54 protein-coding genes and 1 other RNA gene (2 of these 55 only partly in view) are annotated in these 57,671 nt (G+C 50.9%); 51 read left to right on the forward strand and 4 right to left on the reverse strand.

Annotated features, from left to right (window positions below):
* The 16 genes from JSQ80_RS19290 to rnpB all read left to right on the forward strand — a co-directional run.
* Positions 1-768, forward strand: partial view of an HD family phosphohydrolase gene (locus tag JSQ80_RS19290; protein WP_206096364.1) — the 3' portion only. It extends 1,572 nt beyond the left edge of the window; the window shows 768 of its 2,340 coding nt (coding positions 1,573-2,340); its start codon lies off the left edge, out of view; the stop codon is at positions 766-768.
* Positions 769-795: 27 nt separating this feature from the next.
* A complete protein-coding gene (gene ybeY / locus JSQ80_RS19295) occupies positions 796-1,293 on the forward strand; it encodes an rRNA maturation RNase YbeY (protein ID WP_206096365.1) in 498 nt (165 codons plus the stop codon).
* Complete coding sequence (locus JSQ80_RS19300; RefSeq protein WP_087432588.1) at positions 1,293-1,655, forward strand: diacylglycerol kinase family protein; 363 nt, start codon at positions 1,293-1,295, stop codon at positions 1,653-1,655. Before ybeY ends, JSQ80_RS19300 begins: the two co-directional genes overlap by 1 nt.
* A gap of 20 nt (positions 1,656-1,675) precedes the next feature.
* Positions 1,676-2,110 carry a cytidine deaminase gene (gene cdd / locus JSQ80_RS19305; RefSeq protein WP_087432589.1) on the forward strand — a complete coding sequence of 145 codons (435 nt, stop codon included), beginning with the start codon at positions 1,676-1,678 and terminating at the stop codon, positions 2,108-2,110.
* Positions 2,111-2,215: 105 nt separating this feature from the next.
* A complete protein-coding gene (gene era, locus JSQ80_RS19310; RefSeq protein WP_087432590.1) occupies positions 2,216-3,130 on the forward strand; it encodes a GTPase Era in 915 nt (304 codons plus the stop codon).
* A 131-nt stretch (positions 3,131-3,261) separates the two neighbouring features.
* Positions 3,262-3,408, forward strand: a complete 147-nt coding sequence (locus tag JSQ80_RS19315) for a YqzL family protein (protein WP_087432591.1) — start codon at positions 3,262-3,264, stop codon at positions 3,406-3,408.
* Between the two features lie 235 nt (positions 3,409-3,643).
* Positions 3,644-4,408 carry a DNA repair protein RecO gene (gene recO, locus JSQ80_RS19320; protein WP_087432592.1) on the forward strand — a complete coding sequence of 255 codons (765 nt, stop codon included), beginning with the start codon at positions 3,644-3,646 and terminating at the stop codon, positions 4,406-4,408.
* A 433-nt stretch (positions 4,409-4,841) separates the two neighbouring features.
* On the forward strand, positions 4,842-5,729 hold the full coding sequence (glyQ, locus tag JSQ80_RS19325; RefSeq protein WP_087432593.1) for a glycine--tRNA ligase subunit alpha: 888 nt from the start codon (positions 4,842-4,844) through the stop codon (positions 5,727-5,729).
* Entirely contained in the window at positions 5,722-7,791 is a 2,070-nt protein-coding gene (glyS, locus tag JSQ80_RS19330; protein WP_206096366.1) for a glycine--tRNA ligase subunit beta, read from the forward strand. Before glyQ ends, glyS begins: the two co-directional genes overlap by 8 nt.
* Positions 7,792-8,048: 257 nt before the next feature.
* Positions 8,049-8,528: a YaiI/YqxD family protein gene (locus tag JSQ80_RS19335; RefSeq protein ID WP_206096367.1), complete on the forward strand. Its 480-nt coding sequence runs from the start codon at positions 8,049-8,051 to the stop codon at positions 8,526-8,528.
* A gap of 38 nt (positions 8,529-8,566) precedes the next feature.
* Positions 8,567-10,411, forward strand: a complete 1,845-nt coding sequence (gene dnaG / locus JSQ80_RS19340; protein ID WP_206096368.1) for a DNA primase — start codon at positions 8,567-8,569, stop codon at positions 10,409-10,411.
* Between the two features lie 35 nt (positions 10,412-10,446).
* Positions 10,447-11,577 (forward strand): RNA polymerase sigma factor RpoD, encoded by a 1,131-nt coding sequence (gene rpoD, locus JSQ80_RS19345; protein WP_087432597.1) that lies wholly within the window; start codon positions 10,447-10,449, stop codon positions 11,575-11,577.
* A gap of 126 nt (positions 11,578-11,703) precedes the next feature.
* A complete protein-coding gene (locus JSQ80_RS19350; protein WP_206096369.1) occupies positions 11,704-12,603 on the forward strand; it encodes a hypothetical protein in 900 nt (299 codons plus the stop codon).
* Complete coding sequence (locus tag JSQ80_RS19355) at positions 12,551-13,324, forward strand: tRNA (adenine(22)-N(1))-methyltransferase TrmK (RefSeq protein ID WP_206096370.1); 774 nt, start codon at positions 12,551-12,553, stop codon at positions 13,322-13,324. Before JSQ80_RS19350 ends, JSQ80_RS19355 begins: the two co-directional genes overlap by 53 nt.
* Positions 13,300-14,415: a Nif3-like dinuclear metal center hexameric protein gene (locus tag JSQ80_RS19360; RefSeq protein ID WP_206096371.1), complete on the forward strand. Its 1,116-nt coding sequence runs from the start codon at positions 13,300-13,302 to the stop codon at positions 14,413-14,415. The genes JSQ80_RS19355 and JSQ80_RS19360 overlap by 25 nt, the downstream gene beginning before the upstream one ends.
* 54 nt (positions 14,416-14,469) lie before the next feature.
* Positions 14,470-14,869: RNase P RNA component class A (gene rnpB / locus JSQ80_RS19365), an RNA gene on the forward strand.
* Between the two features lie 301 nt (positions 14,870-15,170).
* Here rnpB and JSQ80_RS19370 read toward each other — a convergent pair.
* Positions 15,171-17,084, reverse strand: a complete 1,914-nt coding sequence (locus JSQ80_RS19370; protein ID WP_206096372.1) for a S8 family peptidase — start codon at positions 17,082-17,084, stop codon at positions 15,171-15,173.
* A gap of 302 nt (positions 17,085-17,386) precedes the next feature.
* Here JSQ80_RS19370 and JSQ80_RS19375 point away from each other — a divergent pair, with 302 nt between their 5' ends.
* The 12 genes from JSQ80_RS19375 to JSQ80_RS19430 all read left to right on the forward strand — a co-directional run bounded on the left by JSQ80_RS19375 (position 17,387) and on the right by JSQ80_RS19430 (position 27,176).
* On the forward strand, positions 17,387-17,887 hold the full coding sequence (locus JSQ80_RS19375; protein WP_206096373.1) for a DUF3907 family protein: 501 nt from the start codon (positions 17,387-17,389) through the stop codon (positions 17,885-17,887).
* Positions 17,888-18,015: 128 nt separating this feature from the next.
* A complete protein-coding gene (locus JSQ80_RS19380) occupies positions 18,016-18,231 on the forward strand; it encodes a DUF1540 domain-containing protein (RefSeq protein WP_087432603.1) in 216 nt (71 codons plus the stop codon).
* 66 nt (positions 18,232-18,297) lie between these two features.
* Entirely contained in the window at positions 18,298-18,654 is a 357-nt protein-coding gene (locus JSQ80_RS19385; RefSeq protein WP_206096374.1) for a hypothetical protein, read from the forward strand.
* Positions 18,655-18,904: 250 nt separating this feature from the next.
* On the forward strand, positions 18,905-20,059 hold the full coding sequence (locus tag JSQ80_RS19390) for a cysteine desulfurase family protein (protein ID WP_418888905.1): 1,155 nt from the start codon (positions 18,905-18,907) through the stop codon (positions 20,057-20,059).
* Between the two features lie 43 nt (positions 20,060-20,102).
* Positions 20,103-21,404: a tRNA uracil 4-sulfurtransferase ThiI gene (thiI, locus tag JSQ80_RS19395; protein ID WP_206096376.1), complete on the forward strand. Its 1,302-nt coding sequence runs from the start codon at positions 20,103-20,105 to the stop codon at positions 21,402-21,404.
* Positions 21,405-21,462: 58 nt separating this feature from the next.
* Complete coding sequence (locus JSQ80_RS19400; RefSeq protein WP_206096377.1) at positions 21,463-22,131, forward strand: TerC family protein; 669 nt, start codon at positions 21,463-21,465, stop codon at positions 22,129-22,131.
* 202 nt (positions 22,132-22,333) lie between these two features.
* A complete protein-coding gene (locus tag JSQ80_RS19405; protein ID WP_087432608.1) occupies positions 22,334-22,822 on the forward strand; it encodes a glutamate synthase in 489 nt (162 codons plus the stop codon).
* 123 nt (positions 22,823-22,945) lie between these two features.
* A complete protein-coding gene (gene typA / locus JSQ80_RS19410; protein WP_087432609.1) occupies positions 22,946-24,787 on the forward strand; it encodes a translational GTPase TypA in 1,842 nt (613 codons plus the stop codon).
* A gap of 39 nt (positions 24,788-24,826) precedes the next feature.
* Positions 24,827-25,111, forward strand: a complete 285-nt coding sequence (locus tag JSQ80_RS19415; protein ID WP_087432610.1) for a YlaH-like family protein — start codon at positions 24,827-24,829, stop codon at positions 25,109-25,111.
* Positions 25,112-25,167: 56 nt separating this feature from the next.
* On the forward strand, positions 25,168-25,449 hold the full coding sequence (locus tag JSQ80_RS19420) for a hypothetical protein (protein ID WP_206096378.1): 282 nt from the start codon (positions 25,168-25,170) through the stop codon (positions 25,447-25,449).
* A gap of 12 nt (positions 25,450-25,461) precedes the next feature.
* Entirely contained in the window at positions 25,462-26,586 is a 1,125-nt protein-coding gene (locus tag JSQ80_RS19425; protein ID WP_087432612.1) for an LCP family protein, read from the forward strand.
* A gap of 137 nt (positions 26,587-26,723) precedes the next feature.
* Positions 26,724-27,176 carry a PNPOx family protein gene (locus JSQ80_RS19430; RefSeq protein WP_206096379.1) on the forward strand — a complete coding sequence of 151 codons (453 nt, stop codon included), beginning with the start codon at positions 26,724-26,726 and terminating at the stop codon, positions 27,174-27,176.
* 68 nt (positions 27,177-27,244) lie between these two features.
* Here the strand turns inward: JSQ80_RS19430 and JSQ80_RS19435 are convergent, their stop codons facing one another.
* Positions 27,245-27,778 carry a YhcN/YlaJ family sporulation lipoprotein gene (locus JSQ80_RS19435; protein ID WP_206096380.1) on the reverse strand — a complete coding sequence of 178 codons (534 nt, stop codon included), beginning with the start codon at positions 27,776-27,778 and terminating at the stop codon, positions 27,245-27,247.
* Between the two features lie 152 nt (positions 27,779-27,930).
* Between JSQ80_RS19435 and JSQ80_RS19440 the strand changes: the two genes are divergently transcribed.
* Positions 27,931-29,265 carry a PhoH family protein gene (locus JSQ80_RS19440; RefSeq protein WP_087433059.1) on the forward strand — a complete coding sequence of 445 codons (1,335 nt, stop codon included), beginning with the start codon at positions 27,931-27,933 and terminating at the stop codon, positions 29,263-29,265.
* 163 nt (positions 29,266-29,428) lie between these two features.
* Positions 29,429-30,826, forward strand: coding sequence for an extracellular solute-binding protein (locus JSQ80_RS19445; protein ID WP_206096381.1), 1,398 nt, complete (start codon positions 29,429-29,431; stop codon positions 30,824-30,826).
* Positions 30,827-30,879: 53 nt separating this feature from the next.
* Here JSQ80_RS19445 and JSQ80_RS19450 read toward each other — a convergent pair whose 3' ends face one another.
* Positions 30,880-31,992 (reverse strand): hypothetical protein, encoded by a 1,113-nt coding sequence (locus JSQ80_RS19450; protein WP_206096382.1) that lies wholly within the window; start codon positions 31,990-31,992, stop codon positions 30,880-30,882.
* Between the two features lie 276 nt (positions 31,993-32,268).
* On the opposite strand from JSQ80_RS19450, the gene JSQ80_RS19455 reads away from it, so the two are divergent.
* Positions 32,269-33,249 (forward strand): SAM-dependent methyltransferase, encoded by a 981-nt coding sequence (locus JSQ80_RS19455; RefSeq protein WP_240463726.1) that lies wholly within the window; start codon positions 32,269-32,271, stop codon positions 33,247-33,249.
* Between the two features lie 129 nt (positions 33,250-33,378).
* On the opposite strand, the gene JSQ80_RS19460 is transcribed toward JSQ80_RS19455, so the two are convergent.
* On the reverse strand, positions 33,379-33,615 hold the full coding sequence (locus JSQ80_RS19460) for a DUF2626 domain-containing protein (protein ID WP_019420658.1): 237 nt from the start codon (positions 33,613-33,615) through the stop codon (positions 33,379-33,381).
* Between the two features lie 346 nt (positions 33,616-33,961).
* Here JSQ80_RS19460 and JSQ80_RS19465 point away from each other — a divergent pair, with 346 nt between their 5' ends.
* The 20 genes from JSQ80_RS19465 to ftsA form a co-directional block, all read left to right on the forward strand.
* Complete coding sequence (locus JSQ80_RS19465) at positions 33,962-34,606, forward strand: RsfA family transcriptional regulator (protein WP_206096384.1); 645 nt, start codon at positions 33,962-33,964, stop codon at positions 34,604-34,606.
* A 135-nt stretch (positions 34,607-34,741) separates the two neighbouring features.
* A complete protein-coding gene (locus JSQ80_RS19470) occupies positions 34,742-35,740 on the forward strand; it encodes a ketopantoate reductase family protein (protein ID WP_206096385.1) in 999 nt (332 codons plus the stop codon).
* Positions 35,741-35,830: 90 nt separating this feature from the next.
* Entirely contained in the window at positions 35,831-36,217 is a 387-nt protein-coding gene (locus tag JSQ80_RS19475; protein WP_087432620.1) for a DUF3397 domain-containing protein, read from the forward strand.
* A 104-nt stretch (positions 36,218-36,321) separates the two neighbouring features.
* The gene (gene bshC, locus JSQ80_RS19480; RefSeq protein WP_206096386.1) at positions 36,322-37,944 is read left to right on the forward strand and encodes a bacillithiol biosynthesis cysteine-adding enzyme BshC; all 1,623 of its coding nucleotides are present in this window, start codon (positions 36,322-36,324) and stop codon (positions 37,942-37,944) included.
* Positions 37,945-38,004: 60 nt separating this feature from the next.
* On the forward strand, positions 38,005-39,276 hold the full coding sequence (locus JSQ80_RS19485; RefSeq protein WP_206096387.1) for an adenosylhomocysteinase: 1,272 nt from the start codon (positions 38,005-38,007) through the stop codon (positions 39,274-39,276).
* 403 nt (positions 39,277-39,679) lie between these two features.
* Positions 39,680-40,111, forward strand: coding sequence for a division/cell wall cluster transcriptional repressor MraZ (mraZ, locus tag JSQ80_RS19490; protein ID WP_087432623.1), 432 nt, complete (start codon positions 39,680-39,682; stop codon positions 40,109-40,111).
* Between the two features lie 70 nt (positions 40,112-40,181).
* The gene (rsmH, locus tag JSQ80_RS19495) at positions 40,182-41,135 is read left to right on the forward strand and encodes a 16S rRNA (cytosine(1402)-N(4))-methyltransferase RsmH (RefSeq protein WP_087432624.1); all 954 of its coding nucleotides are present in this window, start codon (positions 40,182-40,184) and stop codon (positions 41,133-41,135) included.
* Positions 41,136-41,150: 15 nt separating this feature from the next.
* Entirely contained in the window at positions 41,151-41,537 is a 387-nt protein-coding gene (ftsL, locus tag JSQ80_RS19500; protein WP_206096388.1) for a cell division protein FtsL, read from the forward strand.
* Between the two features lie 13 nt (positions 41,538-41,550).
* Positions 41,551-43,725, forward strand: a complete 2,175-nt coding sequence (locus JSQ80_RS19505) for a penicillin-binding transpeptidase domain-containing protein (protein ID WP_206096389.1) — start codon at positions 41,551-41,553, stop codon at positions 43,723-43,725.
* A gap of 69 nt (positions 43,726-43,794) precedes the next feature.
* Positions 43,795-45,723 carry a stage V sporulation protein D gene (locus tag JSQ80_RS19510; RefSeq protein ID WP_206096390.1) on the forward strand — a complete coding sequence of 643 codons (1,929 nt, stop codon included), beginning with the start codon at positions 43,795-43,797 and terminating at the stop codon, positions 45,721-45,723.
* A 2-nt stretch (positions 45,724-45,725) separates the two neighbouring features.
* Positions 45,726-47,222, forward strand: a complete 1,497-nt coding sequence (locus JSQ80_RS19515) for a UDP-N-acetylmuramoyl-L-alanyl-D-glutamate--2,6-diaminopimelate ligase (protein WP_206096391.1) — start codon at positions 45,726-45,728, stop codon at positions 47,220-47,222.
* Positions 47,219-48,619 (forward strand): UDP-N-acetylmuramoyl-tripeptide--D-alanyl-D-alanine ligase, encoded by a 1,401-nt coding sequence (locus tag JSQ80_RS19520; protein WP_206096392.1) that lies wholly within the window; start codon positions 47,219-47,221, stop codon positions 48,617-48,619. The genes JSQ80_RS19515 and JSQ80_RS19520 overlap by 4 nt, the downstream gene beginning before the upstream one ends.
* Before the next feature lie 27 nt (positions 48,620-48,646).
* Positions 48,647-49,609, forward strand: a complete 963-nt coding sequence (gene mraY / locus JSQ80_RS19525) for a phospho-N-acetylmuramoyl-pentapeptide-transferase (RefSeq protein ID WP_087432630.1) — start codon at positions 48,647-48,649, stop codon at positions 49,607-49,609.
* A gap of 3 nt (positions 49,610-49,612) precedes the next feature.
* On the forward strand, positions 49,613-51,034 hold the full coding sequence (murD, locus tag JSQ80_RS19530) for a UDP-N-acetylmuramoyl-L-alanine--D-glutamate ligase (RefSeq protein ID WP_206096393.1): 1,422 nt from the start codon (positions 49,613-49,615) through the stop codon (positions 51,032-51,034).
* A gap of 45 nt (positions 51,035-51,079) precedes the next feature.
* The gene (gene spoVE / locus JSQ80_RS19535) at positions 51,080-52,177 is read left to right on the forward strand and encodes a stage V sporulation protein E (protein ID WP_206096394.1); all 1,098 of its coding nucleotides are present in this window, start codon (positions 51,080-51,082) and stop codon (positions 52,175-52,177) included.
* Between the two features lie 5 nt (positions 52,178-52,182).
* Positions 52,183-53,289: an undecaprenyldiphospho-muramoylpentapeptide beta-N-acetylglucosaminyltransferase gene (murG, locus tag JSQ80_RS19540; protein WP_087432633.1), complete on the forward strand. Its 1,107-nt coding sequence runs from the start codon at positions 52,183-52,185 to the stop codon at positions 53,287-53,289.
* 216 nt (positions 53,290-53,505) lie between these two features.
* Positions 53,506-54,411 (forward strand): UDP-N-acetylmuramate dehydrogenase, encoded by a 906-nt coding sequence (gene murB / locus JSQ80_RS19545; RefSeq protein ID WP_418888906.1) that lies wholly within the window; start codon positions 53,506-53,508, stop codon positions 54,409-54,411.
* A 16-nt stretch (positions 54,412-54,427) separates the two neighbouring features.
* A complete protein-coding gene (gene murA / locus JSQ80_RS19550) occupies positions 54,428-55,711 on the forward strand; it encodes a UDP-N-acetylglucosamine 1-carboxyvinyltransferase (RefSeq protein ID WP_240463728.1) in 1,284 nt (427 codons plus the stop codon).
* Between the two features lie 188 nt (positions 55,712-55,899).
* Positions 55,900-56,784, forward strand: a complete 885-nt coding sequence (locus JSQ80_RS19555) for a cell division protein FtsQ/DivIB (RefSeq protein WP_240463729.1) — start codon at positions 55,900-55,902, stop codon at positions 56,782-56,784.
* A 266-nt stretch (positions 56,785-57,050) separates the two neighbouring features.
* Positions 57,051-57,671: the start of a cell division protein FtsA gene (ftsA, locus tag JSQ80_RS19560; protein WP_087432637.1), read on the forward strand. It continues 624 nt past the right edge of the window; the window shows 621 of its 1,245 coding nt (coding positions 1-621); the start codon lies at positions 57,051-57,053; its stop codon lies beyond the right edge, outside the window.

Below are 57,671 nucleotides of genomic sequence, written 5' to 3' on the forward strand. Positions count from 1 at the left end.
ACGCCGGGAACGTATCATCACAGCGTGATGGTCGGGAACTTGGCCGAGCAGGCGGCAGAAGCGATAGGAGCAAACGGCCTGCTCTGCCGCGTCGGTGCTTTCTATCATGACATCGGCAAGACGAAGCGGCCGAGCTATTTTATTGAAAATCAGACCAATATGGACAATCCGCATGACTTTATCGATCCGAAGCTGAGCACCTCCATAATCGTGGCGCATGCGCGAGACGGCGCGGAAATGTTGAAGGATTATAAGCTGCCGAAGCCGATCCGTGATATTGCCGAGCAGCATCACGGCACGACGTTCCTTAAATTCTTCTATTACAAAGCTTTGAAGCTTGCGGAAGAGCAAGGGATAGAGCCGGATTTCACGGAAGATGATTTCCGTTATCCGGGACCCAAGGCGCAATCCAAAGAAGCTGCGGTCGTCGGTATCGCCGACTGTGTGGAAGCGGCGGTGCGATCGCTTCGCCATCCGACGGTTGAACAGATTGAATCAATGATACAGAAGATTATTAAAGATCGGCTTGACGATAACCAATTCAATGAATGCGATTTGACGCTGCGCGAACTTGACATCGTCGGGCAGTCGCTTAAAGAAACGGTGATGGGAATCTTCCATTCGCGGATTGAATATCCGGATGATGCAAAGCTGAAGCAGAAGGAAGAGCAATCCGCGGAAGACAAAAAGCAGGTTGCGGAAGCGGGCTACAATGATAGCGGAGCGACTTCCTCCACAGCCGATTCCAAGTCAAAATCCGAGTCTTAATTGTTGTATAAGGAGCGACCCGAAGCCATGAGTATGAAGCTTGAATGGAATGATGATCAGGAAGTTTATCCGATAGCGACTTCGTTAATCGAGCTGCTTGAACGTATTTTGCAAGAAGCGGCTCAGATGGAGGACGTTACGGAAGGGGAAGTGGCATTGACATTTGTCGACGACCAACAAATTCACGAGTTGAATCGCGAATACCGCGGCATAGACCGTCCGACAGATGTTTTGTCCTTTGCGCTCCATGAATCGACGGATGAAGAACTGGACATTCTATACGAAGTGGAAGATGAAGGCGAACTGGAATCGATGAGTGATTTGCTTGGAGATATTATCATTTCCACGGAACGCGCGCGTGCGCAAGCTGACGATTACGGCCATTCGCTTGAGCGTGAGATCGGATTTCTGTTCGTGCACGGTTTTTTGCACCTGCTAGGCTACGATCATCAAGATGAAGCAAGCGAGCGCGTCATGATGGACAAGCAGGAAGCCGTATTGGCTCGAATCGGGCTGAGCCGCTGATGAAGCGCCCATGGAGCGATACGTTCCGGGTGGCGATTTCAGGCATACTTCATGCTTTCCGCACGGAGCGTAATATGCGTGTGCACGGTGCGGTGACGATACTCGTAATCGCCATGGGGATAGGATTCGGCATTTCGGTTTCCGATTGGCTGTGGATCGGGTTGGCCATTACGCTGGTTTTTACGGCCGAGTTGTTGAACACAGCCGTGGAAGCAGCTGTTGACTTAAGCATGCCAAGCAAGCATCCTATCGCCAAAATCGCGAAAGATACCGCCGCAGGAGCAGTGTTCGTAACGGCGGTTTTTGCCGTTATCGTCGGTGCGGTTATCTTTTTTTATCCTGTTGTCAATTTGTTCTGGTAGATACAGGAGGTTGTCAGTCGATGAATGGAGAACAATTGTTGCGCGAAGCGCAGCGGGCTCGTGAACGGGCGTATACGCCTTATTCCCACTTTAAAGTGGGTGCGGCATTGTTGGATGAGCATGATCGCATACATTATGGGTGCAACGTAGAAAATGCAGCTTACGGCCCGACGAACTGTGCGGAACGGACTGCTTTATTCCGTGCCATCGCAGATGGATGCGCTCCGCGCTCATTCAAGGCGATTGCTGTCATCGGAGATACGGAACAGCCAATTACCCCCTGCGGCGTGTGCAGGCAGGTGCTGATTGAGTTATGCGGGCCATCCATGCCCGTATATATGGGATCGATGAATGGTTCGTGGTCGGAGACAACAGTGGCAGCTTTGCTCCCGGGTGCCTTTGACGTAGGCAGCTTGGACAGTTCTCCGTCAAGAGCCGCGTATAAGAGCGAGTAAACAGCAAGCGGCGTCCATGGTCGTTCTCGATGAACTCGAAACGGCAGGACGCCGCTTATATATAGTTTGAGATTAAAAGGGAATTTGCTAGGAGGAGAAATAACGTTGACGTTTCATAACAAATCCAATGCTTTTCATTCAGGATTCGTGGCAATTGTAGGCCGGCCTAACGTGGGCAAGTCAACACTCATGAATCATGTCATCGGACAGAAAATTGCCATTATGTCCGATAAGCCGCAGACGACCCGCAATAAAATCCATGGCGTGTACACCAAAGAAAACACGCAGATCGTATTTCTGGATACGCCGGGAATTCATAAACGAAAATCGAAGCTCGGCGATTATATGAATCAAGTCGCCTTGAATACGTTGAACGAAGTAGAAGCCGTTCTATTCTTGGTCGATGTATCAACCGGGCTTGGCAGCGGTGATAAATATGTAATTGAGCAATTGAAAAAAGTAAAAACTCCTGTCATACTCGTGATGAACAAAATTGATCAGGTACACCCAGAGTCGCTTCCGCCGCTCATATTGGAGTATAATGAGCTGCATGAATTTGCAGAGATTGTGCCGATTTCCGCGTTGGCTGGCAATAACGTCAATCGGCTGCTTGATGTGCTGGAGCAATATATACCGGAGGGGCCCCAATATTATCCGGATGATCAGATTACGGACCATCCCGAGCAATTTGTGGTTGCAGAATTAATCCGGGAAAAGATTCTTCATTTGACAAGAGAAGAAATTCCGCATTCCATTGCGGTAACGATCGAAGATATGCGTGTGCAGGAGAACGGTGTCGTCTATATTTCCGCCGTCATCTTTGTGGAACGCGATTCCCAAAAAGGAATTGTAATCGGGAAGCAAGGAGCGCTGCTGAAAGAAATCGGGAAGCTGGCAAGAAAAGATATCGAAAATTTGCTCGGTTCAAAGACGTATATGGAACTATGGGTTAAGGTGAAAAAGGACTGGCGCAATCAAGATCGGATTTTGCGCGATCTCGGATTCCGCCATGATTCGTAAGGCTAATGGCAGGAATTGATTCGTGATTGGATACGTAAGTTCGCGCTCCAAATTTTGCAATGGATATTCCCTTGCCAACAGCACAACCTATTGATGACGCATAGTCATTTCCGACGAAAGGGGATTTACGGATGCGTGATTTTTCGTGGAACGTATTTGCCATGACAGGGGATGTTGATGCTTACTTACTTTATAAGCAAGCGGGGATGGTAACCGAAGTTGAGGAGACTGCGGCAGAAATAGGAACAGGAATGTCTGCAGAGCAATCGGCGGAATAATTATGATTATGCAAAAGTGAGAGTTCAAAAAGGCGGCTTTTCAGCACCGAGAAGATTGCGAGAGCTCGAAGAATAGGCGGAGTGTAGGCAAGACTACATGAACGCCTGAAATGTTTCCGCAGGAAACATACTTGAGAGTGAATGCAAGATTCAACGAGATAATCTGCGAAATCATCTTCGTGATCAAAAGAGGCCCTTTTTGAACAAACGCTAAAAGTCGCATGGGAGGCCGAGCGTGTTATATCGGGTCGAGGGGATAGTCATCCGCAGCATGGACTATGGGGAAGGAAATAAAATTATTACGCTGTGCACCAAATCTCATGGCAAAGCAGGCGTGCTCGTGCGCGGCGCGAAGAAGGTGCGCAGCCGGCATGCTGCGGCGACGCAATTGTTTACATTTGGGGAGTATGTCTTCTTTCGCGGGATGGGACATATCGGAACGCTTAACGCTTGTGAAATTATTGAAGGCCATCATACGCTGCGGGAGCGATTGCATCTCGCAGCGTATGCATCCTATGTAGCGGAGCTGGTAGATAAAGCGCTGCATGATGAGGAAGCCGGCGGTGTCATGTTCGATCAGCTTCTCGCCTATTTGCGCGCCTTGGACGAAGGTAAGGACGCGCAAGTGACGACACATTTGTTCGAAATGAAGTTGCTGCAGCGTACAGGAGTCGCTCCCGAACTGCATGCTTGCGTCGTGTGCGGACGGGAAGACGGGATCGCAGGGTTTGGCTGGAGGCTCGGCGGAGCCATCTGTCAACGCTGCAAGCCGAAAGAACATGCCAACTTTATTGCGAATCCCGGTATCCTTGCACTGCTGCAGCGTTTTGAACAGACCGACCTGCGCAGGCTCGGCAATGTAACATTGAAGCCGGACACCAAGCTGCAGCTGCGGGCATGCATGAGAGGGTATATGGATACTCATGTCGGCGTACGGTTGAAGTCACTGCAGTTTTTGGAACAGATGGAGAAGTACGACTTGGCTGATCTTGACGGGTAAGTTCCGTTATTGATATAATTGATGAAGTTAGCTTTATATGCTTGCGTTGAAGAAGAAAGTAATTCGCCATGGCTTCGAACTAAGCGATTCGGGGATAGTGCAAGCCCGAACGAGCGGACGAATGAAACGGCACTTTGGAGCAAGCTTGAATCGAGAAAGTGGATCGGATTAAGCTCGGCACATGAATATGGATATTGCTTGCAATGTTCCTGTTCGGCTGCAGACGATTTGATCAAGTAGGGTGGAACCGCGGGATACTTAACTCTCGTCCCTACGTCTGGTATCAGACGTAGGGACGAGAGTTTTTTTGCTTCTCCACCCTTTTGATCACGAAGCATCTCAAGATGTGAAGTTTTCTCGCGAAAACTTATGCTTCTCGGTGCTGAAAAGGGCTTTTTGAATACGAATTATGTGCAAGGGAGTGTATATGGCTATGAATTTTCAACAAATGATTTTAACTTTGCAAAATTTCTGGGCCGAACAGAATTGCATCATCGTCCAACCGTATGATGTCGAAAAAGGTGCGGGAACGATGAATCCAATGACGTTCTTGCGTTCAATCGGACCAGAGCCATGGAACGTGGCTTATGTGGAACCGTCCCGCCGTCCGGCTGACGGCCGTTATGGCGAGAACCCGAACCGGCTGTATCAGCATCACCAATTTCAAGTCATTTTGAAGCCTTCCCCGGATAATATTCAGGAATTGTATCTGGAAAGCTTAAAACGGCTTGGCATCGACCCATTACTGCATGATATCCGCTTCGTGGAAGATAACTGGGAAGCGCCTACGCTTGGCGCTTGGGGGCTCGGATGGGAAGTATGGTTGGATGGAATGGAAATTACGCAATTCACTTATTTCCAACAAGTCGGCGGCATTGATGCGAACCCCGTTGCAGTCGAAATTACGTACGGTCTGGAGCGGTTAGCTTCTTACATTCAAGACAAAGAGAATGTATTCGATTTGGAATGGGTGGACGGCGTAACTTATGGCGACGTGTTCCATCAACCTGAATATGAGCATTCGAAATATACGTTCGAGGTAAGCGATACGGCGATGCTGTTCAAGCTGTTCGATATGTACGAGCAGGAAGCGAATCGGGCCATGGAGCAGCACTTGGTGTTCCCGGCATATGATTATGTGCTGAAATGTTCCCATGCTTTCAACCTTCTTGATGCGCGCGGTGCCATAAGCGTCACCGAGCGCACCGGATATATTACGCGCGTGCGCAACCTGGCGCGTCAAGTGGCGGCTACGTATTTGGAAGAACGGGAGAAGCTCGGTTTCCCGCTCTTGAAGAAAGGAGAGGAACGTAATGCCTAAGCATTTGTTGTTGGAGCTTGGTCTGGAGGAAGTGCCTGCTCGCTTTATGCGCGGCGCCATGGGCCAGCTGAGAGAGCGCCTAGAGCGCTGGTTGACGGACTCCCGTATTGCATACGGTGAGGTTCAAGCGTTCGCTACGCCAAGACGGCTAGCCGTACTCGTTCATGATGTAGCGGATAAACAGACGGATATTCATGAAGAAGTGAAGGGGCCGGCGAAGAAGATCGCCCTCGATGAAAATGGCGCTTGGACGAAAGCCGCATTGGGATTTGCGCGCGGTCAAGGAGTGGAGCCAGAACAGTTCTTTTTCAAGGAATTGAACGGGGTTGAATATATTTACGCCAACAAGAGCAGTATCGGAACCGATACGGCCGCGGTTCTCGTGGAAGGGCTGACATCGATCATTCATTCGATGACCTTCCCGAAAAATATGCGTTGGGGCGCGAATGAAATGCGCTTCGTGCGTCCGATCCGTTGGATCGTTGCTCTGCACGGAACCGACATCATTCCGCTTGAAATCGAAGGCGTACAAGCGCAGAAGGTATCCCGTGGACATCGCTTCTTGGGCGGTGATGCCGTCATTGAAGAGCCGGCGCAATACGTGGAACGTCTGCGCGAGCAATTCGTTATCGTTGATGTTAGTGAACGCGAGACGGAGATTACGCGTCAAATCGAAGCGCTTGCCGCGGAGAAAAACTGGAATATCGCAGTCAAGGACGATCTGTTGGAAGAGGTTCTCTTCTTGGTGGAATATCCGACTGTTCTGTTCGGAGCGTTCGAACCGTCTTTCTTGAGCATTCCGCAGGATGTGCTTATTACGTCGATGCGTGAGCATCAACGTTACTTCCCGGTACTGAATGCAGAAGGACAATTGATGCCTTACTTCGTCACTGTGCGCAATGGCGACAGCAAAGGGCTCGATATGGTGGCGAAAGGGAATGAGAAGGTTTTGCGCGCCCGCTTGTCCGACGCGAAATTTTTCTATCAGGAAGATCAGAAGCTTAAAATTATCGATTGTGTGCAGAAGCTGGATTCCATCGTGTTTCACGAGGAGCTTGGCACGATCGGCGATAAAGTGCGCCGGATTCACGCTATCGCTGATGCGTTGGCACTGGCTGTGCAGTCCGATCGGCAAACCGCATTGTGGGTAAGCCGCGCCGCAGATATTTGCAAGTTCGATCTAGTGACCCAAATGGTGTATGAATTCCCTGAGCTTCAGGGCGTTATGGGAGAAGATTATGCTCGCAAAGCAGGTGAGCCGGATGAAGTGGCGCATGCGATTAACGAGCACTACAAGCCGCGCTTTGCAGGGGATCCGGCACCGGAATCGCTGGTCGGCTCCATTATAAGCATGGCTGATAAATTGGATACGCTCGTCGGCTGCTTCGGCATCGGCATTATTCCGACCGGTTCCCAAGATCCTTACGGACTTCGGCGCCAGGCGACAGGTATTGTGCAAATATTGCTGGAGCGCGAGCTTCCGCTTACGCTTCATACGATGTTCAACATTGCGCTCGACGTCTATGATCGAGTGCAGGTTCTAAAACGAGACTGTGAGGACATTCGCAAAGATCTGTATGACTTCTTCGGTTTGCGCGTGAAGAACGTGTTGTCGGAGTCCGTACGTTATGACGTAGTCGATGCGATTATGGCATCAGGTTACGATGACGTAAAATTGACCGTAGCCCGTGGAGAAGCTTTGATGCAGGCCGTAACGGACGAATCGTTCAAGCTGACCGTCGAATCGTTCAATCGGGTATGCAATTTGGCCTCGAAAGCAGCTTCAACCGTTGTTGACGAGTCGAAGTTCCAGCAGGAAGAGGAACGTATGCTCTATGTCCGCTGGACGGAGGTTCATCAAGCCTTTAATGATTACTATTCAGAGCCGGCAGATGCGTTAGCCGCGCTCGGACAATTAAAGGAAGCCATTCATTCGTTCTTCGATAACGTGATGGTTATGGCCGAAGATGACACGGTACGTGCGAACCGATTGGCGCTATTGAAGAATATTGCGGGTGACATTCATCGCTTTGCGGATTTCTCTAAATTGGTGTGGGCATAAGTTCGGAAATTCAAGCATAGTGCGGCGCTGACTATGGAATATGACGCAATTCCAGAGACGATGGAACATGAAGAAGACAACTCTCTTCGACATGTTCCTTCCTTTTTGACTATAAATCGACAAGAAACGATTGAATGTTTATGAAATCATGCGCTGGCTAGCAGGAATTTTAAATGTTGCAGCGTATATAATATAAACGGTGGAAATAATGAGCATGAATTAGCTTTCTGACGCTTTTACGAAAATGGTGAATTTCATTGACTTCTAAACTTCGAATTGTAGTTGACGCTGATGCTTGTCCCGTTAAAAACGAAATCATTGCCGTCGCTTTGGAGATGGGGGCCGGGGTCATGTTTGTCGCCTCATATGCGGCCTTCGCTCCGGACTGGCAGCTTGCGAATCATGATATTCATACCATATTTGTGGATCAGGCGTTTCAAGCGGCGGACATTTATATTGCCAACGCAGCGCGGTCAGGAGACGTAGTCGTAACGAATGACTACGGATTGGCCGCGCTCTGTTTGCCGAGAGGGGCATATGTTATTACGCCGCGCGGCGGGGAATTGACGAGCGACAACGTGGATGAGTATTTATCGAGACGCCACATCTCCAGCAAGTCGCGCCGTGCAGGGATTCGAACGAAGGGGCCTCGTGCCATGAGTGAAAGCGACCGAGAAAATTTCCAACATAAACTGACAAAACTTTTGCGGTATGAGCAGGAGAAACTGTCACCATAGCGAAGTAGTATACGTGTTTAGATGAAGGTGGTTGGACGATGAGCGGATACGGACTAATTCCTGATGAAGTAAGGGATGAAGTATTAAAGCGCAACGATATTGTGGATATCGTCGGCCAATATGTTCATTTATCGAAGCACGGTAAATATTTGAAAGGGCTGTGCCCGTTTCACTCGGAGAAGACTCCCTCGTTTACCGTTACTCCCGAGAAGCAAATCTTCCATTGTTACGGTTGCGGCAAGAGCGGGACGGTCATTCAATTCATGATGGGGATTGAAGGTTACTCCTATCCCGAAGCGATGAAGCATTTGGCGGAATTATCACATATTCCGATTACATGGGGTACAGGAACCGTAACTGAGCGCAATCCGCATAATGAAGCGAAGGACTCTCTTATAAAGGCGCATGAGTTGGCTGCCAAGCTGTATCATTATATATTAATGAACACTTCCCACGGTCAAGAGGCGCTTCTTTACCTGCGCGGTCGAGGCATTAATGACAAATTAATCGAACAGTTCCAAATCGGGTATGCGCCTCCGCAGTGGGATACACTCGTGCAGCTGTTGGAAAAAAGGGAATTCGATCTCTCCCTGATGGAGAAGGGCGGCTTGGTGTCCGCAAGACATAACGGCAGCGGGTATGTTGATCGTTTTCGCGATCGCATTATGTTCCCGATATGGGACCGCAATGGACATGCTGTTGCATTTGCGGGCCGGATAATGGGCGACGGACAGCCCAAATATTTGAACTCTCCGGAGACGATGCTGTTCAATAAATCGAAGCTGCTATACAATATGCATCAAGCGAGAACTCACATTAAGCGCACCGGACAAATCATTTTGTTCGAAGGGTATGCGGATGTAATTCAAGCTTGGGACGCAGAAGTATGCAACGGCATTGCAACGATGGGAACGGCGCTTACCGGAGACCAGGTCACATTGATGAAACGGATGGCCGACAACGTAACATTATGCTATGACGGCGATGATGCCGGTCAAGCCGCTGCCCTTAAGGCGATACCGCTGTTCGAAGAAGCCGGTATGCATGTGGCGGTGGCAATGCTGCCCGACCGGATGGACCCGGATGATTATTTGAAAACGCATGGAGCAGAACGGTTCAGGCATGCGATAATCGCCGCTGCTATCACGCCCACCAAATTCAAGCTTATATCTTTGCGTCGTAATCATATACTGCTAGAAGATGATGGAAAAAGGCGCTTCAAAGATGAAGCGATGGACGTCATCGCCAGGGTTGCTTCCCCTGTCGAACGGGAGATGCATCTGAAGGAGCTGGCGCTGCAGCTTGATTTGCCGGGAGAATCCGCGCTTGTTTCGTTAAAGCAAGAATGTGCTAACATTCGCCAGAAACTGCAAAAAAAGAACGGACACGGGGATAATCATGACAATTGGTGGAATAATGTTAGGAATGATAATCGAAGTATTGCCCCGCCTACGTTAAGACCTGCTTATGTATATGCAGAGCGCAGCTTGTTGGCGTTAATGTTTCAAGATGTAGAGGTCTCTAATTACGTGGAGCGGAATCTCGGCGAACAATTCAATGTAGATGATCATGCGGCACTTGCCGCTTATCTATATGCCTATTATGCGCAAGGCAAGGAACCCGATTTCAGTCGGTACTTGGCAACATTGCAAGATGATCGCTTGGAGAAGGCAGCCGCTTCCATATCGATGGCAGAGGTGTCCCTTCGTTACGATACAGAGCTGTTAGATGATTATATCGATCAAATTCTTAAAGTACCCAGACAGCGTGAAATCGAGCGTAAAAAAGAAGAGATGGTGCAGGCGGAACGTTCCGGCCAAGTCTTACGCGCGGCACAAATTGCACAAGAAATTATAGCCCTAGAGCAAGAACTGAAGCGTTAGCAGGAGGAGGATTCTAGGGAGGAGGGAGTCGGAAAATGGCGAATGATCAACATACTGGACTAGACACGGAAACAGCTTTGGAGCATGTGAAGGACCAGTTGATTGAACTCGGTAAAAAGCGTGGAACGCTTACCTACAAAGAGATTGCCGAGAAAATGTCGACGTTTGAGCAAGACCCGGAGCAGATGGATGAGTTCTATGAGCAGCTCTCTGATTTGGGGATTGAAGTGGTAAACGAAACGGATGACGGGATGGGCAATCGCGCGAGCGGGGAACGTGAACACGACGAACAAGATGATTTTCACTTTGATGATGACTTGTCTTTGCCCCCGGGCATCAAAATTAATGACCCTGTCCGGATGTACTTGAAAGAGATCGGCCGTGTTCCGCTCTTATCGGCAGAAGAAGAGATTGAACTTGCCAAGCGAATCGAGCAAGGGGACGAAGAAGCTAAAAAGCGTTTGACTGAAGCCAACTTGCGGCTCGTCGTCAGCATCGCGAAACGCTATGTCGGTCGCGGCATGCTGTTCTTGGATTTGATTCAAGAGGGCAATATGGGTCTTATTAAAGCGGTAGAGAAATTCGATCATAGCAAAGGCTACAAATTCAGCACGTATGCAACATGGTGGATTCGTCAAGCAATTACGCGGGCCATTGCAGATCAAGCGCGTACGATTCGAATTCCGGTGCACATGGTCGAAACGATCAACAAGTTGGTCCGTGTCTCCCGTCAATTGCTGCAAGAGCTGGGGCGTGAGCCGACACCAGAAGAGATTGCGGAAGAGATGGAGCTCAGCGTTGAGAAGGTGCGCGAAATAATGAAAATTGCACAAGAGCCGGTCTCCTTGGAAACACCGATTGGGGAAGAAGATGATTCGCACTTAGGGGATTTCATCGAGGATCAAGAGGCGCTGGCTCCGGCTGACGCAGCCGCTTACGAACTGTTGAAGGAACAGCTTGAGGACGTATTGGATACGTTGACGGAACGTGAGGAGAATGTGCTTCGTCTGCGCTTTGGTCTGGATGACGGCCGTACTCGCACCCTCGAAGAGGTTGGCAAAGTGTTCGGCGTCACGCGCGAGCGGATTCGTCAAATTGAAGCGAAGGCTCTTCGTAAGCTGCGCCACCCAAGCCGCAGCAAACGCTTAAAAGATTTCCTTGAATAAAACTTTCGACGGACCTTCTGACGCGCATGTGCGCGCTGAGGGTCTTTTGATTACCACTAAGGAATATATAAGCTCAGTTGATCTCAACAGCTGCAAATCCGAAAGTGACAGGGGGTGTGTAGCAGATTGGAGCCGCAACAACGTCAATGGATGAACCAAGAAATCGCCCGCTGGCGAAGCAACCGCTTGTTGCCGGAGGTGTATTGCGATTTTCTGGATAGGTTGTACGAGCTTCCGGAAACACCGCCTGATCCGGCTTCCACCACCACATCGCAGGCGTCATGGATGGAACGTATCGTATCGATGTCCGCCAAGTGGTGGTTGACTGTATTTTTCATTTCTGCCTTGATTTGTATTGTTGGATTTTATTTTACCTTTTTTGCTCCTTCAATGCAAATTAGCGTTGTACTAGGGATCGCGATTCTCTTTATTTTTATTGCTGTACGGATTAGAAAGCGGGGGCCGGCCCGGGCGAAAGGATATGCGGTTACCGGTTGTGCGGCAGCCACGGCAGGCGGGATGCTCATCCTTTATTTACAAGGATGGAACGAATGGTGGATCGTGTTTATCGGCTGTATGGCAGCGGGGCTTCTCTGGCTCTTCTCGGGCTGGCTTGTGAGGAGCGGCTGGATGCAGGGAGCGGGCTGGTTAGGGCTTGCGTTAACGTATGCTCAAATATTGCGAACCGCGATGACCGACGTCACGTTATTGGAAAGCCAGTGGTTGTGGTTGCCGGAGTGCGTGTTAATAATATGGTTGGCATGGGCGGTGCACCGGTTCTCGAAGCCCGTCGCGGCCGGCATGTTGTTGGGAGCCATTATTTTATGGTTTATGCCGGAGATGAGCTGGGCGGCCGGGCTCATCTCAAGACAGGTCATGCCTGATATTGAGCTGCTATGCGTTTTACTCGTTAAGCTTTTCATTTTTTTCTTTTTTGCTTATTACTTTAGAAAACAGTGGGTGAACTGGATACGTGAACATCAAACTGTCAAAAAGACTGCAATGGATCGCGGGGTGGGTGCCTGAGGGCAGCCGTCTGGCGGATATCGGTTCGGATCATGCGCTTCTGCCTGTTTATCTGGCCAAGGAAAAGCGTATTTCATTTGCAGTTGCAGGCGAAGTCAATCTAGGACCTTTTGAAGCGGCCCGCCGCCAGGTGAAGGGTGCCCGCATGGAGCAGATTGTAGAGGCGAGACATGGCGACGGCCTATCCGTAGTAAAGGAAGGCGAGGTCGATTGCGTTACGATTGCCGGCATGGGCGGCAGCTTAATTGTAAATATATTATCTGCTGATCCGAAGAAGCTGGAAGGGGTTGCCCGTCTTATCCTGCAGCCGAACGTTGGCGAAGACATCGTGCGCCGCTGGCTGCGAGAACAGGGATGGGCGTTAATGCAGGAACATATTCTCGAAGAAGACGGCAAAATATATGAGGTGCTTCTTGCGGAACGTCTGACAGACGCCCAATCACTGAAAGAGCATAATGAACGATTGTATGAGACTCGGCAATTGTCATGCGGCATTGCTTTGACCGAAGATTGGTTATTGCTGTTGGGACCTTTGCTCTCGCTCAATCCCTCTTCTGTATTCGTGCAGAAGTGGAAACATGAACTTGGAAAATGGGACCGCGTGCTGAGAACGATGGAACAGGCGGAGTCGGAAGAAGCCAAGGAACGCCGTACAGCATTTGCAAAGAAACAAGCGGAAATGGAGAGGATCGTAGCATGTTTGCAAACGCTCAAACGATAGTGCAGTGGATGGAACAGCTTGCGCCCAAATCAATGGCGGTAGAGAATGACCGCATTGGCTTGCAGCTCGGTTCGATTAGGAAGGAAGTAGGACACGTGCTTGTTGCGCTGGACGTGACGGATGAAGTCGTGGACGAGGCAATACGCTTGAATGCAGGGCTTATTATTGCGCATCATGCAATCATTTTCAGGCCGCTGGCCCATTTGCAAACAGATACTCCGGCGGGAAAGCTGTATGAAAAGCTGATTAAGCATGACATCGCCGTCTATATTTCTCATACGAATTATGATGTTGCGGAAGGCGGAATGAACGACCTCATGGCGACTCTGCTGCAGCTGACGGATGTCAAAGTGCTGGAAACGCTCCAGCATGAGCAGCTGCAGAAGCTGGTCGTTTTCGTCCCGGACACGCATGCAGAGCAGGTGCGCGCCGCCATTCTGGATGCAGGCGCGGGACATATCGGGGCTTACAGCCATTGCAGCTTCAATGTAAGCGGAGTAGGCACGTTTCAGCCGCAAGACGGTACGAACCCGTTTATCGGCCATGCAGGGAAGCTGGAAGAGGTTAAGGAAGCGCGCATCGAAACGATCGTGCCGAAATCGGTAAAAAGCCGCGTCCTCCAGGCTATGTTCAAATCGCATCCGTACGAAGAAGTGGCGTATGACTTGTATCCGGTGGCTCTGGAGGGAACAGCTTACGGGTTAGGGCGGGTTGGAAAGCTCGTGGAACCGATTGCGCTGCAAGAGTTGGCAGAGCGTGTAAAGTCAAAATTCGATGTGCCTCACGTCCGGGTAGTCGGAGACCTAGATCGGCCGATTCGCAAAGTAGCCGTGCTGGGCGGTTCTGGTTCCCGCTATGTCCGGCACGCGCTGTTCCATGGAGCTGACGTGCTCGTGACGGGGGACATCGATTATCATACTGCGCATGATGCGTTGGCTGCAGGTCTTTCCATCATCGACCCGGGTCATAATGCCGAGAAAATGATGAAAGCGGATGTGGCGGCCCGTCTGCAAGCGTTGGCGGACGAGCGAGGAACTCAGACTCGTTTCCATCCTTCTGCCGTCTGTACCGAACCGTTTCAATTTTTGTAAAACTTGCTGGTTGAGTTTCAGTCCCGAACCTAGTATACTTACGAATGTTGACGGAAAGTTTGACAGACAATCGCTGGTGGCGAAAGCCGCGAGAGGAAAGTCCGGGCTCCGTAGGGCAGGATGCTGGATAACGTCCAGTCAGCGCAAGCTGAAGGATAGTGCCACAGAAATGGACCGCCGATGGCCGCATATGCGGAACAGGCAAGGGTGGAACCGTGGTGTAAGAGACCACGAGGAACGCTGGTGACTTCGTTCCTGGTAAACCCCATCTGGAGCAAGACCTAATGGGACGCAAGCCCGTCAAGGGCAACCTCGGCCCGAGGAGCGTCTGGGTTGGTCGCTGGAGCTGTGCAGCAATGTACGGCCTAGATAGATGATTGTCGCTTATTAGTGGAAGGGTAGCTCCCGCGATACCACGATGAGTACAGAACCCGGCTTATGGCAAACTTTCCGACGCTATCACGAGATATGCGACAAGTTATCCTTGTGATTCCAAGCGGATATTAAGAACTTTAGAACCGCATAGAGATGAGCTATCCCTCAAGCAGACAGATACACTTGCGGGAGGCTCCTGATAACGAATAAATGGTGGAGCAGAGATTATTTCTGCTCCACCATTTTGCGTTCCGAGCCACAATATCAAAGCACTGCAAGGCGACTCCCTGAGAAATGTACAGCTGAATGTGCAGACTACACGGCTAACCCGGCAGTTTGGCTGTATTCAGTCTAGTGGAATGGGCACCTTTCAGCGCTTGCTATTTGAAGAACTGTTCAATGGCCAGCTTTAACTGCCGATTAATATTTTGCGGGAACAACGATAGCGATGTATTGCCTTGCTCGGCCATGCTTAACGCTCTTGCCACATCCACGAGACCGTATCCGAAATATTGATCCTTGCCCGGTGACCCGAGATCGACGACACTTTGGCGCATAATATCGTATACCTCGGTATTTTTCAGACCCGGGTTGACTGAGCGGATGAGTGCAGCAAGAGCCGATACGTGCGGACATGCCATAGATGTTCCCGATAGCGCCGCATATTGATTGCTCGGATAGGTGCTCGCAATCGATGCGCCTGGCGCGACTACATCGACATAGTTGCCGTAGTTAGAAAAAGAAGCCCGTTTCTGGTTCTCATCTGTAGCGGAGACGGCGAATACTTCCGGATAAGCGGCAGGATATCCCGGCCGCTGCGTGTTATCGTTGCCGGTTGCGGCAATGAGCACTACATCGCGATCATAGGCGTATTTCACCGCGTCATGCAAAAACGCCCCGTCTACATAGTTGCCGAGACTAAGATTGATGACCTTGGCCCCATTGTCAGTCGCCCAAATAATTCCTTCCGCAACGGAATATGACGTTCCTGAACCGTTGCTGTCGAGAGCTTTGACGGGCAGGAGCGGGTTATACCAGGTCATGCCTGCGACTCCTTCGCCATTGTTCACCGTCGCTCCGATGATGCCTGCAACGTGAGTGCCGTGGCCCACGTCGTCCTGAGGGGGAATATTCGGATCAAAGACGTTGTATCCCTCGAGGAGCTTGCCCTGTAAATCACGATGCTTTAAATCCACGCCCGTATCCACGATTGCGACAATGACATCCTTTTGCCCTTTCGTCATCGCCCAGCCGCGGTTCGTATGAATGTTTGGCAAGTTCCATTGATATGCTTTATAGAGCGCGTCATTCGGTTCTTCCACAGCCACGCCGATACCCTCGGTATCCGTGCTCAGCGGAAGCTGGCTTGTCGGCACGGAAGCTCCGGAAGACTTCTCGTTCGTCATATACAGAAAATGGGGCTCGATATAGACGGGATTGAACTGCGAGAAATATTGCTCCATCCGCTCGGCCGACATCCACTTTGAGCGAAATACGTAGGTGTAGCCAAGCTTGCGCGGATGCTCGCATCCGGTATCCTTTATCATTTGCTGTAATTGCTTCGTTTCCGGGTCTTTCCGGAAGCGAACGACAATTTCATTCTGATAATAGTGGCTCGTGCCTGCGTTGTCTTCTCCATCCTGAACCTTGACATCCCGCATGGAAGAGGAATCAACTGATTTGACCCGATATTTGGATTCCGCGGGGTAAGGAACGAGGCGCAAGTTTTTTTGTTGATGCTTTCGCACCGTCTGCACGACGTGCTGATTGATCAGGGCGATAATGCCATGATCGGAATGCGGAGATGGAATTCCCATCACGACATGGCTTTTGCCGTTAATCATCAGATCGGGCGATGTGTAGGATTGGCGTTTCATCACATTGGTCTTTGCAGACTGAATGTATTCTTTTATTCGTTTATTGGTTTGCCATGATTCATCTTTCGGCAGCTGTCCCTTTACCCATTCTGTCGATTTGCCCATATCTACCCATTTCATATATACAAAATGAGGATGTGATTGCACGAATTCATCAGCCATGGCATGCATCTGTTCAGGTGATTGCTGTTTCCACTCTGTTAGCGCAATTTCCAAGTCCCGTCTCGAGTCCATAGCGAACAATCGGCCTGTAAACAACATATCCTGTTGCAATATTTGATGTTTGGCGTTCTTTTCCTGCGACGCCGTCGCCATGCCGTTCGATTGAGAATTGCGATCTGATGACCATAACAGCGGCAGCGCGAGCACTGCGACACCTAATGCGAAAGCCCCTACAATATATCGACGTTGCATCATAATTCCTCCTGTAGCATGCCGTGTCCATTTCTGCTGCAATTTCATCTTTATCCGCAGAAACGGCGGGTACTATTGGCTATAGCTTGAGAAGGCGGCACCAAATTTATACCGTGCTGTTAAGCAGCCAAACATTGGTTGGAAAGGAGTACCCTTTCACCCGTTTTTATGGTAGGATGATGAAGATAAGCCAATCATTCCAGTCATATGAACCAATTTTACCCCATTTTGATCACGAGCATCCCAAGATGCCATTCGGCATCGAATCTTGTCTGACCTTTTTGAACAAATAAGGAGGAGCTCTCATGCCAGCATCCAATGTGAAGCAACTGTGTGAAGTTTCAAGAGACAGACTGAAATATGCAATTGAGAAGCTTGAATTATTTTTGAATGAGTATACGCTGCCGCAGCTAGTCCCGGAGTATGCAGACATTGAAGCGGTCAGCTTTTATAAAGGATTTTTAACGGATTTGCGTCATACGCTCGTTTTTTCCGAAGATTGCCACGAGCGTTTGGGCGTAGCATTGCGGAGGGCCAATTTCGACGAGAGGTTTGCCGAACGGGTTCTGTACGATGTGTATCATCAGTGTGTGAACGCTTTCTTCTATCCGAAGAATGAGTGTTACTCCGAAGACGGACGCTATGCTTACACCGGTCAGGATGCCATTCGTTTCCGCATGAAGCCGGCTCGGGCGGTTAGAGATGTCGTATTGGACATCACAATAGGATTCGAGGAACTGCGCGACGAATTGGCCTATTATGAAAGTGATTATTTGACGCAGCGCCGGATGCAGAACCAGAAATAGATCGCATGAAAATTATGCAGCAATACGAAGAAGCCCCATGTTTGCCATGGGGCTTCTATTGCGTTAGAAGTTGGCACTTGAATGCAGGATACCACTCGTCATCCCCGGACAAGATGTAAACGGAGGTGATGGCTGTGAGTGATAAACCTTTAGTTAAATGCAGTGTTTCCAATTGCAAGTTCTGGGGCGATTATCGTTGTCAGGCGGAAGAAATCATGATCGATATCGACAAGCACGCCACTTCGTCACACAATGAAGAGTTTGGGAATGAATTTGGCGCGGATCACAAGGATATCGCCGCCAAGTCGTCCGTGACATGTTGTCAGACATTTGTGCAGAAGTAAGACGTGTGCCGCTTAGCGGCAGCCAACAGCTCTGTTTGCACTGATATCAGCAGGGAGTGAGAGTCGATGGCAAGTCATAAGAAACGCCAGGCCCGCCGCTTAAAGCGCAAGCGTGAACGAAAGCCACAAAATGAGAATCGCGGCGTTGAATTTGCTGCTGAAGCAGGTATGCTGCCGCTGGCGAAAGCGCGAAGCGATTCAGTCGAGGGGACAAAAATCGATCAATTTTCCGCGGTAGGCGCATTTGCCGTTATTTTTTCAATCATTTCCCTTATCCTGTTTCCGGTACCAATGGGATTAAGCGGCGCAGGCTTAGGCGCCCTCGCTTATGTACAAGGCAGCCGCACATCGGGAATTTTTGCGATTGTTATTGGATTGTTTTCGGCAATGGTTCGACTCGTGCTTCTTTCTTTCTACGGATAATTTAGAAATGGCTTGACCTGGCAGGTGCTGGCGTCAGGCCTTTTTTTTGCCGGGTGAAGGCAAAGCGCGAACAGCATATCCCAGTCACCGCCATTCTGAAAAATGATGGTGATTTTTATATAAAACGTGTAAAATAAATGAATATGAATCAAGCATATGGGGATCAACAACGGGGGAGTGAGAAGTTGGAACTCCAACGCTGTATTGATCTTTTTTGTTGTGACAAGGAGGGATTCGCTTGAACTTACCAGTGTTGTACTGCGACCATAGCGCGTCGACGCCTCCTCATCCAGACGTCATTCGGACGATTGCCGAGGTGATGGAGCAGGTATATGCCAATCCGTCGTCGATTCATCAAGCCGGCGGTCAAGCGGAACAGCTCATCCGGCGAGCCAGAGAGGTTGTAGCGCGTGCTTTGAACGTTCATGCTGGAGAGGTTATTTTTACTTCTGGCGCGACAGAAAGCAATAACCTTGCCATATTGGGCAGTGCGCACGCTCATGCGGCAGATGGCAAGCCTAGACATATGATAGTGTCCGAAGTGGAGCATGCTTCGGTATATGAGTGTTACAAGCAGTTGGGACGGGAAGGAATGGAAGTTACGTATATCCCTGTCGATAAGAATGGATGCGTTCAACCGGAACAAATTGAAGCGGCAATACGTCCGCATACGATTATGGTGAGCGTAATGCATGTCAACAATGAAACGGGATCGTTGCAGCCGTTGGCGGAAATAGGCAGCTTATTGAACCGATATCCGAAAATCGCCTTCCATGTGGACGGAGTCCAAGGCCTTGGGAAAGTTCCAGTGGATATTAATCAGTGGGGGGTTGACTTGTACAGCTTGTCGGGACATAAAATTGGCGGACCTAAAGGAGCAGGCGTATTAATTAGACGCAGAGAAGTGCTGCTCAAGCCGCTCTTTTACGGCGGCAAGCAGGAGCACGAGCTCCGGCCGGGCACGGAAAATGTGCCGGGCATCGTCGGATTGGCCAAAGCGATTCGCTTGGCTGCGGAGGGCCAGCCGAGCAACTACGAGAAGCTTGTTTCATTGCGCGAGCAGGCTGTGACTCATCTGCGCTTGCTTGGACCGCTCGTGGTCAACAGCCCGGAGCTTCCGTTTGCCGCACCGCACATCATAAATATATCGTTCCCTGGCATGAAGTCCGAAGTGGTCGTGCATGCGCTCGAGGAACGGGGGATTATCGTATCGACGCAATCTGCATGCTCTTCTAAGCTGCACAAGCCGAGCCGCGTGCTCTTGGCTATGACGCACGACGCGGCCATAGCTTCAAGCGGGATAAGAATCAGTCTGGATGCAAGTTGCTCCGAGCAAGATATCGCCCGTTTGAATGCAGCCTTCACGGAAGTGACCGACCAATTGCGTCCGTTAATGAAGAAATAAATGAATGAAGAGATAGATCTGAGAGGCAGGTAAACAAGCTATTATGGATTACGATATGATTCTTCTTCGATACGGAGAAATTGCAATTAAAGGGAAGAACCGCAGCCGCTTTGAAAAAGCTGCCTACCACCACGTCAAAGCCGTGTTGGCTCCATTTCCGCGCACGAAGATCATTAAAGAGTACGGAAGACTGTATGTGGAACTGTACGGCGAACCGTTTCAAGAGGTCATTCAAGTGCTGAAGCACATTTTTGGCATCGTCTCGCTCAGTCCGGTCAAGCGGGCTCCTTCGGAGCTGGAGCCGATTATCGAAACGGCCAAGAAGCTGATGCAAGAAATGAACCCCGGACCGAACACTACGTTCAAGGTCAACGCCCGCCGGGCATGGAAGGCGTTTCCGCATGGTTCGCAGGAACTGCAGCATCTTGTCGGCGCGCCGGTGCTGCGAGAGTTCCCGCAGCTGAAAGTGGATGTGCGCCAGCCCGAGATTGAGCTCCGAGTGGAAGTGCGGGAAGAGGGGACATATTTATTCAGTGAAGTGATAAAGGCGGCAGGGGGCTTCCCCTTGGCGTCGAACGGCAAAGCGATGCTGCTTCTGTCCGGCGGCATAGACAGTCCGGTAGCCGGTTACCAAGCGCTGCGCAAAGGCTTGGAAGTGGAAGCCATTCATTTTCACAGCTACCCGTTCACAAGTGAACGTGCGAAGCAGAAGGTGCTTGACCTAGCGCAGGTGCTCGCCAATTATGCCGGACGCATTCGTGTTCATCTCGTTCCGTTCACGGATATTCAGACACGGCTGCACCAAGCCGGCCACGAGAATTTGCTCATTACGCTCATGCGCCGCGCGATGCTGCGCATCTCTACGCAGCTCGCAGAGGAGCGCAAAGCGATGGCGCTCGTCACGGGGGACAGCTTGGGGCAAGTGGCAAGCCAGACACTCGGCAGCATGAACGTAATCGGGCGGGCAAGCGATCTTCCTTTGCTGCGGCCGCTCGTGGCCATGGACAAGGATCAAATTATAAGATATGCTGAGCAAATCGGCACGTACGACTTGTCGATTTTGCCGTATGAGGATTGCTGCACGCTATTTGTTCCGAAATCGCCGGCCACGAACCCGAATCTCAAGGTTGTGGAACGGGTAGAACAGTCGATTCCTGAGCTCGAACAATTGATTGCAGCTGCGGTAGAGGGAACGGAAGCGATTGTTTTACGGGCTGGCGGACGTCCTGATGATGCCATCGTCATTAATGCTAATAAAGGAAAGACTGAATATAAGGAACAACAAGGAATAAACCATAACAACGACGTGCAGGAAATCGATTCCGTTCACGGCGATTGGTTCTAAAAAATGGTCTAGCCCGTCTTCCTCCGACATAGACCTTAAACAGGGGAGGGGACGGGCATTGGAATCATTGTGGCTGTTAGCAGAAATACTGGTCATTAATCTCGTGTTAAGCGGAGACAATGCCGTCGTTATTGCCATGTCGAGCCAACATTTGCCGGAAACGCAGCGGAAGCGGGCGGTATGGTGGGGTGTAGGCGGTGCCGTGCTGCTGCGCTGCCTCTTGACCGTGGTAGCCATGTGGCTGCTTCAAATCCCGCTGCTCAAGGCGGCGGGAGGGATTTTGCTCTTTGTCATCGCAGTTCAATTGCTGGCGGATCGGAGCCATGCCCCTTCACGCACCGGAGTATCCTATTCATTATGGAGCGCGGTTCAGACCATACTGATAGCAGACTTCGTGATGAGCTTGGATAATGTGCTGGCCATCGCTGCGATAGCCAAGGGGCAAATGTCCTATATTATTATTGGGATCGCGCTTAGCATCCCCATCATTGTGTGGGGCAGCACCATTATTAGCAAATGGCTGCAGCGCATGCCTGTATTAATTTTTGTTGGTTCTGGCATCCTTGGATTTACTGCGGGAGAAATGATTGCATCGGATGAAAGGTTGGCTCTATGGATGCCAAAACTGTGGATGGGCCTGCACCATGGGTTCCCGTGGGCAATGGTTGTGATCGTCATCATCATCGGCATGGTGATCCGGCATCAGGACCGTGTCCGGGCAGGATAAGCTGCCGGCGATTCATTGATCTTGCCCTTCCTGCCCAGCGTGGCAGGGAGTTTTTTTGCAGTTATGGAAGAAACGGTTTTTTTTCGGATGAGGTAGTATTTTTGCGAACTTTCATATACACTAGAAAAAGTAAAAAAGACGCGAATTGCGTCGTATTATGTCCAACCCACAATGAGCCTTTGGACACATGGGAGGTTGACATATGGATAAAAATCAACGAGTAATCGGCATCGTTATATTGGTTGCGGGTTTTATTATCTTGTTGGGAAAATGGGGAGCATTCTCCTTTATCGGCGGAACGTTGTGGCCTCTCCTTCTGTTTGTTATCGGAGTGGCTGTATATGGGTTAGTGCGGGTTCGTCTGGCTCCGCCAATTGCGCTTGTGCCTGCCGGCATGCTGACGGTGTATGGCCTGCTGTTCATGGCGAGCCATTGGATTCATTGGCGGCTGTTCGGTCTGTTATGGCCGCTGCTGCTGCTTGGCATTGCTCTGGGTTTGTACGGATACTATGTGTACGATCCGCATCGTCCGCGGGGAGCCTGGCTTGGGGCGCTTCTGTTCGGAGGAGTTGGCATAGCGATGCTTACCCTTATGTTAGTCTTTGCGGTTGGAACGTATATGATCGCTATCGCGCTCATTTGTGTTGGCGCAGGTTTGGTATTTGGCGGTGTACGCAGCCGCTTCAGGTAATACAGTTCAGTCAGTTCATTTGGCAACCGTCTACGGAGAAGAGACGCCGCCCTTCGGCGTCTTTATTCTTGGTCGTTTCTGAATGTAAATTTTATCCATAACTAGAAGGGAAAGATTTACTTTATGCAAGAAAGAAATCAAATTCGCAATATCGCTATTATCGCTCACGTCGACCATGGGAAGACGACTCTCGTCGACAAGCTGCTGCAGCAATCCGGAACATTCCGCGAGAATGAACACGTGCACGAACGGGCCATGGACTCCAATGATTTGGAGCGTGAGCGCGGAATTACGATCCTTGCGAAAAATACGGCGATTACGTACAAAGATTACTTGATTAACATTGTCGATACACCGGGACACGCCGATTTCGGCGGAGAAGTAGAACGCATCATGAAAATGGTCGACGGCGTGCTGCTTGTCGTAGACGCATTCGAAGGCTGTATGCCGCAAACGAAATTCGTGCTGCGCAAAGCGTTAGAGCATCAATTGACGCCGATCGTCGTCGTCAACAAAATCGATCGGCCAAATGCCCGGCCGACTGAAGTTATCGACGAAGTGCTCGAACTGTTCATTGAGCTGGACGCGAATGACGAGCAGCTTGATTTCCCTGTCGTATACGCATCCGCTCTGAACGGAACTTCGAGTCTCGATCCCGAGCAGCAGGATGAGAACATGCAGGCGTTGTATGAGACCATCGTATCCCATATTCCCGCACCTCAGGAAAATCCGGATGAACCGTTCCAATTTCTTGTTACGCTGCTCGATTATAATGAGTATATGGGACGTATCGCCATCGGCCGCATCAATCGCGGACGCGTGCGGCAAGGCCAATCGATTGCTGTAATTAACCGCGAGGGTCAAGTGAAGCAGGCCCGCATCGAGAAGCTGTTCGGCTTCCAAGGCTTGAAGCGCATCGAACGGGAAGAAGCCGGCGCCGGCGATATTGTGGCCATTGCCGGAATTAAAGACATCAACATCGGAGAAACGCTTGCAGATGCTTCGAAACCTGAAGCATTGCCTGTTCTCCATATCGATGAGCCTACGCTGCAAATGACGTTCCTGGTCAACAACAGCCCATTCGCCGGACGGGAAGGAAAATGGATCACTTCACGCAAGCTGCGCGAACGCCTCATGAAAGAGTTGGAAACCGACGTCAGCCTTAGGGTGGAAGATACGGACAGCCCGGATGCTTTCATCGTATCCGGCCGCGGGGAGCTGCATCTTGGCATTCTGATCGAGAATATGCGCCGTGAAGGTTATGAGCTTCAAGTGTCGAAGCCGGAAGTAATCATCAAAGTGATCGACGGGCAGAAGAAAGAGCCGATCGAGCGCTTGCTGATTGATATCCCTGAGGATTCCATGGGATCTGTTATGGAAAGCTTGGGAACTAGAAAAGCAGAAATGGTTAACATGATTAATCATGGCACTGGACAAATCCGTCTTGAGTTTTTGATTCCTGCTCGCGGCCTAATCGGCTACAGCACGAACTTCCTGACATTGACGCGCGGATACGGAATCATGAACCATGCGTTCGATCATTACGGTCCTTATGTCGGCGGTCAAGTCGGCGGACGCCATCAAGGTGTGCTTGTCTCGACAGAGACAGGCTCTACGACGCTCTACGGCATTCTGTCGGTAGAGGATCGCGGCATTCTGTTTGTAAATCCGGGAACGGAAGTATACGAAGGCATGATTGTCGGCGAACATAACCGCGATAATGATATTGTCGTTAACATCTGCAAAGAGAAGGCCCTGACGAACGTACGCTCTGCCACCAAAGAGGATACAGTGAAAATGAAGACGCCGCGCTTATTCTCGTTGGAGCATGCGCTGGAATATTTGAACGACGATGAATATTGTGAAATTACACCGTCTTCGGTTCGGCTGCGCAAGAAAATTTTGAACAAAGGTGAACGTGAACGAGCAGAAAAAATGCGCAAAACGTCTGAATCCCATGTATAATGGGATTTGGACAACTTTGGCAAAGGAGTGACCGTTCACATGCAACAATGGCTGGCATCTCATCCTTATGTTAGCTACTTGCTTATCTTTGTGTTTATTGTTTATATTTTCAACAAAGTGTTTCGAGTGCAAAAGCTGCCTATCCTTAAAGAAATAATCATTTATTTGTTTATGGCGCTGGGCGCTTTTGTACTGCTTATTTTTCAAATTGACAAGCTGCCCATTGTGCAGTGCCTCTTTGTGGCAGTTGCTTTGATGTTTATGGTGCGCATTCGTTATTTCGTCGAAGCGCGGCGCAAGAAGACGACTGATCAACAAAACTAGCCGCCCGCTGTTATCCGATTTTCCAGGACAGATAAGAGAAAGGGAGAACGGTTCAGATGATGAAGCTGCAAGTCGCCTTATTCAATTGGCTGCAAATCCACATTGTGTCTGAAGCGCGTCCGGAGGATCATGCCGCCAAGGAAACGCTTCATTTTTTTACGGATATATTGAGGGAGGATCACCACTTGTCTTCCTTCCAGGCCAGCCTGGAGGAAGAACGGGAACAATACGTCATTACGTATCAGTGTAACGGAGGGCTTTATACGCAAGAGGTCGACCGCGACGAAGCGGAACGTTTATGGAAAGATATCGAAAGCAATCCGAAATATAGTGGGTAAGTGAGGGAAGATATGAATTCATCGACACCATTGCCACCGAGACAGAAACCGCAGCGGCGTAAGGCATCGGACAAGAAGCGGGGGATACCGAAATGGTTGAAGGTGACGCTTATCTCTGTGCTGGTCGTATCTATCGGCATCCTTAGTTATGCGGGATATTTGCTGTTCTATGCCAATAGTAAGCTCGAGGACATATCGACGGTCAGCAAAGAGGGCGAGGGAAGCGGCACGGTGCAAGAAACATTGTCGCCGACGAAAGAGCCGTTCTCGTTCATCCTGCTCGGAATCGACTACCGGCCGGAGTTGCCGGGACGGCGTACCGATGTCGTCATGGTCGGCGCCATGCACCCCGAGACACAGGAAGCGGTTCTCGTGTCATTGCCGCGCGATACTTATTTCGAATTAACGGGGTATACTCCTGATAAGCTGAATCATTATTATCCTAAATTTTTCACGCTTAAAGAGCAGGGCAAGCTTGATAGCGCCTCTCCGGAGGATGAGATGAAAGCGATGCTCGGCCAGTACTTGGATATTAATATCGACTATGCGGCGGTCATTGACTTCAAAGGCTTTGTCGATGTGGTTGATGCAGTCGGCGGGGTTGATGTAAACGTAGATCAGAACATGTGCTACCGCGACCGGGCGGACGGAACGAATATTAACCTGAGCGCCGGCTTGCAAACTCTCGACGGGAAAAATACGCTGGACTTCGTCCGATATCGGAAATCCAATTGCCGTCCTATGACGAAGGGAACGACAGACGGGGATCGGAACGTGCGGCAGAACGCCGTTTTACAGGAGCTCGTTGGAAAAATGCAAACGTTGGGCGGAATCGCCAAAATTACGGATATCATTGACGCCATGGCTAACAATTTCAAGATTGATATGACGCCAAGTCAAATTCGCAACTCGCTGACGACATATATTGGCATTAATCGCAATGATATTCATTATATGCCGGTGGATGGGGACTGGAAGAGTCCGTACATTTACGTCAATCAAGAGCAGCTGGAGCAAGGCAAGCAAGCATTAAAGGATGTGCTCGCCGGGCGATCGTTGAAAGCGCCGCAGCCTGCCGATAGCGAGAGCGGCACGTCAGGAACCGACAGCGACAAGACAACAGCTCCTGCGGCATAAGGGCAACACCACAGTAACCGTTCAAAGGTAACTTGTTGAACTGCCTTCATTGGGCAAGTGGGTAAGTAGATGCAATATTTCCCTTATGTTATAATACAATAAATTGTAGCCGCGAACTTGTTTAGGAGGTCTGATTGATGTCCGAAAATAACGCTGCACTTCACGAGGATCTATTTGCTCAATTGCAACAAGAATCGTTCATTCTGCTTCATACGACCGATGCCGAATCAGGCGGACCGACGACGAGCGCCATACCATGGGTTCATGCCGTTCATGAGCGCAAGCTTCGCATTGCAATTGACATGCGCTCCCGGTTAGTGAACAACATGAAGCAGCATCGTTCGGTTGCCGTCACGATCTTCGGGGCCAACACGGTAACGGCCGTTTACGGCGAAGCTTCGGTTATTGCGGAACCGCTGCCGGATGTTCCTTTGAAGCTAGCTTGTTTTGACATTGAGATTACATCGGTCCGTGATGCCATGTTTTATGGCGCGCAGCTCAACGCGATTCCACAATATGAGAAGACGTATAATAAGCGTGCAGCGGATAAGCTGGACGGTCAAGTATTCGAAGCCATGCGAAAAGCCTAGTGTATATACTAGGCTTTTCGTGCGTTATTGGAGCTTGTCCATTTCATACTTGCAGATGCGGCTGCAAGCTACATCGATTTCTTCATTTTAGGATTATCTGTATGGGACGGTGGTTGGTTTTGCTTTACGGCATTTGGCATTTGAGGGACGATACGTCCGATAATGTCGGCCAATTCATTCGTGAAGCCGGAAATCGGACGCCCTTGCGCCGTATCGGCCGAAATTTCGCGCAATCGTTCATTAATGTCCATATCTGCCGTTACAATCGCATTCGCCCCGTATTTGTCTTTGCTTAATGCTTCTGCTACAGAATATTTGATTGTCCCGACTCGGGAACGTTCTGACTTCCCATCTACATCAATGCCTACGATAGCTGTATTACCGAATACAACACAATTCACTCCGCGCACGCCGGGAACGTTTAACGCCAAGGAGGATAAATGTTCTTTGACCGTTTCAGCATCCCGTATCGGTTGCTTGGCGTTATTCGCCGTATTCGACTTTGCGTTGTACGAGTTGCTTTGTGGTGAAGCTTGTTTTTGGGCGTTGCCGCATCCGGCAAGCAGGCCGATGATGAGCATGGCTACAAGCAAACTGCGCATATTTCATCGTTCCTTTCTTCAACGTTTGTAATTAAAAATTGCAGCATTGCTACTGTTATAGTGTGAACGGCGTCTGCATTTTTTATGTAACACAGCAAGAGGCCGCAAGCCGATACATGAAAATGATATTGTCCGTGCGAAAGGGAGATCGTATGAATAAAATCTTTGTATTGGATACGAATGTGTTGCTGCATGATCCGAATGCGTTGTTTGCCTTTGGAGATAATGAAGTGATTATTCCCGCCGTTGTGCTCGAGGAAATGGATTCTAAAAAGCGCAATGCCGATGAAATCGGCCGCAATGCCCGCACTGTATCCCGCCAGTTAGACAGACTGAGAGAGGAAGGCCACTTGCACAGCGGCGTGCCTCTTCATAACGGAGGCAGGCTTACTGTGGAGCTGAATCATCGCAGCTTCGTCAGGGTACAGGAAATGTTCGGAGAAATCACAAACGATAACCGCATATTGGCGGTCGCTCTCAATTATCATTTGGAACAGCAGGAAACGGATGCTCCCGCCGAAGTGATTCTGGTTAGCAAGGATGTTCTCGTGCGTATAAAAGCGGACGTGCTTGGGCTGCATACCGAGGATTATACGTCTGACCGCACCGTACAATCCAGTGATGATCTATATTGCGGAAGCGTCACCTTGTTCGTTCATCCCGGAGTGATAGATGAGTACTATTCGTACCGGTATTTGCAAGTGAAGAATCTTCAGCTCAAGTCGGCGCTGCACCCTCACCAATTCGTCATTCTAAAGGATAGCTTGGGCACGAGCAAATCAGCTTTGTTAAAAGTGAATGCCGATGCCAGCAGGCTCGAACCGCTGTTCCTGAGCAATGACCCGGTCTGGGGCATTGCCGCACGCAACGCCCAACAGCGCATGGCGTTGGAACTGCTGCTGAATGATGATATTCCGTTGGTGACGATGGCGGGGAAAGCGGGAACCGGCAAGACGTTATTAGCGCTTGCGGCAGGGCTGCTCAAGGTGGAGGATGATCGAAAATACAAAAAGCTGCTCATCGCTCGGCCGGTCGTTCCGATGGGGAAGGATATCGGCTATTTGCCGGGAGAGAAGGAAGAGAAGCTGCGGCCTTGGATGCAGCCAATTTATGATAATCTTGAATTTTTGTTCGACACGAAAAAAGCGGGGGATATCGAGAAAATATTGCTCGGCATGGGCAATATCCAAGTGGAGGCGCTGACTTATATTCGCGGTCGCTCCATTCCCGGTCAGTTCATCATTATCGACGAGGCGCAGAACTTATCCAGGCATGAAGTGAAGACGATCGTTTCCCGGGCCGGCGAAGGCAGCAAAATCGTGTTAATGGGCGACCCGGCACAGATTGACCATCCGTATTTAGACTCTACAAGCAATGGCCTGACCTATTTGGTGGAACGATTCAAGCCGGAGAGCATTAGCGGCCATATCACGTTGGAAAAAGGGGAGCGTTCCCGTCTGGCGCAGCTGGCAGCCGATCTGCTGTAAGGAGTATGGAAAACGATAAAATGGGCCTTTGGGATAGTGCCACAGGCTCTTTTTTCTTAAAAAGAATTGCTTCGCTTACGGGACAAGGGTCGGACTTGGGTGCTACAATAGGGATGATGATTTGGACGATTTGATCAACTTGATCCATGGGAAGGAGAGAGCGATGCCGAACCTGAAAAAGACGCTGGTAACCATACTGATGATCGTCATTTCGTTACTCTTACTGTCCCAGTTTAGCGGCAGCGTGCCATTGTTTACCGAATCAGAGCATTCACAGGCCGAGGTTGCGAAGCATCCTCCGCAGTCGAAAAAGAATGAAACAATGAAGCAATTGAAAGTCGCCGTTCACCTATCGCCGATGTCTTTCATTCAGCTGCGCAAACTAAATCAGTCGTTTATAGATGAAACGGGCATCTTCGTTGAGCTGGTGAACACAAATGATGAGCAAGCGGCAGAACAATGGCCGCGTGAACTGCAAATGCAAGAAAGCGCCGATATCATGCTGACGGATAGCAGCTCAGTCACACGGTACGCCAAGAAAGGATGGCTGCTCCCTATGGATTCGGCTTCCAATGGGAGTGAAGCATCTCCGGATTGGTTGAATGAGCGAATCAAGTGGAACGGATATACATGGGCAGTGCCTGCACAGCTGGAGCCGTATGTGCTGGTATGGAACAAAGACAAGCTCAAGCCCGGAACTTCACTTCCCTCGACATGGAAAGACTGGGAGCGGCTGTTTGCATCGAGAGAGAGCATCACTCCGCCATCGAATGGTCAGCAGGGTCCCGCCGCTTCACGCGGCGGAGAGTCCAAGGGAGGGGACCGGGCTGCATTGCCGCCGGTTGAGATTCCTCCCGCCGCCCAACTTCCGGCAACGTGGTTTGCTTGGCATGAGCAGGATGAATATGCGCTGCTATCCATGCTGTGGCGTTTGGGCCTTCTCGTGCCTGAGTCCAGCCCAGCATCGGCCCGGCAGAAAGACTGGGTCACCACGCGTACGGTAAACGGGGCGGGAGCTGCAGATATAACATGGAGCCAAACCGTGTCAGAGCTGGAACCGTACCGCAGCCACTTTAAAGCATGGAAGAAGTCAGCCAGCAGCGGCGAGACATGGGATTTGCTGAAATCGGGAGAAATAGGCTTTGCAGTCGTCCCGTATTCAGAAGCGGTGCTAGAAGTAAGCGATCCGCTCGCCATCGAGCCGCCGGGAGAAGTCAAGCTGCCTGCGGGGCTATGGGTGGCAAGCCGCTGTTATGTCATTGCTGCGCATTCGCCGAACGAAGCTGAAGCAAGGCGTTGGATTGACTACATGACGCGTGTAACCGTCCAGCATGATTGGTATGATACTTTATCCGTGCTTCCCGTTCATGAAGAAGCGTACATAGAGCCGTGGAAAGACATCCTTGAGTGGCTGCCGCAGCACTTCCTGCCCTATGATGCCAACGATAGCAATTTAATTAAGAAAGCAGAACCGTTGGAAACCTGGATGGCATCCGTTCGGAGATGGATGGACGGGGATATGACAATCGCCCAGTTGAATCAGGCGTGGCTACGGAAATAGAAAAGAAGAATCAGCAGACAGTAGATGAATGATCTGCTGATTCTTTGTGTGACCTACCAATTGACCGTCAATTGTACCGTAATTTGCTTATCGGAAATGGCGACGTCAGTCGCTTCTAAGAAAGAAACGAGCTTTTGCGGATAGAAGCCTAAATCAAATTCTTGTTCTAATTCTTGACGGGTTGTATCCGGGAGCTCCAGGCCGTTGAACAGCATGCGATCCACGTGAAACAAAATCCTGTTCTCGGGTTCTGCTTCCAATGTATAATGGCCTTCAATATGGACGCTTAAGCCGGAACGTTCTCCTTCGGCCGCGATAACGTCTTCTTTGAACCGGAAGAAGAATTGGTCGAACATCGGATCCTGCTCACGCAGAAATCGATTTAGCTCTTCCTCTTGTATCGTTATCGTATAGTTTTTGCCGTTCATGCTGACTCCGCCGTTTTTTTGCACGAAATCCGGGAGCTTCTGCATAGCACCGGCGAGTGCGCGGAAATAGTGCCTAACTTCGAAGAGCCCGACGTTCTGCCAATACGTCGTGAATTCTTGAATAAGACGGCTCATGGCTTGCGGGTCGCTGCTGTCGGCCAGATTCGTATCGAATGTCTCCTGAAGTGCCGTCAAGCGATCGCGCTGATCGACCAATCGCTTGCGCACTGCAATGAGTTCCTGTTCGGTTTGCGCCAAATTGCGCCGCAGCTGATTCAGTGTGGCCAATTGGCTGGAATATTGCTCCAATATTTCTTGGTCCGAATAAAAAAGCAGTTGAAAATAATCAAGTAGCAAGAATAAATCATCAAGCTCATCCGCAGACATGATAGCTTGCAGCATCATGTCGCGTTCGCCAATATAATAAGCGCGCAGAACGCGTCCCGCTTGCTCGCGTTTGTGCTCAAAAGCGGCCTCCTGCTTCAAAATTTCGGATTCTGTCTGCTTGCGGCTGGCGGCAGCTTCGGATTCTCGTTGCGAAATCCGGTTAATTTCTTTGTCAAGCTCTGTAATAGACAAGCTCTGTTGGAGCAGTTGCTTCTCCTCAGCGGTTGGCTGCTTGTTCCATGCCGCAGGCATTGTCTGTTCTGCGCGTGTCGCACCGGGGACCAAGGAGACGATAAATAGAATGATTAGCAGCGTAATGAATGCGCGGTGCACACGCTTAACTTGATGCATCAGGGTACCCCCTTTTAAACGGTTTGCACAACATTATCGTATGTTGGGATACGGTTGGACATGACCTGTTTGCACACTCTCGCAATAATCGTCATGCAAAGACTATGTATGACTGCCTCTAACTGAGCAGAAAGGAAGGACTGCATGTTTCATTATCAGCCTAACTCCGTTCTCATTCAATACTTAATTCATCAAATTAAACTTTCTTCCCGTCAAGCCATCCCTTTTTCCAGTTTTATGGAAATATGTTTATACCACTCAACGGAGGGCTATTATATGTCAGACCGCCCCAAGATTGGCCGGGACGGAGACTTCTACACAAGCTCGAATATCGGCACGATAATGGGTGACATGCTGGCCGTCTATATACAGCGGCGCGCCAAGGAACGAGGCTGGGACCCCCGCTCGATTACGATTGTAGAGTGGGGGGCGGGCACGGGGCGCCTCGCAGCGCAAATCCATCAACGGTTGCGGCTCGATCGGTTCGAAGGCTATCAGCACGCGATTATCGAAACGAGTCCGTATCATCAGCGGGTGTCAAGGCAGCTTTTGGAGAACGAGCATATCCCCGTATTATGGTGGAACGAGGAGACGTTCCGCCAGGAAGCGACGCGGCGGCGCATTTTCTTTATCGCGAATGAACTGCTTGACGCCTTTCCCGTAGAGCGTGTTCGTCACCGTAACGGACGATATGAACAGTGCTTCGTCACATGGGATGCAGGTAAAGAACAATTCATGCCACGGTGGCTCGCGGCGTCACCCGAGGTTATTGCCTGGATGGAACGCCATCATGTCGAATTGTCGGATAATCTGATTTTCGACGCGGGCATGGCCATGTCCAGTTGGTTAAGCACCGTGCTGCGTCAGGCGCAAGAGGCTGAGTTCGTGTTCATTGATTACGGTGACGGCACGAACGAATTAACGGCGGCCCACCGAATGGAAGGGACGCTGATGTGCTATCATCGCCACCAAGCGCACGATAATCCATGGATACATATCGGCGAGCAGGACATGACGTCGATGGTTGATTTTGATGTATGCCGACGGGTTGCCACACAAGCGAAAGCGTGGATTACAGGGTATTCAACCCAGAAAGCGTTCTTGTTGGAACAAGGGTTGTTGAATGAATTGCAGGATCATGGCAGCCTCGATCCGTTCAGCCCCGAATCTCGGCGCAATCGGGCGATACGGCAGCTGTTGTTAAGCGATCAGATGAGCGAACGGTTTCACGTTTTGCTTTTGTCCCGGGGCACCTGATGGCGATCACAATCATTTGTAAAATAGAGAACGGCCGAAACCCTCAGGGTTTCGGCCGTTGTTGTTCGTTATCGCTTCTGTAACGCTTTTGCGTCATTAGGTCAATTCGTCAGAACAGGGCAGGGATTCCTAGAATGGCTTGCCCATGATGAAGACGGTCCAGTACGAAAAACCGCTAAAGCATACAATCATGTACGCCCAGAACAGGAGTATGTATGTACGCTCTGACAATTTCAAATAACCTAACAGTACGAAGAAGGCGGTCTGCATGAAGAACAGCAATGCCATTTCAATCATATCTCCAGCAAACGCCATCAGACCGATGACTAATGTCCAGAAGCCGAGTACGCGATACATCCGTGCCACGATTCATCCCCCTCTCGTTACGATCGGTCCAACTTTTTCTAATGACATTATAGCCCTGATGGTACTTTGTGTAAACTGTTAAACGTGACGAATTGGAAAATCTTTTATGTCAGCGCCGTTGAAATGTGATATAACGCATGGACACCAGCACGTATGTTTCCTAGGAAAAATGGATATACATTTTAATATCCGATAGATTCTATGAACTCTACCATGGGCATAGAGATGGAATAAGCGGTTTTATTACCGTCAGTCCTTCTTCGTTCAACACTTTGTTATTGTTGGTCGAAAGGGGGGGGGCTGTATACAACGAATATGATGAGCGATGTCGTTAGGAGGTTATAGCATGACAGCAATTAGACAAGATGCATGGACAGCAGATGATGATTTAATTTTGGCGGAAGTTACATTACGGCATATCCGAGAGGGCAGCACGCAATTGGCCGCGTTCGAGGAGGTCGGAGAAAAGATTGGCCGCACGTCGGCAGCATGCGGATTCCGGTGGAACAGTTGCGTGCGTAAAAAATATGAAGCCGCGATTCAATTGGCGAAGGCGCAGCGGCAAAAACGAAACTTTTTGAAAAAGCAGCCTTTAGGTGCTCAGGTCGCATCTATCACGCTGAATGAAGGGGAAGAAGTCGCGCTAAAATCAGAGATGATTACAGAAGATTCCCTTTCTATGGATATGGTCATTCGTTATCTGCGTCAATGGCGAAATAACTATCAGGATATATCCCGCCATATGAAGCATATGGAGAAAGAATTGCAAGACAAAGAGGAACAGTGCAATCGGCTGCGGCAAGAGAACGAACAGTTGTCGCGGCAAGTGAATGCAGTGCAGACCGACTATCGTACTGTAAATGATGATTATAAAGCGCTTATACAAATTATGGACCGAGCCCGTCGATTGGCGATCTTGAGCGAGGAAGAAGAAGAAACGAAGACGCGTTTTCGCATGGATGCGAACGGGAACCTGGAGCGCATTGAATAAAGGATATGAAAACGGCAGCGGCAAGGAAAGCACCTGGCGAGAGAAGAATCTCTCACTTGGCGCTTTTTTTGTTTTTTTCGGATCTGTCTGTTATAACTAAGGAATTAGAGAAAAAAAGCACAAGGAGGGAAATGGATGCATATCGATATTATCGGCGCCGGGTCACTTGGGATGTTGTATGCGGCCCGTTTCCAGGCCGGGCGTTCCAAGCGGTCCATGGGTGATGAGCGCCTCGGCGGGGTTCGCCTATGGACCCGGACGGCAGAGCAGGCCCGGGTTATACAAGCTAATGGCATCAGGTATACCGATCATCAAGGACAAACCCTGCACGTTTCCGGAGTGGAGGCCTATCCGCTGGAAGAAGCGAGCTCTATTCTGCATGAAGCCGAAGAGAAGGTTCGTCTTATATGGCTGTTTGTAAAGCAAACGCATATTCAGCCGATGCTGCTCGACTCCTTGCGCAGGCTGCCGCGCGCGGCTGACGCGGCGCTCATTTGTTTTCAGAACGGTGTAGGTCACGTGGAGGCCTTGTCCGGCGCGTGGCCTGCCGAAGCGATGGGACTCGCTGTGACGACTGAGGCGGCTCGCAGGCAGTCGTGGTATGAAGTCGTTCATACGGGGATGGGCTCGACATGGATCGGTCCGGCCATGCCGTCAAACAATAAGAAACATCTTCCACTTGATTTTTTAAGTTTACCGACAAAGAACTTGCTAGAAAATGCAGGATTTCAGGCGTTTGTGTCGAACAACATCGAAGAAATGATCTATCAAAAGCTGCTTGTCAACGCAGTCGTTAATCCGTTGACCGCGCTGCTGCGAGTGAAAAATGGGCAACTGCTCGCAACAGGGGAGCGCATTTCTTTAATGAAGGATCTATTTCATGAGGTGGTTGCCGTCTATAGAGCGGCGCAGTTGAAAGTAGACGTGGAGGCGGATTGGGAGCGGGTCGTAACCATTTGCCGCAATACCGCCAACAATACTTCTTCCATGCTGCAGGATATACTAGAGGGCCGCCAGACGGAATGCGACGCCATCACGGGAGCGATTATCAAGCTCGGAGCAGCGCATCAAGTCGATACGCCCGCGCATGCAATGGTGTACCGTCTCATCCAGGCAATCGAGATTGACAGCTAAGGCACTTATTTAGAGGCGGTTCATAAAGTTCCCTTGGCGGCCTTTATTGTTCACGCACAATTACCCCGAAAGGAGTGAGCCTTGACGACAATGTTGAAGTTATTGTCAGATGGTTTTGTCCTGTTCTCGATTCTTCCCTTTTTTCCGTTTATTATAGCTTGGTTTATCGGTTCATTATGGATTAGCCCGAAGAAAAAGGCATTTATGCTGGCGATGGATGTTACGACCGCATTTCTCGTTGCTTCGGTTGGCGGACTCTATAATACCATTTTAAATTCGAAGTCCGGGTTCTACTGGATATTGTTTATCATATTAATTGCTGCAGGGCTCTTAGGGGGGCTGCAGCACCGCAAGACTGGACAAATCGATATACGCAGGCTTGCGCGCATGATTTGGAGAATTTCATTTTTCATTCTAAGTTTTTTATACATAGTATTACTCATTATTGGAATTATTGTATATTGGGCAAGCGTGTAGCACGGCATGATACATATATTGACGCCATTCGCTGCAAATCTGCTTTGACGGATGGAAGCCGCATTGTGTACAATCGAGACGATAGAGAGAGGGAGGCGGCTTACATGACATTGCCATTGCTGCATATTCCGGTTCAACAACCGTTGGCAGCTCATTATATCGAACATCGATCGTCCGTTATACAATCACTATATGAGTTTCATCCGGAAGATGTAGAGAAGCGGGCCGAGTGGCTGGACGGAGCGGACCATCTGAGAGCGGATCGCACCGAATTGGCAGAAGTGCTGCGCAAATATAATCGGCAGGTGAACAATCACCCGGCCGTACTGGACGCGATTGATCGATTGGTGCGGAGCGAGGCGCTTGTCGTCGTGGGAGGCCAGCAGGGGGGCTTGTTGACAGGGCCGCTGTTAGTTATATATAAAGCGGTATCCATCATTCGTATGGCGCAGGAAGCAGAAGCCAGACTAGGGCGTCCGGTCATTCCGGTCTTTTGGATTGCCGGAGAGGATCATGATTTTGATGAAGTCAATCATACTTATGTATTGAATCAGGAGCCGGCGGTGCAACGGGTCCGCATTGGGAAGCCACATGACTTGCGGGCCCCGGTCAGCCATGTGAAGCTTGAACCGTCTGCATGGGAGGCCGTGCTGGCGGAAGTGGAGGAGTTGATGCCATCGACTGAATTCAAGCCGGCGCTGATGGATCAGCTGCGGCAGATGGCAAAGTCTTCAACGCTCTCAGACGCCTTTGCCTCCATGATAGGGCGTCTGTTTGGCGAATACGGACTAGTGCTGATCGATTCAGCCGATCCGTCCATCCGGCAGTTGGAAGCTCCGATGTTCCAGGTTATCGTCGAGGAGAATGAACGTTTGGAGGAAGCTTATGCAAAGAGCGAGCACGACTTGAGTGCAATGGGCTATTCACCGCAAGCGGAGCGTTCCGATCATGGCGCAAACCTGTTCGTCATCCATGAAGGCGAGCGTCAACTGCTCCACAAAGAAAACAGCCGCTTTGTCGATCGGCACCGCACGCTCTCGTTGAGCAAAGCGGAGCTGTTGATTAAAGCCGAGACTAGCCCGGAGGAACTGAGCAACAACGTCTTGACACGTCCTTTGATGCAAGAATTTTTATTTCCGGTCTTGGCGACGGTGCTTGGCCCCGGGGAGATTGCTTATTGGGCGCAGACGAAGCAAGCCTTTCGGACGCTTGGCATGCGGATGCCGATTATATGGCCGAGAATGGGCTTCACGTGTATGGAAGGCACGCTCCAGAAGCTGCTTGTCAAATACGATTTGACGGTAGAGGATGTCATCCATCATTATGAAGAGAAGAAGGAATTATGGCTGAAGTCGCAGGATGAGCTTCATCTGGATGAACGCTTCGGCGAGCTGCGCCATGATGTGGATGCGCGTTATCGCGACATGCTGAATGTCCTGAACGATGCGTTGCCGGCCTTAGGGCGTCTCGGCGAGACGAATCATACCAAGGTGCTGGAACAGATTGATTTCCTCCATCACCGGGCCAAGGATGCTTTGCAGAAGCAGCATGAATCTGGATTGCGGCAATGGGAACGGCTGAAGGTGGCGTTTTACCCGAATAATAAACCGCAAGAAAGAGTCTTGAATATGATCATGTATGCCTGTCGTTACGGAGAAGGTTGGTTCAAGCCGGCAATGGATGCGCCGGTCGTATGGAAAGGCGAGCATCGCCTGATTACGCTTTAGATCACGTCAGCAAGGCCAGTAATGCCAACTAAATTATGATGTGGGAGGATGAACGTACCGATGAATAACGCAAATGCTGTAAACAACAGTGTTATCCGTGATATCGCTTTAGCTCCGGAAGGCCATTTGAAAATTGAGTGGGTACAGGCTCATATGCCCGTACTGAACCGCATTCGCGAACAATTTGAAGCCGAGCAGCCATTCAAAGGCTTGAAGGTTGCCATTTCCCTGCACTTGGAAGCCAAGACGGCTTATCTTGCCAAAGTGGTTCAAGCCGGGGGCGCACAGGTGACGATAACTGGCAGCAATCCGCTGTCAACGCAAGATGACGTATGTGCGGCGCTTGTGGAAGACGGAATTACGGTGTTTGCAAAGTATGATCCGGAACCGGAAGAGTATAAGCAATTGCTTATTCAGACGCTGGAGACGAAGCCGGATCTGATCATCGATGACGGCGGCGATTTGATTTCGATCCTCCACTCGGAACGGCCTGATCTGAGAGACCAGGTCCGCGGCGGTGCAGAGGAGACGACCACAGGCATTCTGCGTTTGAAAGCGATGGAGAAAGACGGCACGCTCCAATTCCCTATGGTTGCGGTAAACGATGCATTTTGCAAATATTTGTTCGATAACCGCTACGGAACCGGTCAATCCGTATGGGATGGCATTAACCGCACGACGAATTTGGTCGTTGCCGGAAAGACCGTCGTAGTAGTCGGATACGGCTGGTGCGGCAAAGGTGTTGCGATGCGGGCGAAGGGCCTTGGCGCGAACGTCATCGTAACGGAAATCGACGCGATTAAAGGTGTGGAAGCCTACATGGACGGCTTCACGGTGCTGCCGATGAGCGAAGCGGCCCGTATCGGGGATATCTTCGTCACCGTGACGGGGAATCGCGACGTCATCCGGGGCGATCATTACGATGTGATGAAGAATGGTGCGATTCTGTCCAATGCCGGCCACTTCGATATCGAGGTGAACAAGCCGGAATTGGAAGAACGTTCGCAAGGAGTGCGCACAGTTCGCAAAAACATCCAAGAATACAAGCTGAAAGACGGACGCAGCATTTACGTGCTCGCGGAAGGCCGCTTGGTCAATTTGGCAGCAGGCGACGGCCATCCGGCAGAGATTATGGATATGACATTTGCGCTGCAGGCGATGTCGTTGAAGTATGTGAACGAGCAATACGAGCGCATCGGCAAGGCGGTAGTCAATGTGCCTTATGAGCTGGATGAGCAGGTAGCTCGCTTTAAGCTGGAGTCGCTTGGAATTTCGATTGACACGCTCACTGCGGAGCAAGCTTCCTACCTCGACAGTTGGCAAGAACATTAGTCGGGCATACAGCAGGTCGTTCAATAATTCCTTTTTATGACGAAGCATCCTAAGAGGTTGAAAATATACGCGATAGAAGAATGCCGTCATCAGCCATGAAGCTGGTGACGGCTATTTTTTAGATATTCGCGTGCTTGCTGGAGCAAACCGTGCTTTTTTATTTCCTGTGCAACAAATGATTTCCAGCCCCCGTCAGCAGGTTTAGAGTATAATGCATCTAGAACATCTATACGATACACCCATACGAGCATCATCCCGCGGCAAAAGGAGATCCAAATAACCCATAATCAACTAATAGAAAAATCCTGCTCATTAGCAGGATTTTTTGTGTTTATGGCGAAGTACAAACGTTGTGGAGGAAAGTGGAGCCCAGTGGTGGATTTAGGGGGAGGAGTGGTGGCGGATGTTTATGGGCGAATATCAACATAACATCGATGACAAAGGCCGCATGATCATTCCTGCCAAACTGCGCGATTCCTTAGGCTCCAACTTTGTGTTGACACGAGGCTTGGATCAATGTTTATTTGTTTATCCCATGGATGAATGGGGCTTGCTTGAGCAGAAGCTGAAGGCATTGCCTCTGATGAAGGCCGATGCACGCGCCTTCACTCGCTTTTTCTTTTCGGGAGCAACCGAATGTGAATGGGACAAACAAGGCCGCATCAACATCCCCAACCATTTGCGCCAATATGCGCACCTTGATAAAGAATGCATGGTAATCGGCGTGCAGAACCGAGTGGAGATTTGGAGTAAAGACGCTTGGGAACAATATGTACAGCAGTCGGAATCTACGTTTAATGAAATTGCCGAAACGTTGGTGGACTTTAATTTTTAGACGTTCACCATCATGGTGGCGTCAATTATTGCAGCATAGATGGAAACCGATATACTAGGAGGAATTTACGTTGTTTCATCATATTACCGTGCTAAAAGAGGAGTCAGTCGAAGGTCTGCGTATTCGTCCTGACGGAATATATGTCGACTGTACTTTGGGTGGTGCGGGACATAGCGAACGAATCGCTTCCATGCTGTCTGAGTCAGGACGGCTCATTGCGCTGGATCAAGATGATTGGGCGCTTGAGAACGCCAAATCCCGCCTAGCTCCATATATGGATCGGGTGACTTTAATCAGGAAGAACTTTCGTCATTTAGAGGAGGCTTTGCTGGAAGCTGATGTACCGCAATCGGATGGGATTCCGCTTGTGGATGGCATCTTGTTCGACTTGGGCGTATCATCGCCGCAGCTTGACGAAGGCGAGCGCGGATTCAGTTATAATCATGATGCGCCGCTTGATATGCGGATGGATCAAAATGCGGAATTGACCGCGCACGAAATCGTTAACGACTGGCCGGAAGCAGACATTGCCCGCATTTTGTTCGAATACGGAGAAGAGAAATTCGCACGGCGAATTGCCCGGGAAATGGTCGCCGCAAGAGCGAAGCATCCGATCGAGACCACCGGAGAGTTAGCAGAACTGGTGAAGGCAGGCATACCAGCGGCGGCAAGACGTACAGGAGGCCATCCTGCCAAACGAAGCTTTCAGGCGCTCAGAATAGCGGTGAATGACGAACTTGGCGCATTCGAGGATGCGCTGCATCAAGCGGTTCGCTGCTTGAAGCGGGAGGGAAGAGTTGCCGTAATCACTTTTCATTCGCTCGAAGATCGGATATGCAAGCGAATTATGAACAGCTATGTGGGCAAATGCCAATGTCCGCCTGATTTGCCGATGTGCGCATGTGGCAAAACCGAAATATTGACGTTGGTAAAGCGTAAGCCGATTGTCCCTAGTGATGAGGAATTGACACTCAATCCGCGTTCGCGTTCGGCAAAATTGCGCGTTGCAGAAAAAATGATATAAGGGGGAAAGCAGAAAATGGCATATGTGCGTGGCAATTTGGCAGTACGACCAGAACGACAGCAACAACGGACACCAAAGTACCGCCAGACGAAAAAGACGGTAACTCGCAAGGCTGCGCTTCCTACACGGGAGAAGCTGCTCTATTTATTCACCGTCCTGCTCTGTGCGGCGGTAGCTTTTTTTATCATCTCGCGCTACGCACATATCTACAACGCGAATTTGCAAGTGCAAGAGATGAAGCGGGCGACCGTGGATCTTAACAACGAAGCATCGGTATTGCGTGTAGAAATAGAGAAGTTGTCAGAATGGAAACGAATCGAGCAATTTGCTAAAGAAAATGGACTCGTCACACCAGAGCAGCCTCTGGAAATAGAAGTATACAAACAAGTAGGGAACGAATAAACGAGGGATGAAGATGGTCAAACGAATTAAGTTGCGCACGTTGGCGATCGGGGGTTTATTCACCCTCTTTTTTGTTGTCATCGTAGGGCGATTGTTCTGGTATCAAGTGTGGAATCACGAGTTCTGGATGAACGAGGCCAAGGCATCGTGGTCGGTCAAACGCGATCTGGCGCCGACCCGCGGCACAGTCTATGATCAGAAGGGTGAAGTGTTGGTGATGGATGCGCCCGCTTATACGGTGGCGGTCGGTCCTAAAGTCATTCAAGAGCTGAGGACCAAGAGCGAGCTGATAGAGGAAAGCATTGACGTTGAGCGGCTAATAGTGGATGAGCTGCATAAAGTGCTGAAAAAGCCGGAAAACGAGTTGTATGATTTGGTGCGCAGCAAAAGAGACAACGGTGAATATTATATCAATCGCGAGGTTCGCAGCGAAGGTTGGAAGGTTGAAGAAGAGACGGCGGAGCAGCTCCGTCAATTTGTGAGCGATCTGAAAAAGGAGACCGGATACAAGGACGTCGGTCTTTATTTAATGCCGGAGGTAAAGCGGTTCTATGCCAAAAACAACTTGGCATCGCACGTGCTCGGTTATACGGATAAGCAAGGCGAGCCTGTCGGCGGCATCGAGGAAATGTTTGACGAGCAATTAAAAGGGACGTCAGGCGTCATTCAATATGAAAAAGACCGGATCGGCAACAAGCTGCCGACTGCTTCGGAAGTATATAAGCCCGCGAAGGATGGGCAGAACATCTATCTGACCATCGATCGCACGATTCAGCAATATATCGAAGATGAAATGCGGGAGGTATATAACAGATACAGCCCGAACAGCATGACCGTCATCGCAGCCGATCCGAAGACGGGCGACATATTAGGTATGGCGAATATGCCGGATTTCAATCCGAATAAGTATTGGGAAGCGAAAGACATCCGGAACTTCTATAATCCAGCCATTCAAGCGCGTTACGAGCCGGGCTCGACCTTCAAAATCGTTACGTTGGCGGCCGCAGTGCAGGAAGGCATATTCGACCCGAATGCGTACTTCCAATCCGGGAAAATTCGCGCAGGCGGACGAACGATTCATGACGTTCGCACTGACTGGGGGACGATTACCTATTTGGAAGGGTTGAAACGTTCGAGTAATGTCGCTTTCGTCAAGTTGGGCTTTGAGCAGTTGCAAGAAGAAAGACTGAAATCATATATTGAAAAGTTTGGATTCGGTCAACCGACGGGAATTGAACTGCTATGGGAAAACAGCGGAAAGATTCTATTCGAATACCCTGCCGACGTTGCTGCCGCATCGTACGGCCACGGTAAAGTATTGGTGACGCCGATTCAACAGATTATGGCGGTATCCGCCGTCGCGAACGGCGGCAAGCTGTTGAAGCCGCATCTCGTGCGCAAGACGGAAGATCCGGTTACCGGCAAGGTAACGGAACGTGAGCCCGAGATCGTGAGGCAAGTCATCAAGCCGGACGTTGCGAAACAGGTAAGCGAATATTTGGAGCAGGTCGTTGCCGATCAGAAGATTGGTACAGGTAAAAATGCCTATATCGACGGCTACCGCGTAGCCGGAAAGACCGGTACCGCCTTGAAGGTTATCAATGGCGAGTATGACAATGAGCGTGCGGTCGTATCGTTCGTCGGCTTTGCTCCGGTGGAAGATCCGCGCATCGCCATCCTTGTCGTCGTCGATGATCCGAAAGATTACTGGGCAGGCGGCGGCTTTGTAGCTCCGTACATGTTCAAAAAGATAGCGAGCCAATCGCTACGTTATATGGGAGTGCCGACATCCTATGAGATGAAGGACAATGACGGCAAGAAAGGTCCTGTGCCTGTTATTAAGGCGCCTAATATTCAAGGAATGAAGCCATATGACGCAAAACAAAAATTAGCAGAAAATGGGATTGTTTTCGAAACGGTCGGAGCCGGAAGCGTCGTGAAGCGGCAATATCCAGCTGCAGGCGAACCGATTGCTGCCGGGCAGCGCGTTTATTTGCTCACGGATGAGCCGGAGAAGCTTCCGCTGCCAAATCTGAAAGGCAAGTCTTTGCGTGACGTCATGGAAATCACGTCTCTGTTGCATTGGAAGGTGCGGGTTGACGGAGAAGGCTACGTAACGGAACAGAAGACATTGACGGAGAATGGCCAGCGCATCGTTGAAATTAAATTGGCGCCGAAAAGAACGTAGCTTGTTCTAACCCCTGGTTGTCCCGAATAGGTTGGTTATGAACCAATGTCGGACAAAGGAGGGGAAACCGTGAAAGTATCAGGCGTAACGGTCCGCAAGCGGCTGATTATCGGAATTGGATTGGTTTCACTTGGCTTTGTCGCTCTCATCGTGCGTCTGGCCTATGTTCAGCTCTGGGAAGGCGGAGAGCTGTCAGCGCAGGCGGAGGAGCTGTGGAGAAGAAATATTCCCGTCACCTCGAAGCGCGGTGAAATATGGGATCGCAATGGTGAGCGATTGGCTTATAATATCAGCTCCCCTACGATTATGGCGGTTCCGGCGCAGGTTAAAGATGCGAAGAGCACGGCAGCTCAGTTGGCGTACGTGTTAGGCATGAAATCGGAAGATGTGGAGCGATTCATTACGAAACGGCAATCTTCGGTATATATCAAGCCGGGAGGCCGCAAAATATCGCTCGAAACGGCACAAAAAGTGCGTGAGCTTAACTTGCCGGGCATCGTTGTTGCAGAGGATAATAAAAGGTACTATCCGTTTGGCGATTTCGCGTCTCACATACTGGGTTTTACGGGCGGCTACAATCAAGGCTTGACAGGCGTTGAGCAGAGATACGACTCCGCTTTGAACGGCATTGCGGGGAACGTGTCGTTCTTGGCGGATGCGGCAGGAAGACAGATGCCGAATTCATCGGAAAAATACGTTCAACCGCAAGATGGATTAAATTTGCAATTGACGATTGACAAGCAGATACAGACAATAATGGAGCGGGAACTTGATCAGGCGATGCTTGATTTGAAGCCGAAGCAGATCGTATCGATTGCGATGGACCCGAACTCGGGCGAGATATTGGCGATGGCGAGCCGTCCAAATTACGATCCGGGAAAATACCAGGAGTATCCCGCTGAAGTGTATAACCGCAATTTGCCGATTTGGATGACGTATGAACCTGGATCGACCTTTAAAATAATTACGCTCGCAGCCGCTCTTCAAGAAGGCAAGGTGAATTTGTACAATGAGCATTTCTTCGATCCCGGCCGCATTGAAGTGGGCGGAGCCAAGCTCCGCTGCTGGAAGAAGGGCGGGCACGGCAGCCAGACCTTTCTCGAAGTGGTGGAAAACTCCTGCAACCCCGGGTTTGTTACGCTGGGCCAACGTTTGGGCAAAGAGACGCTGTTCGACTACATACGCAAATTCGGGTTCGGGCAGAAGACGGGGATTGATTTGAGCGGGGAAGCAAGCGGGATTCTGTTCAAATTAAATCGCGTCGGACCGGTGGAACTGGCTACGACAGCCTTCGGACAAGGTGTATCTGTTACGCCGATCCAGCAAATTGCCGCTGTATCGGCTGCAATAAACGGGGGAAAATTATACCGCCCCCACATCGCCAAATCCTTTCAACACCCGGAAACGGGGATGGTTGTCGATGAAGTGAAGCCGGAGCTCGTGCGTCAAGTCGTGTCGCCGGATACGTCAGCCAAGGTTCGGGACGCGCTGGAGCATGTCGTGGCGCAAGGCACGGGCAGGAACGCCTTCATCGATGGCTATCGAGTGGGCGGGAAGACCGGTACTGCGCAGAAGGTCGTGAATGGCAGATATTCGCCAAACGAGCATATCGTATCGTTCATTGGATTTGCGCCGGCGGATGATCCGAAGCTCGTCATTTATACGGCGGTCGATGATCCGCAAGGCATTCAATTCGGAGGACTTGTGGCAGCGCCAATCGTCAAACGTATTATGGAGGATGCGCTCCATTATATGGGAGTACAGACGCGTGAAAAGCAGGTGTCGCGCAAATATAGATACGATGAAACGCCGATAGTGGCGGTGCCGAATCTGGTAGGCAAGACATTATCCGATATTTACGAAGATATGAATATGAATTTTCAATTAGCGAAATCCGGCACGGGCTCGACGGTCATTCATCAAGCGCCGAAGCCGGGAACCCGGGTAGAGCGCGGATCGACGATTCGCATTTACATGGGACAAGAGACGGAGGAATAAACATGCAACAGTTGCGATTGTCCGAAGCATCTGCACGGATGCTGACTGCGAAATGCAAAGGGGGCGAAGAAACGGTATTCACAGGATTGGCAGTGGATTCCCGTCGCGTGAAGCAGGGCGACCTGTTTTTCTGCATATCGGGAACCGTCGATGACGGGCACCGCTATGCGGAGCGTGCGGTGGCAGCGGGCGCGTCCGCCCTCGTCGTCGAACGGGAGCTCGATCTGCCGGTGCCTCAGCTCATCGTGAAAAATGCGCGTCATGCGCTCGCCGTTCTGTCCGATGCTTTTTATCAGTCGCCTAGCAGGCAGTTGAACTTGATAGGTGTTACGGGTACGAACGGGAAGACGACCATCACTTATTTGATTGAAAAAATATTGACGGATGCGAAGCGCAAGACGGGCGTCATCGGCACGATTCAAATGCGCTACGCGGATCGCGTGCTGCCGATGTCGGGCACGACACCGAATGCGCTCGAACTGCAGCATGCGCTCAGAGACATGGCCAATGAGGGTGTGGAGGCGGTTGCCATGGAGGTGTCCTCGCACGCGCTCGTGCAAGGACGTGTTCAAGGCTGCCGTTTTCGCACGGCCGTATTCACCAACCTGACGCAGGACCATTTGGACTATCACCAGACGATGGAGGCGTATCGCGATGCGAAAGGTCTCTTGTTCTCTCGTCTAGGCAACTCGTTCGCAGATAAGGAAGAAGATCGCTCCTACGCGGTCTTGAACGCAGACGATGCGGCTTCAGCGCATTTTGCCGAGCTGACCGTAGCCGAGACGATTACGTACGGGTTGTCTGAGCGGGCCGATGTGCGCGCGGAAGCGATTCGCATAACCGCCAAGGGAACGAGCTTCAAGGTTCATACATTCCGGGGTTCGGCCGATGTACAGCTGCGCATGGTGGGAACATTCAACGTATACAATGCGCTGGCGGCGATAGCGGTCGGCCTCATCGAAGGTATCGAGCTTGACGCAATCCGTGATAGTCTGCAGGAAGTAGCCGGCGTAGACGGACGCGTGGAGTCTGTCGAAGCGGGCCAGCCCTTCTCTGTCATCGTAGACTATGCGCATTCGCCGGACGGACTGGAAAATGTGCTGCAATCGGTGAAGGAATTTGCAGAAGGCCGCATCTTGTGCGTTTTCGGCTGCGGCGGGGATCGGGACCGGACGAAGCGCCCGCTGATGGGGAAAATAGCTGCCAGATATGCCGATTACTGCTTTGTTACTTCGGATAATCCGCGCACGGAGGATCCTGTCCTCATTTTGGGTGACATTGAGGCAGGATTGAAAGAAATGAGCGTGGACCCAAGCCGTTATGAATGTATCGTGGATCGGCGCATGGCCATCGCTAAAGCTATTGAAATGGCAAGCCCGCACGATGTAGTATTGATTGCGGGGAAAGGCCACGAGACGTATCAAATCATCGGAAAAGAAACGTTTGACTTTGATGATCGCTTGGTGGCAAAAGAAGCGATAAGGGGAAAATTTCAGTGATAGAAACGACATTGCAGGAAGTGGCATCCCTGTGCGGCGGAACCTTGGCGGTACCTGCTTGCGGGGGATATATCATCAAAGGGGTTAGCACCAATTCACGCAGCATCGCGCAAGGCGCCTTGTTCGTGCCGCTCCGGGGCGAACGGTTCGACGGCCACCTTTACGCGGATCAAGCGCTCAAGGGCGGAGCCGCGGCTACGCTGTGGCAAGCCGATCAACCGAACCCGCCTAAGGCTGCCGTTATCGTAGAAGATACGTATACTGCGTTGCAGCGGCTCGCATCCGGTTATCTAGTGAAGCTGGACGCGAAGGTGGTCGCTGTGACAGGCAGCAATGGCAAGACGACAACGAAAGATTTAATCGCATCCGTCTTATCGGAACGATATAAAGTGCATAAAACCGATGGCAACTTCAACAACCATATCGGACTTCCTTTAACTGTTCTGTCCATGCCGCATGATACAGACATTGCCGTGCTAGAAATGGGCATGAGCGGCCGCGGTGAGATCGAGCTGCTCTCGAATATTGCCCAGCCTGATGCGGCCGTCATTACGAATATTGGCGAAGCGCATCTGCTGCAGCTCGGTTCGCGTGAAGAAATCGCGCGTGCAAAGCTGGAAGTATTAAGCGGACTGAGAGAGGACGGCTTGCTCGTCTGTCATGGCGACGAGCCGCTAATCGACCTCGTCCTGTCCGAGCCGGAGACGAAGCATCCCGAACGGATGCGGCTTCAGCGCTTCGGCATGGACAGCCGCTGCGACATACAGCCGGAACAGGTGACGATGCTTCATGACAGCTCGCTGTTTGCCGTCGCCGCTCCGGATGGACATGACATGACGTCATTCAAGCTTCCGCTCTTGGGACGGCATAATGTCATCAATGCGTTGGCCGCCATTGCGATCGGCCGCCATTTTGGACTGGATGAAGCGCAGATTGCGCATGGCTTGGCACGGGCGCAAGTTAGCGGAATGCGCTTTGAGCGTACCGTAACGGCGGACGGCTGGACCCTATTGAACGACGCTTATAACGCAAGTCCCACAGCCACGCTGGCTGCGCTGTCCGTGCTGGCTGAACTCAAGGGAGGCAAGCGGATTGCCATTCTGGGCGATATGCTGGAACTTGGGCCGGAGGAAGCGCGGCTTCACTACGAGGTAGGTGCTTCAATTGCGCCAGGGAGCATCGATCTATTGCTCACATACGGGGCGCTTGGAGAGGAAATCGCCAAGGGCGCCCTGCAACATTTCCCTGCGGGGGCCGTTTATTCATTTGACGAGAAAGAAGCGCTGAAGGCATGTCTCGTGAAGCATGCAGCCGCGGGCGATATCGTTCTCGTCAAAGCCTCGCGAGGAATGAAACTAGAAGAAGTTGTTAATGAATGGATAAATGTCGAGCATTAGTCGGTGTGGTAACGGGAGGTGTAAGGGTTGGACTTCAAATTGATGTTAATGACAATCGGTGTATCTTTTCTCCTAGCCGTCATATTGGGCCCGTTAACGATTCCGCTTCTGCGCAGGCTGAAGTTTGGTCAACAGGTGCGTGACGACGGTCCGAAAGCCCATTTGAAAAAAGCGGGAACACCGACGATGGGCGGAACGATAATATTACTGGCGTTTACGCTCGCATTTTTAAAATTTTCGGTCATGGATACCGACTTCTATGTGCTGCTTATCGCCACGTTAGGCTTTGGGCTGATCGGATTCCTTGACGACTATATAAAAATCGTCTTTCGCCGTTCTCTAGGTTTAACGGCGCGGCAGAAGCTAATCGGTCAGTTGTTTTGCGCCGTACTTATTTGTATTTTGTTATGGCAATCAGGCCACAGCACGGTTATTTCCATTCCGGGGACCGCGCTCGGACTTGATTTCGGCTGGTTCTATTATCCGTTCATTGTGTTAATGATGCTCGCCGTCAGCAATGCGGTGAATTTCACGGACGGGCTGGACGGATTGTTGTCCGGAACGAGCGCCATCGCTTTCTCCGCGTTCGCGCTGATTGCGATGCAAGCGTCGGAAATATCCGCTGCGGTCAGCGCGGCTGCAATGGTAGGGGCGGTGCTCGGATTTCTCGTCTTCAATGCGCATCCGGCCAAAGTGTTCATGGGGGACACCGGTTCGCTGGGGATCGGGGGAGCTATCGCAGCCATTGCCATCTTGACAAAGACGGAATTGCTCATCATCGTCATCGGCGGCATATTCGTCATCGAGATGCTGTCCGTGATCATTCAGGTCGTGTCGTTCAAGACGCGCGGCAAACGTGTATTTAAAATGAGTCCGATTCATCATCATTTCGAGTTGTGCGGCTGGTCTGAATGGCGCGTTGTCATCACATTCTGGCTTGCCGGCATCGTGCTGGCCGGACTCGGATTATGGATCAACAAGGGGTTGTAACGGATGAATCATCCAGAATCATATGAGGGACAACGTGTCGTCGTGCTTGGCTTGGCCAAGAGCGGCGTACGCGTGGCAAAGATATTTCATGACCGCGGTGCGCAGGTGACCGTAAATGATAAGAAGGAACGCCACATGTGCCCCGAAGCTTCAGAACTGGAAGCTTTGGGCATTTGTGTTGTATGCGGGCATCACCCGGACGAACTCATTGACGAACAAGTCGCTCTGGTCGTCAAAAATCCGGGAATTCCGTATTCTGCACCGCCTGTCATGAAGGCGATCTCGCTTGGCATCGAGGTTGTTACCGAGGTCGAGGTCGCTTATCGTCTAAGTCCGGCGCCAATTGTCGGAATTACGGGGAGCAACGGCAAGACGACAACGACGACTTGGGTCGGCAACATGCTGGAAGCGGCGGGGCTGAAGCCGGTGGTTGCCGGCAACATCGGAACGCCGCTCTGCCAAGCGGCGGAGGAGGTCGAGCAAGACGATATCCTCGTCGTGGAATTAAGCAGCTTTCAACTGAAAGGAACCGATCAGTTCCATCCGCGTGTCGCCTGCCTGCTTAATGTGGCGGAAACGCACCTGGATTATCATGGAACGATGGAGGATTATGTGAGCTCGAAAGCGCGTTTATTTGAAAATATGACCGAGCAGGATGTTGCCGTGCTGAATGCGGACGATGAAACATGCCGCTCGCTCGCTTCGCGGATTCAAGCCCGCAAATGGTGGGTATCTTCAAATAAGCGCGTCGATTGCGGCGTATTTATCGATCCGCCGTACGGCGACGCGGCGGGGAATGACGAATCCCGTCATCTGGTGTATGTCGATGAGCAGGGAATGCCGCATCCAATCGTGCGGGTGCAGGAAATCGGCCTGCCGGGAAGATATAACGTCGACAACGCTCTGGCTGCATGCGCCATCGCGATTGCGGCGGGAGCATCTCCTGATTCATTGGCCGAGCCATTGCGTGCGTTCAACGGGGTTGAGCATCGTCTTGAATTCGTGCGCAAGGACAATGGAGTCGTCTATTATAACAACTCCAAAGCGACAAACACGAAAGCGACACTGATGGCGCTTGAGGCGTTTGACGGCAATATCGTGCTCATTGCGGGCGGGCTTGATCGCGGTCTAGACTTTCACGAATTGATTCCCGTCATGCGAGAGCGCGTCAAGGCCGTCGTCACGATGGGACAGACAAGACGAATTATGGAGCATGTTGCGGCAGAAGCGGGTTTATCCGACATCGCGGTCGTCGACAATATGGATAATGCATCCGCTGCTATCACGAAGGCGGTCCAGCTCGCGCAGCATTATGCGGAGGCGGGCGATATCGTGCTGCTGTCTCCTGCATGCGCAAGCTGGGATATGTTCCCATCGTATGAGGAACGGGGACGAATGTTTAAAGCGGCGGTGCATAGTCTGTAGTAGGGGGGTGTTCAAGCCCCTACATTGTCCAATGAGGTGTCCCGCATGGTCAAAGCACGAACTGCGCCCGATTTGTGGCTCATCGTTTCCGTTCTGTCGCTGCTAGCGATCGGTATTGTCATGGTATATAGCGCAGGCGCCGTTGTGGCGTATCACGATTACGGGGATTCTTTTTATTTTGTCAAACGGCAATTGCTGTTTGCCGTTCTCGGTTTGGTTGCCATGTTCTTTACGATGAACACGGACTATCATGTGTGGAAGCGATACGCTAAAATAGGACTAATTATTTGCTTCGCTCTGCTTGCCATCGTGCTCATTCCCGGAATCGGCAATGTGCGGGGCGGAGCGCGAAGCTGGCTAGGCGTCGGCTCCTTCGGCATTCAGCCGTCCGAGTTCATGAAGCTGGCCATGGTTGTTTTTCTCGCCAAGATGCTGTCGGAGGAACAGTCGAAAATTACGCTGTTCGCCAGAGGACTGCTGCCTCCGCTCGGCATTATGGGAGCGGCCTTCGCCATGATTATGCTGCAGCCGGATCTCGGAACGGGCACCGTCATGGTAGGCGCCTCCCTGCTCGTTATTTTTACTGCAGGAGCAAGAATCAAGCATCTGATGTCGCTCGCGCTCGTCGGCGCCGCCGGGTTTGCTGGGCTTGTGCTGGCAGCCCCGTACCGCCTGCAGCGCATCACTGCCTTTCTCGATCCGTGGCAGGATCCGTTAGGAGCCGGTTATCAGGCGATCCAATCTCTATATGCGATTGGGCCGGGAGGGCTTATCGGGCTTGGTCTCGGAGCGAGCCGGCAGAAGTACAATTACGTGCCCGAGCCACAGACAGATTTTATTTTTTCCATTTTGGCAGAAGAGCTTGGCTTTATCGGCGGCGTAGCCGTATTGCTGCTTTTCCTGATACTGGTCTGGCGCGGCATGAGAGCGGCGATGACCGCTCCCGATACGTTCGGCAGTCTGCTGGCCGCAGGCATCGTCGGCATTGTCGCGGTCCAGGTCATTATTAATATCGGCGTCGTCATCGGCTTAATGCCGGTCACGGGCATTACACTGCCGTTAATCAGCTACGGCGGTTCTTCTCTGACCTTGATGCTAACCGCGCTTGGCATCCTGCTCAACATATCACGTTATGCGAGGTGAACGACATGCGGGTCGTGCTTAGCGGCGGCGGTACGGGCGGACATATTTATCCGGCTGTCGCCATCGCACGGGAATGCGAAAAGAGATTTCCCGACTGCACTTTTTTATATATTGGAACAGAAAGAGGCTTGGAAAGCCGGCTTGTGCCGGAAGAAGGTCTTCCGTTTGCTTCTATCGATATTACCGGCTTTAAGCGCAAGCTTTCCATTGATAATGTGAAGACCGTTATGCGGTTTATCCGCGGCGTTACAAAAGCAAAGGCGATGCTGAAGGAATTCAAGCCCGACGTCGTCATTGGCACCGGAGGCTACGTATGCGGCCCGGTGGTCTATGCCGCGTCCAAGCTTGGCATTCCAACCGTCGTCCATGAGCAGAACGTCATTCCCGGGTTGACCAATTCATTTTTAAGCCGTTATGTTAATTCGGTTGCCGTCAGTTATGAGCAATCCTCACCGCATTTCGGCAAGGCGAAGAACGTGGTGTTCTGCGGCAATCCGCGCGCGACGGCTGTCGTCGAAGCCAATCGGGAGCGCGGCTTCGCGTCGCTTGGCCTGCCGATTGACAGCCGAATCGTGCTGGTCGTTGGAGGAAGCCGTGGGGCGCGGGCGATCAATGACGCGATGATCGGCATGGTGCCGCTGCTCAAGCAGCTGCCCGATGTTCATTTCGTTTATGTGACCGGACAGAATTACTATGAATCGACGCGCACAGCGGTGTTGAAAGCAAGCGAAGCGGTACGCAATCATTTGCATGTTCTTCCCTACATCAGCAATATGCCGGAAGTGTTGGCCGCTACCACGCTCGCTGTAAGCCGGGCAGGCGCATCGTCGCTGGCGGAATTGACGGCGCTTGGCATACCGTCCATACTGATTCCGTCACCGAATGTGACGAACAACCATCAAGAAGCGAATGCGCGCTCCTTGCAGGAGGTCGGAGCCGCCGTCATGATAACGGAGAAACAGCTGACAACCGAAGCGTTGTTCGCCCAAATTAAGACTTTGATGACAGACGAGAAGAAACGCAGTCACATGTCTTCGTGCGCCAAGTCGGCCGGACAGCCAGATGCGGCGGCACGAGTCGTAACTGAACTTGAGCGATTGACGGGCAAGTAAAGCTTGCCCGATTTTTTTGCTCGATTACGATATATCGCGAGAAACGACGAAGAATGATCCATGGTTCACCAGCGTGGGCTCCTGTCACACAACGTGTCACACTAACATAAGATACTCTATACATCGTGACAGTCTCCCTACACCGCTGCTTTGAACGAACGACGGCATGATTCAATGTGTGTGACAGTTGGAGAGGTAAAGGAGGTTCATCATATGCTGCAGCAATTTATTTCCCGATATGCCGAACAGAACTTAGGGACATACAAATGTAATGAGCCGCTTGCGCCGTATACAACCTGGAAGATCGGAGGTCCGGCGGATGTGCTCGCCGAACCGGCCGGCAAGGAGCAATTGATTCAGACTGTCAAGCTTCTGCATGACTTGCAAGTGCCTTGGATGACGATCGGCCGCGGCTCTAATATGCTTATTTCCGATAAAGGAGTGCGTGGAGTCGTCATTCATACGGGATCGGCGCTTGATTATGTCCGTCAGGAAGAACACTTGATTCATGCCGGAGCAGGTTATTCGTTTATTAAATTGTCGGTAACCACAAGCAATTTGGGCCTGGCAGGGCTCGAATATGCGGGAGGCATTCCTGGATCGGTCGGCGGGGCCGTGTACATGAATGCGGGGGCACATGGGTCTGACGTGTCACGAATATTTGAATCTGCTGAGATTGTACTGGACACAGGGGAATTGGTGCGTTACGGAGCGGAAGAGATGCAGTTTGCCTACCGCCATTCTGTGCTGCATGAGAAACGGGGCATCGTATTGGAGGCGACGTTCCGGCTCACGCCCGGAGATCGACTAGAGCTCAAAGCCTTGAATGCATCGTACAAGGATCGCCGGCGGCGCACGCAACCGCTGACATCGGCATGCGCGGGCAGCGTATTCCGCAATCCCCCGGGAGATTATTCAGCCCGGCTCGTCGAAGAAGCGGGGTTGAAGGGATTGCGCATCGGCGGAGCCGAAGTTTCCACGCAACACGCCAATTTCATTGTAAACACCGGGCAAGCAACAGCGTCAGACGTGCTCACCCTGATGGAGCGTATCCAACTAACGATAAAGGACCGTTATGGTGTCGAGTTGGTGCCGGAAGTGTTGGTGGTGGGTGAGCGGTAATCTCGGAGGTGATACATTGGACAAATTGGTGATTGAGGGTGGAAAGCCTCTATCAGGAACCATTCGTATCCATGGAGCGAAAAATGCCGCTTTACCGATTTTAGCAGCCGCGATCCTGGCCGACGGTACCGTGAAGCTCGATAATGTCCCGCAATTACTCGATATTGAAGTAATGCTGAACATTTTGCGCCGACTAGGTTGCCGAGCCGTTCAGGACGGTTACACGGTCACTATGGATTCTGCAGGTGCTCACTCGGCCCATGTGCCGGAAGATTTGATGCGCCAGATGCGCTCCTCTATCTTCTTAATGGGGCCGCTGCTTGCGCGTTTCAAGGAGGTTCACATTTATCAGCCTGGCGGCTGCGCCATAGGCGAGCGCAAGATTGATTTGCATTTGCGCGGGCTGCAAGCGCTCGGCGCTGAATTGGAGCAATGCGGCAACCGCATTACATGCCGCGCGGAGCAATTGGAAGGCGCCGAAATTCATTTGGATTTTCCCAGCGTGGGCGCTACCGAAAATATTATGATGGCCGCGGTGCTGGCCGAAGGAACAACGGTAATTACGAATACCGCGCGGGAACCGGAAATTGTTGATCTGCAGCATTTCCTCAACCGAATGGGCGCCAATATTACCGGTGCGGGTTCAGATACGATCATCGTGACCGGGGTGAAGCAGCTCCGCGGATGTCAATACGAGATCATACCTGACCGCATCGTCGCTGGCACGCTGATGATTGCGGCAGCGGCGACGCGCGGTGCGGTGACGCTCACCAATGCCTATGCAGAACATTTAACGGCATTAATCCATATCTTGCGCCGGGCCGGTGTTCAGATTGCAACGAGTAATGGTATAATTAATGTGACCAGCAGCGGGAGGCCGAAAGCGGTGGAACGAACGGTTACATCGCCGTATCCGGCGTTTCCTACGGATTTACAGTCCCAGCTCATGGTCCTTCTATCGCTTGCCGATGGCGTCAGCGTCATGAAGGAGACCGTATTCGAAGGCCGATTCAGGCATGTGGATGAACTGACCCGCATGGGGGCTGATATTCGCGTAGATTTGAGCTCCGCTTTTGTGAGAGGTGTCCAGTCGCTGTACGGCGCTACGGTGGAAGCAACCGATCTGCGTGCGGGTGCCGCGCTCGTTATCGCGGGATTGGCGGCGCAAGGGCGCACCATCGTGGAGCAGGTGCATCATATCGACCGGGGCTACGATCGAATCGAGCATATATTTAGCCGGCTCGGTGCAAGCATCGAACGCTTTACCCCGGTTCCGAAGTTGGATTTCGCAAATGGATAAACGGCAATTAGGCATTTACCGGGTCCCCTCCTACTGCGGAGGGGATTGCGAGTATTTGCGCCAATGTATATATTAGTAGGAGAGGTTGTTTATGCAACCTCCTTTCAATCGCGATTTTATGTATGATAAGAGAATATGATAAGAGAATATGATAAGAGAACGTTTTTTTACTGTCGATGAAGAAGGGGATGAACCCATTGCAAGCAAGAACGATTCCCCCGCTGCCAGACAAGCCGCAGAAGAAGAAGCGGAAAGCGACAAAACTGATTTGGCTTTTATTCGTCTTATTCATCGTCCTGCTCGGAGTGCTGTTCTTCCGTTCCCCGATTAGCAAAATATCGCAAGTACGCTGGATTGGAGAGCATTTTGTAACGAAAGCGGATTTAACCGAAACGAGCGGCCTGAGACCGGGGGAGCCTTTCTTTGGGACAAGCAGCAAGGCCGTTGCCGAGCGGATTCAAGCCAAGTATCCGTTTGTGAAATCGGTGCAGGTCAACAAGCAATTTCCCGGTTCGGTTGAAGTGCATATCCATGAATATGCGGCAGTTGCCTATGAATTGACTGCTGACGGAATGATGCAGGCATGCCTTGAGAACGGCTCGGTCGTCAAGCTTGACGAGCGGCTGAAGACGGTGCTCGAGAAGCCGATGCTCACGCAGTGGGATGGACAGCAAGAGATGAAGTCCAAGCTGAGCAAAGAGCTGGCTAACATACCGAAAGGGCTTCTGGCCGATATTTCCGAGATTCGCTTCTATCCGTCATCCTCCTACCCGGATCGCATTAAGCTGTATACCCGTTCCGGATTCGAGGTCGTAACGAGCGTCGCTTTTTTGCATGATAAGATCGCCTACTTGAGCGGAGTCGTGGAGACGCAGGAGCCAGGCCGCATTACGATGCTGAAGGCCGACTCGTACATCCCGTATTCCAGCCTGCCTGCTTCCGAAGAAGAGGTCGAGCCAGGTTCAGAGGTCGAGGATGCAGCAGATTCAGGCACAGATAGTCAAGAAGCAAACGATAGCGGGACAGAGAACCAGATGGAGCCTGATGCCGAGAAAAACAGTCAAGATGAGTAAAATTTGGAGAAAGAAAAAAACTCTACTCAATAAACGGAAAAAATGCTAGAATAAAGCTTATGGTATTTCCCGTGATCTCCTTCTTTTTTCTTTATGTTTTTATGTATAGTTAAGCCCCTTCATCTATAGCTTCTTTTACATATGGAAGGACTTATCACTAAAAAATTTGTAGAAAAAAGAGGGAATGACTAAACTTTGTTGAATACATACAAAGTGTCCGGGGATACAAACATACCAATTGACTTGGAAGTGGGAGGTGCCACGGGTTGAGCAGCAATGACATCATTGTGAGTTTGGACATCGGTACATCCAAAGTGCGCGCTATCATCGGAGAAATAAACAACGGAACGCTGCAAATCATCGGCGTTGGATCTGCTGACTCAGAAGGTATTCGCAAAGGTGCGATTGTAGATATTGATCAGACCGTTCAATCGATCCGCAATGCAATAGAGCATGCGGAACGAATGGTCGGCATTGAAATTACGGAAGTATACGTAGGCATATCGGGCAATCATATCGGCTTGCAATCGAGCCATGGAGTTGTAGCGGTCTCGAACGAAGACCGTGAAATCGGCGAAGAGGATATTGAGCGTGTGCTCAAAGCGGCAGAAGTTATCGCTTTGCCTCCAGAACGCGAGATAATCGACGTGGTCGCAAAGCAATACGTTGTTGACGGATTGGAAGACATTCATGATCCGCGCGGCATGATTGGAGTACGTCTGGAAGTCGATGCAACGATCATCACGGGTGCGAAGACCGCAATACATAATTTACTGCGATGTGTGGAGAAAGCGGGCTTGCATGTCAAAGACCTTGTGCTGATGTCACTGGCCGGCGGACAGCTGGCTTTATCCAAAGACGAAAAAATGATGGGATCGGTGCTTGTA

Origin of the sequence: Paenibacillus apiarius (assembly GCF_017052585.1) — a bacterium.
GTDB classification, from domain to species: domain Bacteria; phylum Bacillota; class Bacilli; order Paenibacillales; family Paenibacillaceae; genus Paenibacillus_B; species Paenibacillus_B apiarius.

What these genes read in the sequence shown, in the direction of transcription:
- ybeY (WP_206096365.1), top strand. Translation starts at nt 796, where the DNA reads ATGAGTATGAAGCTTGAATGGAATGATGATCAGGAAGTTTATCCGATA.
- JSQ80_RS19300 (WP_087432588.1), top strand. Translation starts at nt 1,293, where the DNA reads ATGAAGCGCCCATGGAGCGATACGTTCCGGGTGGCGATTTCAGGCATA.
- cdd (WP_087432589.1), top strand. Translation starts at nt 1,676, where the DNA reads ATGAATGGAGAACAATTGTTGCGCGAAGCGCAGCGGGCTCGTGAACGG.
- JSQ80_RS19315 (WP_087432591.1), top strand. Translation starts at nt 3,262, where the DNA reads ATGCGTGATTTTTCGTGGAACGTATTTGCCATGACAGGGGATGTTGAT.
- glyQ (WP_087432593.1), top strand. Translation starts at nt 4,842, where the DNA reads ATGAATTTTCAACAAATGATTTTAACTTTGCAAAATTTCTGGGCCGAA.
- glyS (WP_206096366.1), top strand. Translation starts at nt 5,722, where the DNA reads ATGCCTAAGCATTTGTTGTTGGAGCTTGGTCTGGAGGAAGTGCCTGCT.
- dnaG (WP_206096368.1), top strand. Translation starts at nt 8,567, where the DNA reads ATGAGCGGATACGGACTAATTCCTGATGAAGTAAGGGATGAAGTATTA.
- rpoD (WP_087432597.1), top strand. Translation starts at nt 10,447, where the DNA reads ATGGCGAATGATCAACATACTGGACTAGACACGGAAACAGCTTTGGAG.
- JSQ80_RS19360 (WP_206096371.1), top strand. Translation starts at nt 13,300, where the DNA reads ATGTTTGCAAACGCTCAAACGATAGTGCAGTGGATGGAACAGCTTGCG.
- JSQ80_RS19370 (WP_206096372.1), bottom strand. Translation starts at nt 17,084, where the DNA reads ATGATGCAACGTCGATATATTGTAGGGGCTTTCGCATTAGGTGTCGCA.
- JSQ80_RS19375 (WP_206096373.1), top strand. Translation starts at nt 17,387, where the DNA reads ATGCCAGCATCCAATGTGAAGCAACTGTGTGAAGTTTCAAGAGACAGA.
- JSQ80_RS19380 (WP_087432603.1), top strand. Translation starts at nt 18,016, where the DNA reads ATGGCTGTGAGTGATAAACCTTTAGTTAAATGCAGTGTTTCCAATTGC.
- JSQ80_RS19385 (WP_206096374.1), top strand. Translation starts at nt 18,298, where the DNA reads ATGGCAAGTCATAAGAAACGCCAGGCCCGCCGCTTAAAGCGCAAGCGT.
- thiI (WP_206096376.1), top strand. Translation starts at nt 20,103, where the DNA reads ATGGATTACGATATGATTCTTCTTCGATACGGAGAAATTGCAATTAAA.
- JSQ80_RS19405 (WP_087432608.1), top strand. Translation starts at nt 22,334, where the DNA reads ATGGATAAAAATCAACGAGTAATCGGCATCGTTATATTGGTTGCGGGT.
- typA (WP_087432609.1), top strand. Translation starts at nt 22,946, where the DNA reads ATGCAAGAAAGAAATCAAATTCGCAATATCGCTATTATCGCTCACGTC.
- JSQ80_RS19415 (WP_087432610.1), top strand. Translation starts at nt 24,827, where the DNA reads ATGCAACAATGGCTGGCATCTCATCCTTATGTTAGCTACTTGCTTATC.
- JSQ80_RS19420 (WP_206096378.1), top strand. Translation starts at nt 25,168, where the DNA reads ATGATGAAGCTGCAAGTCGCCTTATTCAATTGGCTGCAAATCCACATT.
- JSQ80_RS19425 (WP_087432612.1), top strand. Translation starts at nt 25,462, where the DNA reads ATGAATTCATCGACACCATTGCCACCGAGACAGAAACCGCAGCGGCGT.
- JSQ80_RS19430 (WP_206096379.1), top strand. Translation starts at nt 26,724, where the DNA reads ATGTCCGAAAATAACGCTGCACTTCACGAGGATCTATTTGCTCAATTG.
- JSQ80_RS19435 (WP_206096380.1), bottom strand. Translation starts at nt 27,778, where the DNA reads ATGCGCAGTTTGCTTGTAGCCATGCTCATCATCGGCCTGCTTGCCGGA.
- JSQ80_RS19440 (WP_087433059.1), top strand. Translation starts at nt 27,931, where the DNA reads ATGAATAAAATCTTTGTATTGGATACGAATGTGTTGCTGCATGATCCG.
- JSQ80_RS19445 (WP_206096381.1), top strand. Translation starts at nt 29,429, where the DNA reads ATGCCGAACCTGAAAAAGACGCTGGTAACCATACTGATGATCGTCATT.
- JSQ80_RS19450 (WP_206096382.1), bottom strand. Translation starts at nt 31,992, where the DNA reads ATGCATCAAGTTAAGCGTGTGCACCGCGCATTCATTACGCTGCTAATC.
- JSQ80_RS19455 (WP_240463726.1), top strand. Translation starts at nt 32,269, where the DNA reads ATGTCAGACCGCCCCAAGATTGGCCGGGACGGAGACTTCTACACAAGC.
- JSQ80_RS19465 (WP_206096384.1), top strand. Translation starts at nt 33,962, where the DNA reads ATGACAGCAATTAGACAAGATGCATGGACAGCAGATGATGATTTAATT.
- JSQ80_RS19470 (WP_206096385.1), top strand. Translation starts at nt 34,742, where the DNA reads ATGCATATCGATATTATCGGCGCCGGGTCACTTGGGATGTTGTATGCG.
- JSQ80_RS19475 (WP_087432620.1), top strand. Translation starts at nt 35,831, where the DNA reads ATGTTGAAGTTATTGTCAGATGGTTTTGTCCTGTTCTCGATTCTTCCC.
- bshC (WP_206096386.1), top strand. Translation starts at nt 36,322, where the DNA reads ATGACATTGCCATTGCTGCATATTCCGGTTCAACAACCGTTGGCAGCT.
- JSQ80_RS19485 (WP_206096387.1), top strand. Translation starts at nt 38,005, where the DNA reads ATGAATAACGCAAATGCTGTAAACAACAGTGTTATCCGTGATATCGCT.
- mraZ (WP_087432623.1), top strand. Translation starts at nt 39,680, where the DNA reads ATGTTTATGGGCGAATATCAACATAACATCGATGACAAAGGCCGCATG.
- ftsL (WP_206096388.1), top strand. Translation starts at nt 41,151, where the DNA reads ATGGCATATGTGCGTGGCAATTTGGCAGTACGACCAGAACGACAGCAA.
- JSQ80_RS19505 (WP_206096389.1), top strand. Translation starts at nt 41,551, where the DNA reads ATGGTCAAACGAATTAAGTTGCGCACGTTGGCGATCGGGGGTTTATTC.
- JSQ80_RS19515 (WP_206096391.1), top strand. Translation starts at nt 45,726, where the DNA reads ATGCAACAGTTGCGATTGTCCGAAGCATCTGCACGGATGCTGACTGCG.
- murD (WP_206096393.1), top strand. Translation starts at nt 49,613, where the DNA reads ATGAATCATCCAGAATCATATGAGGGACAACGTGTCGTCGTGCTTGGC.
- spoVE (WP_206096394.1), top strand. Translation starts at nt 51,080, where the DNA reads ATGGTCAAAGCACGAACTGCGCCCGATTTGTGGCTCATCGTTTCCGTT.
- murG (WP_087432633.1), top strand. Translation starts at nt 52,183, where the DNA reads ATGCGGGTCGTGCTTAGCGGCGGCGGTACGGGCGGACATATTTATCCG.
- JSQ80_RS19555 (WP_240463729.1), top strand. Translation starts at nt 55,900, where the DNA reads ATGAACCCATTGCAAGCAAGAACGATTCCCCCGCTGCCAGACAAGCCG.